At 59.5% G+C, this 55741-nt stretch carries 49 protein-coding genes and 13 tRNA genes; 25 read left to right on the top strand and 37 right to left on the bottom strand.

All coding sequences use genetic code 11. The features are described 5' to 3' along the window. Positions 1-253: 253 nt before the first annotated feature. Positions 254-493, top strand: a complete 240-nt coding sequence (gene rpsU, locus ACKVY0_RS14790) for a 30S ribosomal protein S21 (RefSeq protein ID WP_409215592.1) — start codon at positions 254-256, stop codon at positions 491-493. 57 nt (positions 494-550) lie between these two features. On the opposite strand, the gene ACKVY0_RS14785 is transcribed toward rpsU, so the two are convergent. Both ACKVY0_RS14785 and ACKVY0_RS14780 read right to left on the bottom strand, forming a co-directional pair. Next, on the bottom strand, positions 551-3364 hold the full coding sequence (locus ACKVY0_RS14785) for a PVC-type heme-binding CxxCH protein (protein WP_409215591.1): 2814 nt from the start codon (positions 3362-3364) through the stop codon (positions 551-553). Beyond that, a complete protein-coding gene (locus tag ACKVY0_RS14780) occupies positions 3361-4881 on the bottom strand; it encodes a hypothetical protein (RefSeq protein WP_409215590.1) in 1521 nt (506 codons plus the stop codon). Before ACKVY0_RS14780 ends, ACKVY0_RS14785 begins: the two co-directional genes overlap by 4 nt. Before the next feature lie 27 nt (positions 4882-4908). On the opposite strand from ACKVY0_RS14780, the gene ACKVY0_RS14775 reads away from it, so the two are divergent. The 3 genes from ACKVY0_RS14775 to ACKVY0_RS14765 all read left to right on the top strand — a co-directional run bounded on the left by ACKVY0_RS14775 (position 4909) and on the right by ACKVY0_RS14765 (position 8655). Then, entirely contained in the window at positions 4909-5796 is an 888-nt protein-coding gene (locus tag ACKVY0_RS14775; RefSeq protein ID WP_409215589.1) for a polyphosphate kinase 2 family protein, read from the top strand. A 366-nt stretch (positions 5797-6162) separates the two neighbouring features. Further along, entirely contained in the window at positions 6163-6945 is a 783-nt protein-coding gene (locus ACKVY0_RS14770; RefSeq protein WP_409215588.1) for an MBL fold metallo-hydrolase, read from the top strand. Between the two features lie 72 nt (positions 6946-7017). Further along, entirely contained in the window at positions 7018-8655 is a 1638-nt protein-coding gene (locus tag ACKVY0_RS14765) for a TIGR03790 family protein (protein WP_409215587.1), read from the top strand. A gap of 9 nt (positions 8656-8664) precedes the next feature. Here the strand turns inward: ACKVY0_RS14765 and ACKVY0_RS14760 are convergent, their stop codons facing one another. Together ACKVY0_RS14760 and ACKVY0_RS14755 are read right to left on the bottom strand one after the other, a co-directional pair. Further along, on the bottom strand, positions 8665-8979 hold the full coding sequence (locus ACKVY0_RS14760) for a DUF2442 domain-containing protein (protein ID WP_409215586.1): 315 nt from the start codon (positions 8977-8979) through the stop codon (positions 8665-8667). Between the two features lie 8 nt (positions 8980-8987). Then, on the bottom strand, positions 8988-9257 hold the full coding sequence (locus ACKVY0_RS14755) for a DUF4160 domain-containing protein (RefSeq protein ID WP_409215585.1): 270 nt from the start codon (positions 9255-9257) through the stop codon (positions 8988-8990). 115 nt (positions 9258-9372) lie between these two features. Here ACKVY0_RS14755 and ACKVY0_RS14750 point away from each other — a divergent pair, with 115 nt between their 5' ends. From ACKVY0_RS14750 to ACKVY0_RS14740, 3 genes are all read left to right on the top strand, one after another. Further along, positions 9373-10782, top strand: coding sequence for a PQQ-binding-like beta-propeller repeat protein (locus ACKVY0_RS14750; RefSeq protein ID WP_409215584.1), 1410 nt, complete (start codon positions 9373-9375; stop codon positions 10780-10782). A 107-nt stretch (positions 10783-10889) separates the two neighbouring features. Beyond that, entirely contained in the window at positions 10890-11552 is a 663-nt protein-coding gene (locus tag ACKVY0_RS14745; RefSeq protein ID WP_409215583.1) for a family 16 glycoside hydrolase, read from the top strand. 53 nt (positions 11553-11605) lie between these two features. Continuing rightward, the gene (locus tag ACKVY0_RS14740) at positions 11606-12385 is read left to right on the top strand and encodes a cyclic nucleotide-binding domain-containing protein (RefSeq protein WP_409215582.1); all 780 of its coding nucleotides are present in this window, start codon (positions 11606-11608) and stop codon (positions 12383-12385) included. Positions 12386-12397: 12 nt separating this feature from the next. On the opposite strand, the gene ACKVY0_RS14735 is transcribed toward ACKVY0_RS14740, so the two are convergent. Together ACKVY0_RS14735 and ACKVY0_RS14730 are read right to left on the bottom strand one after the other, a co-directional pair. Continuing rightward, complete coding sequence (locus tag ACKVY0_RS14735) at positions 12398-13018, bottom strand: Uma2 family endonuclease (protein WP_409215581.1); 621 nt, start codon at positions 13016-13018, stop codon at positions 12398-12400. A gap of 52 nt (positions 13019-13070) precedes the next feature. Then, on the bottom strand, positions 13071-14462 hold the full coding sequence (locus tag ACKVY0_RS14730; RefSeq protein WP_409215580.1) for an enolase C-terminal domain-like protein: 1392 nt from the start codon (positions 14460-14462) through the stop codon (positions 13071-13073). A 76-nt stretch (positions 14463-14538) separates the two neighbouring features. On the opposite strand from ACKVY0_RS14730, the gene ACKVY0_RS14725 reads away from it, so the two are divergent. Continuing rightward, the gene (locus ACKVY0_RS14725; RefSeq protein WP_409215579.1) at positions 14539-15324 is read left to right on the top strand and encodes an amidohydrolase family protein; all 786 of its coding nucleotides are present in this window, start codon (positions 14539-14541) and stop codon (positions 15322-15324) included. A gap of 123 nt (positions 15325-15447) precedes the next feature. Here ACKVY0_RS14725 and ACKVY0_RS14720 read toward each other — a convergent pair whose 3' ends face one another. Further along, positions 15448-15777 carry a DUF4339 domain-containing protein gene (locus ACKVY0_RS14720; RefSeq protein ID WP_409215578.1) on the bottom strand — a complete coding sequence of 110 codons (330 nt, stop codon included), beginning with the start codon at positions 15775-15777 and terminating at the stop codon, positions 15448-15450. 89 nt (positions 15778-15866) lie between these two features. Here ACKVY0_RS14720 and ACKVY0_RS14715 point away from each other — a divergent pair, with 89 nt between their 5' ends. Then, positions 15867-16676 (top strand): amidohydrolase family protein, encoded by an 810-nt coding sequence (locus ACKVY0_RS14715; protein WP_409215577.1) that lies wholly within the window; start codon positions 15867-15869, stop codon positions 16674-16676. Positions 16677-16678: 2 nt separating this feature from the next. Here the strand turns inward: ACKVY0_RS14715 and ACKVY0_RS14710 are convergent, their stop codons facing one another. The 4 genes from ACKVY0_RS14710 to wecB form a co-directional block, all read right to left on the bottom strand. Further along, positions 16679-18094, bottom strand: coding sequence for an FAD-dependent oxidoreductase (locus tag ACKVY0_RS14710; RefSeq protein ID WP_409215576.1), 1416 nt, complete (start codon positions 18092-18094; stop codon positions 16679-16681). A 127-nt stretch (positions 18095-18221) separates the two neighbouring features. Next, positions 18222-19037 (bottom strand): glycosyltransferase, encoded by an 816-nt coding sequence (locus tag ACKVY0_RS14705; protein WP_409215575.1) that lies wholly within the window; start codon positions 19035-19037, stop codon positions 18222-18224. A gap of 23 nt (positions 19038-19060) precedes the next feature. Then, complete coding sequence (locus ACKVY0_RS14700) at positions 19061-20017, bottom strand: polysaccharide deacetylase family protein (protein WP_409215574.1); 957 nt, start codon at positions 20015-20017, stop codon at positions 19061-19063. A 21-nt stretch (positions 20018-20038) separates the two neighbouring features. After that, positions 20039-21214 carry a non-hydrolyzing UDP-N-acetylglucosamine 2-epimerase gene (gene wecB, locus ACKVY0_RS14695; RefSeq protein ID WP_409215573.1) on the bottom strand — a complete coding sequence of 392 codons (1176 nt, stop codon included), beginning with the start codon at positions 21212-21214 and terminating at the stop codon, positions 20039-20041. A gap of 170 nt (positions 21215-21384) precedes the next feature. Here wecB and ACKVY0_RS14690 point away from each other — a divergent pair, with 170 nt between their 5' ends. Continuing rightward, positions 21385-22272, top strand: coding sequence for a class I SAM-dependent methyltransferase (locus ACKVY0_RS14690; RefSeq protein ID WP_409215572.1), 888 nt, complete (start codon positions 21385-21387; stop codon positions 22270-22272). Here ACKVY0_RS14690 and ACKVY0_RS14685 read toward each other — a convergent pair whose 3' ends face one another. Then, positions 22273-23520, bottom strand: a complete 1248-nt coding sequence (locus ACKVY0_RS14685; RefSeq protein WP_409215571.1) for an ArnT family glycosyltransferase — start codon at positions 23518-23520, stop codon at positions 22273-22275. Positions 23521-23625: 105 nt separating this feature from the next. Here ACKVY0_RS14685 and ACKVY0_RS14680 point away from each other — a divergent pair, with 105 nt between their 5' ends. Next, positions 23626-24540: a sugar phosphate isomerase/epimerase family protein gene (locus ACKVY0_RS14680; protein ID WP_409215570.1), complete on the top strand. Its 915-nt coding sequence runs from the start codon at positions 23626-23628 to the stop codon at positions 24538-24540. 147 nt (positions 24541-24687) lie between these two features. Here ACKVY0_RS14680 and ACKVY0_RS14675 read toward each other — a convergent pair whose 3' ends face one another. The 3 genes from ACKVY0_RS14675 to ACKVY0_RS14665 all read right to left on the bottom strand — a co-directional run bounded on the left by ACKVY0_RS14675 (position 24688) and on the right by ACKVY0_RS14665 (position 27734). Continuing rightward, on the bottom strand, positions 24688-25293 hold the full coding sequence (locus ACKVY0_RS14675; protein ID WP_409215569.1) for an HNH endonuclease: 606 nt from the start codon (positions 25291-25293) through the stop codon (positions 24688-24690). A 302-nt stretch (positions 25294-25595) separates the two neighbouring features. After that, a complete protein-coding gene (locus ACKVY0_RS14670; RefSeq protein ID WP_409215568.1) occupies positions 25596-26177 on the bottom strand; it encodes an HNH endonuclease in 582 nt (193 codons plus the stop codon). Positions 26178-26318: 141 nt separating this feature from the next. Next, positions 26319-27734 (bottom strand): RtcB family protein, encoded by a 1416-nt coding sequence (locus tag ACKVY0_RS14665; protein WP_409215567.1) that lies wholly within the window; start codon positions 27732-27734, stop codon positions 26319-26321. Positions 27735-27874: 140 nt separating this feature from the next. On the opposite strand from ACKVY0_RS14665, the gene ACKVY0_RS14660 reads away from it, so the two are divergent. Further along, positions 27875-28471, top strand: coding sequence for a hypothetical protein (locus tag ACKVY0_RS14660; RefSeq protein WP_409215566.1), 597 nt, complete (start codon positions 27875-27877; stop codon positions 28469-28471). 68 nt (positions 28472-28539) lie between these two features. On the opposite strand, the gene ACKVY0_RS14655 is transcribed toward ACKVY0_RS14660, so the two are convergent. The 17 genes from ACKVY0_RS14655 to ACKVY0_RS14575 all read right to left on the bottom strand — a co-directional run bounded on the left by ACKVY0_RS14655 (position 28540) and on the right by ACKVY0_RS14575 (position 36409). After that, positions 28540-29367, bottom strand: coding sequence for a hypothetical protein (locus ACKVY0_RS14655; RefSeq protein ID WP_409215565.1), 828 nt, complete (start codon positions 29365-29367; stop codon positions 28540-28542). Between the two features lie 656 nt (positions 29368-30023). Continuing rightward, positions 30024-30099, bottom strand: a tRNA-Leu gene (locus ACKVY0_RS14650). A gap of 8 nt (positions 30100-30107) precedes the next feature. Then, positions 30108-30184, bottom strand: a tRNA-Glu gene (locus ACKVY0_RS14645). A gap of 108 nt (positions 30185-30292) precedes the next feature. Beyond that, positions 30293-31318: an RNA ligase (ATP) gene (locus tag ACKVY0_RS14640; protein WP_409215564.1), complete on the bottom strand. Its 1026-nt coding sequence runs from the start codon at positions 31316-31318 to the stop codon at positions 30293-30295. Between the two features lie 138 nt (positions 31319-31456). Beyond that, positions 31457-31532 (bottom strand) — tRNA-Arg (locus tag ACKVY0_RS14635). A 7-nt stretch (positions 31533-31539) separates the two neighbouring features. Next, a tRNA-Leu gene (locus ACKVY0_RS14630) sits at positions 31540-31615 on the bottom strand. Between the two features lie 6 nt (positions 31616-31621). Then, positions 31622-31697: transfer RNA gene (locus ACKVY0_RS14625), tRNA-Gln, on the bottom strand. A gap of 8 nt (positions 31698-31705) precedes the next feature. Then, positions 31706-31781: transfer RNA gene (locus ACKVY0_RS14620), tRNA-Ile, on the bottom strand. 177 nt (positions 31782-31958) lie between these two features. Further along, positions 31959-32032, bottom strand: a tRNA-His gene (locus ACKVY0_RS14615). A 9-nt stretch (positions 32033-32041) separates the two neighbouring features. Continuing rightward, positions 32042-32117 (bottom strand) — tRNA-Thr (locus ACKVY0_RS14610). Positions 32118-32124: 7 nt separating this feature from the next. After that, positions 32125-32198: transfer RNA gene (locus ACKVY0_RS14605), tRNA-Gly, on the bottom strand. A 673-nt stretch (positions 32199-32871) separates the two neighbouring features. After that, a tRNA-Arg gene (locus tag ACKVY0_RS14600) sits at positions 32872-32949 on the bottom strand. 6 nt (positions 32950-32955) lie between these two features. Continuing rightward, positions 32956-33029: transfer RNA gene (locus tag ACKVY0_RS14595), tRNA-Asn, on the bottom strand. A gap of 92 nt (positions 33030-33121) precedes the next feature. Beyond that, positions 33122-33198: transfer RNA gene (locus ACKVY0_RS14590), tRNA-Gly, on the bottom strand. A gap of 190 nt (positions 33199-33388) precedes the next feature. Continuing rightward, a tRNA-Trp gene (locus tag ACKVY0_RS14585) sits at positions 33389-33463 on the bottom strand. 905 nt (positions 33464-34368) lie between these two features. Then, complete coding sequence (locus ACKVY0_RS14580; protein WP_409215563.1) at positions 34369-35310, bottom strand: metal ABC transporter substrate-binding protein; 942 nt, start codon at positions 35308-35310, stop codon at positions 34369-34371. A gap of 61 nt (positions 35311-35371) precedes the next feature. Beyond that, complete coding sequence (locus ACKVY0_RS14575) at positions 35372-36409, bottom strand: A/G-specific adenine glycosylase (RefSeq protein WP_409215562.1); 1038 nt, start codon at positions 36407-36409, stop codon at positions 35372-35374. A 73-nt stretch (positions 36410-36482) separates the two neighbouring features. Here ACKVY0_RS14575 and rnhC point away from each other — a divergent pair, with 73 nt between their 5' ends. From rnhC to ACKVY0_RS14555, 4 genes are all read left to right on the top strand, one after another. After that, on the top strand, positions 36483-37475 hold the full coding sequence (gene rnhC / locus ACKVY0_RS14570) for a ribonuclease HIII (RefSeq protein ID WP_409215561.1): 993 nt from the start codon (positions 36483-36485) through the stop codon (positions 37473-37475). A 22-nt stretch (positions 37476-37497) separates the two neighbouring features. Further along, positions 37498-37854: an HU family DNA-binding protein gene (locus ACKVY0_RS14565; RefSeq protein ID WP_409215560.1), complete on the top strand. Its 357-nt coding sequence runs from the start codon at positions 37498-37500 to the stop codon at positions 37852-37854. 45 nt (positions 37855-37899) lie between these two features. After that, positions 37900-40995, top strand: coding sequence for a c-type cytochrome (locus tag ACKVY0_RS14560; RefSeq protein ID WP_409215559.1), 3096 nt, complete (start codon positions 37900-37902; stop codon positions 40993-40995). Between the two features lie 116 nt (positions 40996-41111). Next, complete coding sequence (locus ACKVY0_RS14555) at positions 41112-41900, top strand: DUF1080 domain-containing protein (protein ID WP_409215558.1); 789 nt, start codon at positions 41112-41114, stop codon at positions 41898-41900. A 79-nt stretch (positions 41901-41979) separates the two neighbouring features. Here the strand turns inward: ACKVY0_RS14555 and ACKVY0_RS14550 are convergent, their stop codons facing one another. Then, positions 41980-42261 carry a putative quinol monooxygenase gene (locus tag ACKVY0_RS14550; protein ID WP_409215557.1) on the bottom strand — a complete coding sequence of 94 codons (282 nt, stop codon included), beginning with the start codon at positions 42259-42261 and terminating at the stop codon, positions 41980-41982. 75 nt (positions 42262-42336) lie between these two features. Between ACKVY0_RS14550 and ACKVY0_RS14545 the strand changes: the two genes are divergently transcribed. From ACKVY0_RS14545 to ACKVY0_RS14535, 3 genes are read left to right on the top strand one after another with little or no spacing between them, the layout of a single operon-like run. Then, on the top strand, positions 42337-43419 hold the full coding sequence (locus tag ACKVY0_RS14545) for a leucine-rich repeat domain-containing protein (RefSeq protein WP_409215556.1): 1083 nt from the start codon (positions 42337-42339) through the stop codon (positions 43417-43419). Positions 43420-43473: 54 nt separating this feature from the next. Beyond that, positions 43474-44424: a prolyl oligopeptidase family serine peptidase gene (locus ACKVY0_RS14540; protein ID WP_409215555.1), complete on the top strand. Its 951-nt coding sequence runs from the start codon at positions 43474-43476 to the stop codon at positions 44422-44424. Further along, on the top strand, positions 44424-44900 hold the full coding sequence (locus ACKVY0_RS14535) for a Fur family transcriptional regulator (protein ID WP_409215554.1): 477 nt from the start codon (positions 44424-44426) through the stop codon (positions 44898-44900). The genes ACKVY0_RS14540 and ACKVY0_RS14535 overlap by 1 nt, the downstream gene beginning before the upstream one ends. 105 nt (positions 44901-45005) lie before the next feature. On the opposite strand, the gene ACKVY0_RS14530 is transcribed toward ACKVY0_RS14535, so the two are convergent. Continuing rightward, positions 45006-46736 (bottom strand): hypothetical protein, encoded by a 1731-nt coding sequence (locus ACKVY0_RS14530; RefSeq protein ID WP_409215553.1) that lies wholly within the window; start codon positions 46734-46736, stop codon positions 45006-45008. Positions 46737-46998: 262 nt separating this feature from the next. On the opposite strand from ACKVY0_RS14530, the gene ACKVY0_RS14525 reads away from it, so the two are divergent. Together ACKVY0_RS14525 and ACKVY0_RS14520 are read left to right on the top strand one after the other, a co-directional pair. Continuing rightward, on the top strand, positions 46999-47565 hold the full coding sequence (locus tag ACKVY0_RS14525; RefSeq protein ID WP_409215552.1) for a TPM domain-containing protein: 567 nt from the start codon (positions 46999-47001) through the stop codon (positions 47563-47565). Next, positions 47562-48737 carry a hypothetical protein gene (locus tag ACKVY0_RS14520; RefSeq protein WP_409215551.1) on the top strand — a complete coding sequence of 392 codons (1176 nt, stop codon included), beginning with the start codon at positions 47562-47564 and terminating at the stop codon, positions 48735-48737. The genes ACKVY0_RS14525 and ACKVY0_RS14520 overlap by 4 nt, the downstream gene beginning before the upstream one ends. Before the next feature lie 216 nt (positions 48738-48953). Here ACKVY0_RS14520 and ACKVY0_RS14515 read toward each other — a convergent pair whose 3' ends face one another. After that, complete coding sequence (locus ACKVY0_RS14515; protein WP_409215550.1) at positions 48954-49100, bottom strand: hypothetical protein; 147 nt, start codon at positions 49098-49100, stop codon at positions 48954-48956. A gap of 356 nt (positions 49101-49456) precedes the next feature. After that, entirely contained in the window at positions 49457-49699 is a 243-nt protein-coding gene (locus ACKVY0_RS14510; protein WP_409215549.1) for a hypothetical protein, read from the bottom strand. A gap of 264 nt (positions 49700-49963) precedes the next feature. Here ACKVY0_RS14510 and ACKVY0_RS14505 point away from each other — a divergent pair, with 264 nt between their 5' ends. Further along, positions 49964-50926: a hypothetical protein gene (locus tag ACKVY0_RS14505; protein ID WP_409215548.1), complete on the top strand. Its 963-nt coding sequence runs from the start codon at positions 49964-49966 to the stop codon at positions 50924-50926. A 32-nt stretch (positions 50927-50958) separates the two neighbouring features. Here the strand turns inward: ACKVY0_RS14505 and ACKVY0_RS14500 are convergent, their stop codons facing one another. Beyond that, positions 50959-52317 carry a DUF1552 domain-containing protein gene (locus tag ACKVY0_RS14500; protein WP_409215547.1) on the bottom strand — a complete coding sequence of 453 codons (1359 nt, stop codon included), beginning with the start codon at positions 52315-52317 and terminating at the stop codon, positions 50959-50961. 141 nt (positions 52318-52458) lie between these two features. Here ACKVY0_RS14500 and ACKVY0_RS14495 point away from each other — a divergent pair, with 141 nt between their 5' ends. The 3 genes from ACKVY0_RS14495 to ACKVY0_RS14485 all read left to right on the top strand — a co-directional run bounded on the left by ACKVY0_RS14495 (position 52459) and on the right by ACKVY0_RS14485 (position 55277). Beyond that, entirely contained in the window at positions 52459-52932 is a 474-nt protein-coding gene (locus ACKVY0_RS14495; protein ID WP_409215546.1) for a plastocyanin/azurin family copper-binding protein, read from the top strand. A gap of 23 nt (positions 52933-52955) precedes the next feature. Further along, positions 52956-53480 (top strand): hypothetical protein, encoded by a 525-nt coding sequence (locus ACKVY0_RS14490; RefSeq protein WP_409215545.1) that lies wholly within the window; start codon positions 52956-52958, stop codon positions 53478-53480. 168 nt (positions 53481-53648) lie between these two features. Further along, on the top strand, positions 53649-55277 hold the full coding sequence (locus tag ACKVY0_RS14485; protein ID WP_409215544.1) for an ammonium transporter: 1629 nt from the start codon (positions 53649-53651) through the stop codon (positions 55275-55277). Positions 55278-55741: the final 464 nt, after the last annotated feature.

Genomic DNA, 55741 nt, shown 5'->3' with positions numbered 1-55741 from the left:
CGTCCTCGTCCTCGTCCTCGTCCTCGTCCTCGTCCTCGTTCTCCTACTCGTCCTCGATCCTTCCGCACCGCCAGCCAAATCGCCACCAAACCACCAGCACACTCCGCACATCAATCTCGACCCTTATACGCTTCGACCACCCGCTGAGATCGAGAACGAGAACGAGCCTTGAAACCACCCCTACATTCCATTTGACGCCCGCCCTCATTCCCCTACTCTTCCGGCCCTTTTCCCAAACCACCCAGACCCGTTTATGACCGAAATTCAGATCCGCAAAGGCGAGCCCGTTGACCGCGCTCTCAAACGTCTCAAGACCAAGCTCGAAATGGACGGCATCCTTGAAGAAGTCCGCCGCCTGCGCGCCCATGAGACCCCGATCCAGCGCACCCGCCGCAAGGCCCGCGCCGCCGCCAAGCGTGGCAAGATCCGCTATCGCTTCACCCTTCCAAAGGCCCCCGGCGCTCCTGGCGACGCTCCCACCTCTCCCGCTTAACCAGGCGAAGGGAAAAGACAGTTTCAAAAAGGGCGGCTTCGAGCCGCCCTTTTTATTTTAGCGGCCCAGCCCCGCGAGATACGCGATCAAATCCCGCAGTTCCTCCCGCGTCATGTTCATGATCAGCCCCTCCGGCATCAGCGAGCCCGCTTCCTGACGCTCGGCGATCTGCGCTGGCGTAAATCGGCTCGTCTGACCACTCGCCAGCTCGCGCAACTGCATCTCGCCGCCCGCTTCGCTCACCTTGTAGCCTTGCAGCTTGCGACCGTCCTTCAGCGTCAACGTCGTCGCCACATAGCCTTCTTTGATTTGCCGGTTCGGCCACACCACCGCCTCAATCAAAAGCTCAACGGGCACACCACGGCCCACCGCGTCTAGTTCCGGCCCCACGATGCCGCCCTGCCCACCGATCTTGTGACACGCGACGCAGCCCGACAGCGGTGCATTGAAAACCGCCTTCCCCTTCACCACATCGCCATGCGCCTTCACCTCGGTCGCCAAAGCAGCCACCCAGGCTGAATCGTAGGCTGGCACGGTGTTCTTCACGCCCAAAATCTTCCCGAACGCCGTCGTCAGCACCGCATCACCTCGCCCAGCCGCTGTGAGCGTCGTCATCGCCAGCTTCGCTGCTTCCGCAAAGCACGGCTTGGCATCCAAAGCCTTCGCCAAAGCGCCCAGCGCCGATTCACGCGACAACAACGGCACCAGCCACGCCCGCATCGTCTCCGCATCAGGGATGCTCGAAAGCGACACCGCCGCCAGTTGCCCTGCCAACACTGGTTTTTTCTCCGCCAGCACCGTCAAAGCCGCCGTGCGCACCGCCCACGACTGTTTGGCATCCTTCGCATGCTTCTCAAAAGTCTCCGCAGGCTCGCCCAATCGCGCGAGCGCCATCAAAGCCGGAGCACAAACACCGCCATCGGCCTCCAAAAGCCCGCGCATCACTGTTTCGGCACTTTTTAGCCGCCAGGCACCCACCAGCGCACACGCCGCCGCCTTTTGCGCTTCATTTCCCTCCTTCAAAACGCCCAGCAGCAGCGGCTCCGCGCCTTCCGGTGTCTTGAAGCCACGCTGAGCCGCTGCCGCGGCCAAATCCTCCAGCACCTCCTGATCCTGCACGCCCAGCTTCAGCGCCATCAGCATGTCACCCGGCTCGCCCTTGCGCACCAGCGCCACCAGCAAGCCACGCCGCGTCTCAGGCGGCATCGACTCACCCTTCTGCGCCAGCATCGTGCGCACCACACCCAGCAGCTCCGCACTGCCCTCCTTCTCTACCAAGAACGCCAAATGCTTCGGCGGTAACGAGTTCAAAATCTCAAACGGCGGCTTCTTCCACTGCGGAGCCGTCGCATGCACCGTCAGCCACAACGCCCGCTCAATGAAGCTGTCCATCGGCTTGTCGAGTACCTTCAAAGCTATTTTGATGGCTTCGGGTGATTTCAGCTTCGCTGCTGCCACCACAGCCTCCAGCCGCACCAGCGCTATGGAGGATTGCGTGGCCTTTTCGATTTCAGTCGGATTGGTCAGACTCGTCGGACCTGTCGGACCCGTCTGACGATGCTGCTGATAGGCCGCCCAGCGCCCGCCTTTCCTCTCCAACTCGCGTGATTTCGCCACCATCCGCCAAATCCGCCCATGCGTCGCATCGCGGTTCGGATGCCGGAAGCTCGCCTGGTAGTGGCCGATGATCGGATCATACCAGTCGGCGATGTAGAGCGCGCCTTCGGGTCCAAAACGAATATCGATCGGACGGAAGGCCACGTTGTCACTGGTGATGAGCGTGGGCTGCTCCACGGCCTCCATGCCGCTGGGGAACTCGCTGTGCGGGATGAGCTTGTGGCGATACACCGCGTTCTCAAAGAAGCCGCCGGTGATGACTTCCTCCTGCATCGACTCCGGCCAGTGCGTGTTTTCCACGATGTCCACGCCGCAGAACTTCCGCAGGCCGTCCGTTTTGATGATCTGGCCGCTGTAGGGCAGTTGAAAACGCTCCAGCAGGAAATGCGGAATGCCGTGGCGATTGGAAACGTGCGAGTCCTCTTCCAGCGACGTGCTCACCTCCATCGGCCGCGCCCAAAACATGCCTGCCGCGCCCGCCACCATGATCGGCTGGCCCCATTTCGTGAAGGCTGTGCCCCAGGCGTTCGCCGGCATGCCGGTCGGATACGGATTCAGCCGCCCGCTCTTCGCGTAGTAGTGCCAGAAGCCCGCGCCGTAGAGTGTCTTCGTGCCATGCACCGTCGTCACGCGTGAGTAGCAGTGCAGGCCCTGATGCATCACCAGCGCACCATCGGGCGCCCAGATGAAGCTGTTCAGGCACTGATGCGTGTCTCCCGTGCCGAAGCCGCTGAAGACCACCTCCCGCCGGTCCACGCGATCATCGCCATCGTCATCGTGCATCAGCCACAGCTTCTCGCCCTCGCCGACATACACGGAGTGCCCGTTGGGCGACTTCACACCCGCATCACGCGGGGCCAGCTCCATGCCCATCGGCTGGCTCAGCCCGCCGGTGAAGACCGTGCGCTTGTCCGCACGTCCATCGTGATTCGTGTCTTCCAGAATGATGATCTTGTCGTCCGACACCGTCCCGGGCTTCGCCTGCGGGTAATCGCTCGTCTGCAGCACCCACAAGCGCCCGCGCTCATCCCAGCGGATCGCGATGGGATTCGGAATCCCGTCCGCCTCGCTCGCAAACAAGTTCACCTCGAAGCCGTCGAGCACCTTGAACGACTTCAACTCCGCCTCCGGCGAATGATCCGGCGGCGGTTCGCCGACGGAGATACCTTTCTTCTTCGATTGCTGGGCGAGAATGCACGTCGTGCACAGCCATGCCAACCAGAACGAGCTGAAGCTCGGAAGTACTTTTCTCACGGCAGCTTCCCTCCCAGATCGTTCGCCAGTTTCCATAGCTCGTTCTCCTTCGCTTCGATCAGCGGTTTGAAATGCTCCAGCTCACTCGGGAACCAGCGCAGTGTCGGATCCACATGATCCCGGCTGCTCGGCTGCGCCGTGCGATCCCCATGCAGAAACGCCCAGTTCGCCGGACGCCAGTAGCGATGCCACAGCCTGTTCTTCTCGCCGATCAGCGTCTTCAATCGCCCATCCGGTGCCTTCACATCGCCTCCGCACAGCGCCGCCACACTCATCCCAAGCTGCGCCGCGCCCGTGGAAGTCAGATTCAGTCCATCACGAGTCGATCCCGGCTTCAAACCGCCATCCTGAGCCGCAAACAACGCCCCATGCGCCTTCGCGACCTCCGCCATCACCGCTGCATACTTCTTCAGCGTCGCGTTGTGCTTCGACAGCTCAGCTTCAAACGCTGGCGGTTCCACCAGCGCCAGTCGCGGTGTGACTTCCGCGCACAACGTCACCAGCTTCTCCAGCGCCGCACGAAACTCCGCCAGTCCGGCCTCTCCGCGCTCCAGACACTCCTGCCGTCCAAACATCAGCATCGCCGCCGTGGCACCAGAGCGCAGCAGTTGCTGCTTCAAGCCGCCAAAGTTCATCGGACGATCTTGGCGAAACACCGTGTCTGCTTCCCAAGCAAGACTGCGCATCTTCACGCGGCTGCCTGGAAACTGCGTCAGCATCAGCGCCTCCATCGTCCCATCCTCCATCACCACCACCGCCTCCGTGCCGCCGAGCACGGCGATGCCCTCCTCGGTCATCAGCTTCATGGAGCCTGGAAATGGTGACAGCTTCGGTTTCAAACTCGCCATCGTCGGCATCGCGGCAAGTTCGAAAATCTCCGGACGAGTCAAAGCGCGATTGTAGAGCCGCAGATTGGCAATCTGGCCACCAAGTCCTCGGCTACACGGATCAAACAACGCCTTGGTGAGGAAGATGGGACCAGGAGCCTCGCGCCAGGAGTTCATCTCGACGCCGTTCACCCAGATGCCCGAAAGCGCCTGTCGGGCGTCTCGCTTCACATTGAGCACCACCTGCCACCAGCGACCCTCCATGGGCTGCGAGACGGAAACTGGATGTCCGAAGCCACGGCCTTCGAGTTTGATGGAAAAACCAGTCGTGCCGAGATGCCAGTCCAGCAGCCCGCTCTCTGACTCATTGATCAGAGCCAGAATGTGGCTGCCATGCTCCATGTCAGGTGCCTTCTCGACTTGGAACGCGAATGCCACCGCGAAGTCCTCCAGCTTCATTCCCTCCGTATCAGCCGGCAGCCGCAATATCTTCTCGGTGTCGAGCGGCATCACCTCATCCCACTTCGCCACCAGGCCTGCCTGCAAATCCGACACATCACCACTCACCTGCGCCCATGCGCTGGCGCTGAGCAGGAGAGTGATGCCAAGGATGCGCGGGAGGTGCATGAGGCCGAAAAAACTCGCGGCGTCGCCGCCTTCTTGCAGTTCGTTCTGTTCATCGTGACGCATTGCTGGTAATCCTGCCGTTAATCACTCATGAAACTCAAGCTCGATCTCGACGACTTCCGCGTGCCCGATGGCAAACCGTTTCGCATCAAGAAGGCGAAGACCAAGGTGAAGGATTTGTACCAGGATGATGCGCATTTTGAATCGCTCATCGCCGAGTTCCGCACGGAGATCGACGACTTGCAGCAGAAAATGTATGCGCAGGACCGGCAGGGGCTGCTACTGGTGTTTCAGGCGATGGACGCCGCCGGGAAGGACAGCACCATCAAGCATGTGATGAGCGGCGTGAACACGCAGGGCGTGGAAGTGCAGGCCTTCAAACGGCCCACGGATGATGAACTCGATCACGACTTCCTTTGGCGCACCACGCGCGTGATGCCGCCGCGTGGCCGCATCGGCATCTTCAACCGCAGCTACTATGAGGAGGTGCTCGTGTGCCGGGTGCATCCTGAGATCGTCACCAAGATCCAGCGGCTGCCTGCGGAGACGACGAAGAATGTGGACAAACTCTTCGCCGACCGGCTCAAGGACATCCGCAACTTTGAAAGCTACAGCCACCGCAACGGCATCCGTATCGTGAAGTTTTTCCTGCATGTCTCCAAGGACGAGCAGAAGAAGCGGTTCCTGGCCCGCATCGACACCCCCAGCAAGAACTGGAAGTTCGAGGAGGGCGACGTGCGCGAACGCGGTCACTGGAAGGACTACATGGCCGCCTACGAAGACGCCATCGACGCCACCGCCACCGAGGAGTGTCCGTGGTATGTCGTTCCTGCTGACGACAAGAAAAACATGCGCCTCATCGTCAGCGCCGCGATCCTCAAGGAGATGCAGAGCATGAAACTGAAGTATCCCGAGCTGCCGCCGGAGCAGAAAAAGCATCTGCAAGCAGCGAAGCGTTTTCTGTTGGCGGAGCGCTGACGTTTCGCTGACGCGAATAGCCGATAGTGAACAGCCTGATGCATTGCGGTCAGGTCGTAGGTTGGGTGTCTGCTGCGCCGATGGTTTTCAGGAAGCATTTTCGCAGCAGCGCCCGACTGCTTGGGAGTGTGGTCGCGATTTCGCACGAAGTATCATGCATTCAATCTGCGGCTTTCCTGAATCTGCGGTAGATCCATCCGAAAATTGGTTGGCGTTTATGGAACAATCACCCGAGACAAACAGGGCGAGGCTTCAAACAAGGGCGGTGGCATGGATTGAAGGTGCCTTTTCAATAAAACCACGGTGAAAAATCCGCCAGCATGGCCGAAGTTCCCGCCTCATTCCAAACCCGCGAACCACCCACACATGCAACTGCAGCTCACCTTCCTCGGCACCGGCACCTCCGTCGGCATTCCGGTGATTGGCTGCGACTGCTCGGTGTGCCGCAGCACGGACGCGAAGGACAAGCGGCTGCGCTGCTCGGTTTACCTTCAGACGCCGGAGGCCGCATGGGTGGTCGATACGGGGCCGGATTTCCGCATGCAGTGCCTGCGCGAAAACATCCGCACGCTCGACGCCGCGCTATTCACGCATCCGCACATGGATCATCTCACCGGCTTCGACGATCTGCGGCGATTCACCGTCGAGGCGGATCATTTCATGCCGATCTACGGCACCCCGGAATGCCTCGCGGTGCTGGAGCGCATGTTTGCCTATGCCTTCGATGGCGAGAACCGTTACCGCGGCTACCTCAAGCCATTCCCGAAACCGATTCACGGCCCGTTTCATCTCGGCGAGACCACCATCACTCCCCTGCCCGTCCAGCACGGCAAGGTCGATACCATCGGCTTTCTCTTCTCACGCGGCGGCAAAAAACTCTGCGCCTACATCCCAGACTGCAAAACACTGCTGCCGCAGTCGCTCGAAGCATTGCGCGGTGTCGATACGCTCATCATCGACGCCCTGCGCCACACGCCGCACCCCACGCACATGAACTTTGAGGAAACGCTGGCGGTGCAGCGCGAACTTCAGCCACGCCAGACCTGGTTCACCCACATCCAATGCGAAATCATGCACGCGGTCGAAGATTCCAAACTGCCCCCAAGCGTGAACATCGCCTACGACGGCCTGAGGCTGGAGTGGACGTGATTGAGGCCAATGACGAAACCAGAATGACGAATGACGAAGGAAATCCGAATGCCAAATGACAAAACCCACGGCATGTCCGCGAACAACCCATGGCGGATGACGGCCTTTTTCGTCATTCAGGTATCGTCATTCGTTCGTCATTCGGGAATTCATCATTCGTCATTGCTGCTGATCGTTCTCGCCTGCTTCAGCGTGACCCCGATGCATGCCCAGCTCCTGGCCGACTGGGATGCGGCGGCTGAAACCGCCGTTGTTTTCAATCCCGACTTTCCCGGTTCACAAGAACTCGCGAACCACTACGCCGAGAAACGCCACATTCCAAAAGAGCGGGTCATCGGCCTGCGCTGTCCGCAGGAAGACTCCATGTCACGCGGCGAGTTCGACTCGCTGCTGCGCGAGCCGTTGCTCAAGCACTTCGAATCCAAGCACTGGTGGGTCGCCGCGCCGCCGCTGCCGGGCAAACCGCTCACCGGTGAAGGCATCCGCTCGCCCATGGCTCTGTCTTCGCAGGTGCGCGTGCTGGTGCTCATGCGCGGCGTGCCGTTTCAAATCCGCCGTGAAGCGCAGAACCCAAAACAGTCCGAAGAAGACGAAGCCTGTGTCGATTCGGAACTCACCGTGCTCGGCCTCAACAAGCCGCCGATCAAAGGCGGCCTGCGCAATCCGTACTTCGACCAGCAGGCACGCTTCCCGCATTCTCAGAGCTCCACCGGGCTGCTGATCGTCGGCAGACTCGATGGTCCCGATGACAAAACCGTGAAACGCATGATCGACGATGCGATTCACGCCGAGCAAACCGGACTGCTCGGCCGCGCCGTCATTGATCTCGCCCAAAAATCCGGCGCGTATCAGGAGGGTGAGGGGTGGCTCAAGAACAGCGCCGATTCCTACCGACGTGCCGGCATTCCTGTCTTCATCGACCGCTCCGAAGCCGTGCTGCGAGAGGCCTGGCCGCTGCCCGACACGATTCTGTATTTCGGCTGGTACACGGATCACATCACCGGCGCACTGGCTTCACCCGCGTTTCAATTCAAGCGCGGCGCCATCGCCTGCCACTTGCATTCGTTCAGCGCCAGCATCATCCGCGCTCACGACAAGGCCTGGGTCGGCCCCCTGCTCTCAAAAGGTGCCGCCGTCACCTTCGGCAACGTGTTTGAGCCTTATCTCTCGCTCACGCTGCACTTCGATGTCTTCAACAAGCGCCTGCTCGAAGGCTACACCGTCGGTGAGGCCGCCTGGAACGCCACGCCCGCGCTGTCGTGGATGAATGTCGTCCTCGGCGACCCGCTCTATCGCCCGTATGGCAAAGGCATCGGTGCGAAGCTCGGCGCAGGTGCCGACCGCGATTACGCGCTCTATCAGGGCATGGCCTTGCGCCTCGCAGGAGAAACCGACGCGCACATCAAGACTGCGCTCACTGAACTCGCCGAGAAACGCAAAAGCACGCCGCTTCTCGAACTCACCGCCCTGCTCTCCGCGCTGCAATCCAAACTGCCGCAGGCCATCGACCTCCTCGAACACGCCGGCTTCGCCACGCGGGAGGTCACGGATTTGATTCGCCTGCAATTGTACCGCGCCGAGATGCTGCGCCGCGCCGAAACAGCCGATGCCGCCCGCAGACTGCTGCGTGAAGTGCTCAAAGACGACGCCTACAAAAATCAACCGGCCCGTGCCGCGGTTGAAGCCATGCTCAAGGACATGGGAGGATGAGGCGGCACCTCAAACCAGTTCAAGCTGCTGCAACTCGGCCAGTTTCCACCGCTGCGCAGCGGCACGAAACGCTGCTTCATGCTGCGGCCAGTCATGGAGCGTCGCCGGATCAAAATCCGCGCCGTTCGGCCACACAATCGTGTGAACCTCGGGATCGATCATCACTCGTGAAAACACCAACGAATCGCGCAGCGGTCCGTATAGCTCGCCTTCCAGCAACGGCTCGAAATCAATGACGCGCGACAAACCGTCAGCGAACCTCAGCAGCAAGGAATAGCCGCCGGCACGCTCGAACGATGTGATGCGGTGAATGGGATGGTTCATGGCGCGAATTATTGCAGCGGCAGGATAGGCTGCGGTCTGCGACCATCGTGCAGAAGCCGCCAGTCCGCCAGCAACTCTTCCACATGCAGCTCCGCCCATGCCTCCACCAGCCGGCGTTGCCGCTGCGACAGCTCACCGGTGATGAGTTCCACTGGCGAGACGGAAAACACCGCCGTGCTGTTTTGATAGTAGGCGTGAAAATGAGGGACGTGATGGCGCTCATTCGGCTCCGAATACATCCGAATGATGATCCCATAAAATCGCGAAAGCTCCGGCATGACCGGGGAATAGCATGCTGATGTGGAGGAATCAATCCTCCAGAAAGCCGCGGTTCACGCTAAAAGCACCCCGCCATTGCTCGTTTGGAAGAAACAGCTACCATCTCGCACCACCATGAAGACCACCGCCACCATTCTGTTGTCACTGTGCCTCACGCTTGCCGTGCAGGCCGAAATCCGCATCTGGAAGGACGCTTCCGGCACGCATGAAATCAAAGCCGAACTCGTCGGCGTGCAGGGCGGCAAGGTCACGCTGAAACGCGAAAACGGCACGACCATCACCCTGCCCGTGACCAGCCTCAGCAAAGCGGACCAGGCGCTGCTCGGCGGCGGATCAGGCGGCAGCGGTGCTGCGGCAGGCGACTGGCCGCAATGGCGCGGCCCGAACCGTGATGATGTTTCCACGGAAACCGGTTTGCTCAAGAAATGGCCCGCCAGCGGTCCCAAGCGCGCCTGGGTGAGTCAAGAAGCCGGCCTCGGCTACTCCGGCTTCGCCGTCTCAGGCGGCAAGATTTACACCATGGGATTGTACGACGCCGAGGAGAAGGTCGTCTGCCTCGACGCCGCCACGGGCAAGAAGGTGTGGGACTCTTTTGTTGGAGCGATCTACAAAAACAAGTGGGGTGACGGCCCGCGCTGCACGCCCACCGTGGCCGGCGGCAAAGTCTATGCCATCGGCGGCAATGGCGATCTCGTCTGCCTCGACGCCGCCACCGGCAAGCAAGACTGGTCCAAGAGCCTGGTCAAAGATCTCGGTGGCAAGGTGCAGGGCTGGGGTTACACCGAATCTCCGCTGGTCGAAGGTGATCTCGTCATCGTCACCCCCGGTGGTGGCCAGGGTGCCATCGCCGCGCTGAGCACGAAGTCTGGCAAGGTCGAGTGGCAGACCAAGGACGTGACAGAAAACGCGCAGTATTCCTCCATCATCCCCATCGACCACGGTGGCCAGCGTCAGTATGTGCAGCTTTTGATGAAGACGATTCTCGGTGTCTCCAAAGAAGGCAAGGTGTTGTGGCAGACCGACTTCCCCGGCCAGACCGCCGTCATCCCCACACCGATCTACAGTGACGGCCAGGTCTATGTCACCGCCGGTTACGGCGTGGGCTGCAAGGCGGTGAAGCTCGGTGCAGGCAGCGCGGAGGAAGTCTATGCCAACAAGAACATGGAAAATCATCACGGTGGCGTGGTCCTCGTGAACGGCCTGCTCTACGGCCACTCGAACAACGGCGGCTGGACCTGCCAGGACTTCAAGACCGGCGAGGTGGTGTGGCAGGACAAAGGCGTCGGCAAAGGTGCCGTGGCCTATGCCGACGGCATGCTTTACTGCCAGTCCGAAAACGACGGCACCATCGCCCTCGTGGAGACCTCCAAGAAAGGCTGGAACATGGTCAGCAGCTTCAAGCTCGAAGCCCAGACCTCCCAGCGCGCCAAAGACGGCCGCATCTGGACCCACCCCGTCGTCGTCGGCGGCAAGCTCTACCTGCGTGATCAGGAGTTCATCTCCTGCTACGATGTGAAGGGCTGATGAAGCAGATCATCACATGCTTTGGAGGCAGGGCCGCACGGCTCTGCCTCTTTTTTGTGCATGCCGTGGCCACGTTCGCCAGTTCATCCATCGCAGTGCTACGGAGAATGGGAACGCGGAGAACGCATCCGCAAACACCCGCCCTCCACGCTCTGGCGAGCGTGGCTACGGTGCTGCTGATCCTCACGCAATGCAGTCCACCACGCGGCATCGAGCGGAAGCTGCTCACTGCCGAATTCGCATCATCATGGAAAACCGCTGGCATTGCCGAGGCAGGCAAGGTCACGATCAAAGACGGTGAAATCACCCTGCACCCAGGCCAGCCGATGACCGGCGTGAGGTTTGAGGCATGGCAGACCGCCGAACTGCCGCTCTCACGCTATTCCATCGAATACGAGGCCATGCGCGTCGAAGGGAATGACTTCTTCGGCACCGTGACGTTTCCGGTGAACGACGCGCTTGTCTCCCTCGTCATCGGCGGCTGGGGTGGCACGCTGGTGGGCATCTCCAGCATCGACGACCTGGACGCCAGCGAGAACACGACCACCGGCAACGCCTTCTTCAAAAACTACGAATGGCACAAGGTGCGCATCGAAGTGCGTGATGACGACTTGCGGGCGTGGATCAACGGCAAGCTCTTCGTCAATGTGAGCACCAAAGGCCACCAGCTCGGCCTGCGCGCCGGTGACATCGAAAAATGCGCCCCCTTCGGCTTTGCCAGCTATGCCACGCACGCACGCATCCGCGACGTGATCATCCGCAGACTGTAAACCGGCCAGATTGGACGCTTGACCTCTGAAGGCCACCCGGTACTCTCCGCCACATGGCAACCGAGCATTTCCAACGAGGTCAGATCATTTTCCGTGAAGGCGACAAATCCCAGGAGGCTTACTTCATTGTCTCCGGACTCATCGAAATCTCGATCAACACCTCCCATGGCGTCCAGTCCCTGGCCAAAATGGGACCAGGAGAAATCTTCGGCGAGATGGGCATGATCATGGATCGCCCGCGTTCCGCCACCGCCACCGCGCTGGAGAACACCGCAGTCGAGACCATCGCCGACGATGAGTTCGAGCAGCAGATCATCCAACGGCCCGACCGCCTGCACGTTTATCTCGCCACGCTGTTCGAGCGCATCCGCAAGACCGACCTGCTGCTCTCCTCGACCACCAACGCCACCGTGCCGCTCGTTGCCAAGACCAAACCGGCCAAGGAACCGGTCTATCGCGTCAAACTACGCTCGAACTATGACGCAGCGGGACTGGAGCATGCACCGGTGGAAAAAACGATCACCAAGCTGCCCTTCCGCATCGGCCGTTCCTACTTTGACACCGCCGTGTCATCGCTGGCGCGCAACGATCTTTCCATTGAGGAAGAACATCCCTATCAGCTCTCACGCAACCACTGCGAGATCGACTACGAGCACGGCCACTTCATCCTACGCGACCGCGGCAGCAAGCTCGGCACCTGGGTGGACGGCACGCACGTCTGCGTCGATGCCGGCTGCATCTCCACCCCGCTCAAAGTCGGTCAAAACAGGCTCACCTTCGGCCACCAGGACAGCCCGCACCACTTCACGATCACGATTGAGGAGCTGCAGTAAGTCAGGGCGGCCTCAGACCGCGAACACATCCGCCACTGGCACGCTGAAACCCGGCAGCACGTCACCACCGGTGAGGGCATCACCGCTGCTGGCACGCAGCAGGTCGTTGTCTTTGGCGGATTGGAACACGCGCACCTCCTGCATCGCCGGATCAACGATCCATACGAGTTTGGCCCCGCCTTCAAAGTACTCGTAGATTTTCTCGAAGGTGTCCGTCCAGGTGTTTGAGCCGGAGATGATCTCGACCAGCAGCTCCGGCATGACGCGCAGGAAGCCTGACTCCGGCAGCACCGGCAGGCGCTCTTTGGAAATCACCGCCAGATCAGCGGCCCGCGTGGTGGTTTCCGCTCCCTGCACTGTGTGAACACCCACCTCACCGCTAAGAATACGCATGGACAGTCGGTGCTTGATGACATGCTCACGCAGCAAATAGGCGACGGCCGCGCTGATCTCAGAGTGAATGACATTGTTGGGCATATGTGGTTGGATGACGCCTTTAACGAGTTCGCACGGATCGCCTGACTCCGGCATGGCCTCAAACTCCTCGGCGGAAAGCAGCTTGTTTCCAACCATCGGTGGGCTGGTGATCGCTTCGGCATGGCCGGGAAGGTTCTGGAGAACAACGGGAGGCATGTCAGTTTGAATGGGCGCGAGCTTAGCGTTTCAGCGCAGATGTTTCAAGCATTCATGTCGTTGGCAGCATCCGCGTCACTTCATCGGCACGATAGCCGAAGCCTGGGCCTTGGATCGTGCTCAAGTCCACAATGCCGCCGCGACGTTGGAACAAGCCGGGATGAATTTCCTGCTCCGGCAGTGACGCATCGGGATAGAACTGCATCGCGTTGCACTCCACGCCTTGGATCGTGCCAGCGTGCGCGGCGAGACGCACATGCGGGATCATCGCGAGCATGGGATTCGTCAAATCCTGCACCATGAGCGGCATGCCGTGCGCTTTGGCCCAGCAGAGACTGAGCAACGCGCCGGTTTGAGTTTTGCAGGTCTTCAAGGCCACGCCGGACCAGCCGAGACGACGGCCGAGGCGCACGAATTCCCAGTCGTGAGCGCTTTCATCGAGGAACAGCGGCTTGCGGGCAGAAACGCTGCGCACGTCGATCTGATGCGCTTCGAGATCATACGGGAAGGGCTGCTCCACATACAAGGTGCGGGCGAAAATCTCCGGCTCCTCGGCAAGCAGACGATCCAAGATGGCATTCACATAAGCTGGCTCCTTCACGGTGCAGTTGAAGTCGGCACTGAACCACGTCACACCACCGGCGAGGCCGATGCGGCCCACGCGTTGCATGCGTTCAAAGTCCCACGCCGCATCGGTGCCACGCAGCTTCACTTTGAGGCATTTCAGGCCGTCACGCTTGATCCAGTCGGCCAGCAGCAGCGGATGCGCATCGTTCGGCTCGGTACCGTTCAAGTCAGCAGCTTCGAGCGCATCCACACCGCCGACGAGATGCCAGACTGGCAACTGCTTCGGTGCGTTCATCACCAGGTAGTCCTGCGGGTAACGACCTGTGAAATCAATGCCGCTGCCCTCCTCCGGCGTGATGTAGGCGGCGAGATCGCGGTTCATGAAGTCCGCGTTGTACGTCGTATAGATGTCGCGATTGTGCAGCACGCCGTAGGCATCATGCACGGCGATGTCGAAGGCGCTGAAGGCCACCAGCGAGCCGAGGTAGGGCATGGCATCGCCACCGGCCTGCGCATTGGCCTCCTTCAAAGTTGCCGCCAGCGGGCCGTGCATGAAGTCCTGGCCGATTTCCATCGGATGGCCGCTGAACCCGCTCTCCACGAGGCGCTGTGCCAGCAACGTGGAAAACTCCTGCATGCGCTGCGCCCGCACCGCCACGCTCAAAGAACTAGGCCACACCCACGACACGCTGAGCGGCGTTTCGCCCCAGCCTTGCGCGGTTTTACCGTTCTTGTCAGCCACCGTCACACGCACCCGCAAGCAGACCACATTCGTGACGGTTTCTGGGCCAAATTTCAGCGGCACTCGCATCGTCACGGGAATAAAAAAGACTTCAGCGGCAGTGACACGGACATCGGTGGGCTTGGGGTGGGGCATGCGGCAAAATGAAGCGCCCCCATCTGCCCGCAAAGAAAACATTGCCGCGCAGAACGCCTTCCGCTTCAATCCACGCATGCGCATCTGGGATCTGCACTGCCACCTCTCCGGCGTCCCCGGCCTCACGCCGGAGGAACGCCTCAAAGCCCTGCTCGTCTATGCCGACCGCATGGGTATCGAGCGGCTGTGCGTGTACATGGGCATGAAATGGTCGCAAGACCCCTCTCCTGCCGACTTGGTGCAGCAAAACAACGAAGTGCTGCGTGCCATCGCGAAATACCCGGACCGCGCCTTCGGCTTTGTTTATTTGAGCGCCAAACACCCTCAAGAAAGCCTAGCCGAACTCGAACGCTGCATCGCCAACGGCCCAATGGTGGGTGTGAAGCTGTGGGTGGCGGAACACTGCACGGTTCCGGCGATTGACGCGATCGTTCGTCGTGCGGCAGAGCTGAAGGCGGTGATTTTTCAGCACACCTGGTTCAAAACGAATGGCAACTACCCCGGCGAATCAACGCCAGATGATCTCGTGACGCTGGCGCAGCGTTTTCCCGACGTGTCCATCATCTGCGGTCACACCGGCGGCAACTGGGAACTCGGCATCCGCGCCATTCGCGGACAAACCAATCTGTATGCCGATCTCGCGGGTTCCGATCCCACGGCAGGCATCACCGAAATGGCGGTGCGCGAACTCGGCGCCTCACGCGTCATTTACGGCAGCGACTGCGGCGGCCGCAGCTTTGCCAGCCAGCTTGCGAAGGTTCATGGCGCGCAGATCAGCGCTGCCGATAAGCAGAAGATCTTCTGCGACAACTTGCGTGGGCTCATGCTGCCGATCTTAAATGCCAAGGGCATCAAGGCGTGACCTCTCGATCACAATGACGAAACCAAAATGACGAATGCCGAAGCTCGGCCGACTCCGAGGACGTTTGCAAACACCAATGGCTGCGACCCGCTGGAAGTCGGGCGGGCTATCGCCACACCCGGCCTACTCCTTCTTTTTGCCGAAGCCGAACAGCCGCTTCAAGAAGCCGCCACCTTCCTTCGCTTCGGCAGCTTCGCTGGTCGGTGCCTTCGGGCCGGCCAAACGTCGTGCTGAGGCATCGTCCTTGGACTTCGCCGGTTTTTTTTCTGCGACCTGGGCAGGCTTCCCGGCCCACCATGCTGGCGAAAGCTGTGCCACGGTCTGCCACGCTTCGAGTCCGGCATGCCACACGAGAGAATCCAACGCCAGTTTCTTCGCACGGGCCAGTTCGGCCATGGCGCTTTCATCCATCGGCCCTTCAGCGGCTCCAGCGTTGTTGATGTACCAGTTCATCTGCGGGCGCAAGGCTATCACGCGTCAGCCATGACGCAAGGCGTGAGGAAATGCTTTCCAGTCGGCGGCAAATCGCACATGATGGCGGTATGAATCGCCGGAATTTCCTGGTTCGCTCCAGCGCCTTGCTGGCCGCCTCATCGTTGCAGGCAGCGGAAGCCGCACGACTGACGGACTGCCACGTCTATCTCGGCCAGCATCCCTTTCGGCAGCTTGAAGACGAGCAGGCATTTTTGCAGCAACCCGTCACCGAAGCCTGGGCTGGTGCTTTTGAAGGTTTGCTCCATCGCGATGTGGCCGAGGTGAACCGTCAGCTCGCGCAACGTTGCCAAGCCAGCGCGATTCTGCGTCCCTGCGGCACGATCAACCTCGCTTTACCGGATTGGCAGGACGATGTGAAACGCTGCGCTGAAGTTCACGGCATGCGCGTGCTGCGGCTGCACCCGAACTACCACGGCTATGAGCTCAAGTCGCCTGCGTTTCGCGATTTGCTCGCGCTGGCGGTGAAACATCGCCTGCTGGTGCAAATCGTGGCCCAGATGGAGGATGAGCGCACGCAGCACCCGCAAGTGCGTGTGGCACCCGTCGATCTCCAGCCGTTGCCTGCGATCATGAAAGAGATAAAAGAGGCCCGTGTGATGGTGCTCAACGCCAACGCCGCGATGGCGCTCAAACATTTGCAGGACTGCCCGAACACCTGGCTCGATTTTGCCATGATCGAGGGCGTGGGCGGTGTGGAGAATCTGCTGAAGACCTGGCCGCTGGAGCGGCTCGTGTTCGGCTCCTTCGCGCCGGTGTTTTACTGGGACTCCGCACGTTTGAAGATGCAGGAATCCGCTCTTAACGACGAACAGACGCGTGCCATTCAGTGGCGCAACGCCTCCGCGCTGCTCATCTGACGTCAAACTTTTGCCACAACAGGACGCAGCGGTGTGGCAGAAGCGCGGGGTCTGGCGAGCTTCAACGTGGCGGTGCGTGAGCTGATGGTGGTGGATTCTGCGGGAAGACGGGCGGAAGGCCCGATGCCCATGGTGGCAAGGGTGCATTCGGCCTGGATGACGCTGCCGTTCCACGAAGTAACGACGGGATAGACCTGCGCGGTGTTGGCGAGATAGACTTTGTTTTTGATCAACTCCTCCGGCGGACGGAGCTGCATCTGGCCGAGTTTGTAGATGGGCTCGACAAATGGAGCGCGGAAGATGTGGCTGGCCTCAATGTCGTCGTCCTGAAGCTGCGGGAAGAGTTGTTTCAGCGCGGGAATCCAGTAGGCACGGACGCAGTCATCGCTGGCGGCGAAGCGTTCATCACTGCGATGCAGGTACTTGGTGAGATAGACGACGTGGCGTCTGCCGCGGTCGGCGGTGTCGGTGAGCGTGGAGGTTTCGACGACGCCGTCGAAGGGATGTTCGCTGCCTGGGGTGGCGACCCAGTAGTGCGTGGTGAGCGGCTTTTTGAGAAAGAGGAGGCAGTTGATGACGCCCTGGTAATCAGTGCTGGTGTCGAGCGCGGGCATTTCGCGACGCAAGGCGGGACCAATGAGCTGCTGGACCTGCGGCGTGGGCAGGGTGATGACGATTTGGTCAAATGCATCCCTGCCAGCGGCGGTGGTGACGATGGTGCGGCCATCCGCATCGAGATCGATGCTCTGCACGGTGGTGTTGAGCCGGATTTCGGAGCCGAGCGCACGCAGCACGCGGGCAAAGGTGTCGGTGATGTGTTTGTAGCCCCCCTTGATGTAGCCTTTGCACTCACCGGATGATTCGCCCTTCTCGCGATTGAAGCGGGTCCAGAACCAGAGGGCGGGCACGTCGTGGTAGCGGTCGCCGAACTTGGCTTCGAGCATGGGTTGCCAGAATTTCGCGAAGGCACGTGCTCCGCTGAGCCGGGTGAGCCATTTGACGGTGGTGATGTTGTCGAGGCCCTTGGCGGAGACAAGACGGCCATACAAACCGGTGATGCCGACGCGGATGCGGTCGATGAAACGCAGCGGCGCGAACTTCAGCAGATCGAGCGCAGTGTTGAGCGGAAAGAACCGGCCCTGATGCGCATAGGCAAAGGTGGTGGGCTTCCAATAGACCTCGTTGCGAATGCCGAGCGTTTCCAGCACGCGCAGCAGCGGCCCGTCGCTGGGCAGCATGCAGTGGTAGAATTTTTCAAACGTGCGGCCGTCATGCTCGAAGAATGTGCCGAGCCCGCCAAGCTGCTCCGAGCCCTCAATCAAGGTGACGCGATGGCCCTCCTGCGCGATTCGCAGCGCACAGGTGAGGCCGGAGATGCCGCCGCCGAGGACGGCGACTGATTTGGGTGAGGCGGACATGGCGGGGGGGGGCTTTGAGAGGTTGGGGGTGGCGGGGGGGGATGAAGTGCTCAGTGCTCAGTGCTCAGTGCTCAGTCTCGATCCTCAGTTTTACTGAGCACTGAGAACTGAGCACTTCGGGGCGGCATCAGGCGCGGCTGCGGACCTGGGTGCGCAGTTCGTGCAAAGAGGGTTCTTCGGCGGCAGGCAGCACATCCTTGGCCCAGTATTTGCCGATGACATTGAAGTAGCGGCGGATGGTGCGCATGATGCGCATCTTGCTGACACCGACTTTGAGATCGTACCGCAGCGTGTAGGGAATCTCGACGGCGCGGGCACCGACCCAGCGCAGACTCAAGAGAAGTTCGAGCATGCAGGCGAAGCTAGACTCCTCGATGAATTTGGGGCCGGAGGTCTTGATGAGACGACCGAGCGTGAGGCTGCGATAGGCGCGGAAGCCGGTGGAGTAGTCGCGCACGTTGCGGTAGGGCAGCAGCGTCTTCATCATGGCGAAACAGCCCCAACTGAGCACCTGACGGAAGAACGGCACGCCCTGCACGACGCTGGTGGCCTGGAAGCGTGAGGCGATGACGACATCAGCATCACCGGCTTCGATGACTTTCACCATGTCGAGGATGTACTTGGGATTGTGCGTGTTGTCGGCATCCATGACGATCACGGCATCGCCAATGAGCCAGCCTTCGCGCAGGCCGGTCTGAATGCCTTCACCGAGACCTTTGTTCACCTCATGCTGCACCAGCTTGAGCGGCATTGTTTTGGCGTATTCACGGGCGATTTCTGCGGTGCGGTCTTTGGAACCATCATCGACGACGACGACGGTGTATTTGAACGGCATCGCACCCACGGTGGTGCGGATGTTTTCGAGCAGGGTGGGCAGATCCTTCTCCTCGTTGTAGGCGGGCAGGACGATGGCGATTTCGTTGACTTGGGTCGGTGTCTTCATGGCTATATGCGGGTGTGTATGAGTTAGGCGGTCTGGGTGGAAAGGCGTGCGGGCATGGTGCTCGCGGTGGCAAAAGTGGCGGCGTGTTCGCTCATCGTGCCGGCCTGCCAGTGCTGCTGCAGGCTGCGGATGGTGTGCCCGACGAGGGCGATTTTTTTCGCCGCAGACATCTTCATGCCGGGGAAGAAGCTCATTTCCGGCACGTCCTGCACATCGAGGAAATCGGTGGGATGCAGCAGCAGCGACGGAGCGACACCACGCACGCGGCAGAGGGTGATGGCGGTGTTCCAGTAGAGCTGCGCGAGGAGTTCCGACTTTTGCGCCAGGAACATCAGATAAGTCGTGTGAATGGGCAGACGCAGCAGCGGCATCGTCGTCACAGGCAGTTCCACCAGGCCGTTGGGCCACGCGAAGGGCTGCAAGGTGCCGAAGGCGTCGCTGAACTTGCCGTAGAGACCTTTGCGCATCGCTTTTTCCTCGGCGGAGAGCTTGGAATTCAGGAAAAAGAACAGCCGTGCCACCGGACCGAGAGCGCTCGGGAAAATGGAGGCATCGTAGGCATAGCCGCGCTCGGCGAGCACATCACGCACGAGCGACGAAGTGCTGAAACCGGGGCCACGGAAGCCGCGTGTCGTTTTGCCGGTGACGGCGGCGATGGCGTTCTCCGCATCGCCAATTTCCATGTGAAGCTGCTCGCGATTGTACAAATGCAGCCACGGCTCATGCATGAACGAATGATTCGCGATCTCGTGCCCGGCAGCGGCGATAGAGCGCAACACCGCGCGGTTGGATTCGATCGTCGCGTCTTTGCCGACGACGAAAAACGTGATGCGCTGGCCGCAGCGGTCGAGCGTGTCGAGGATGCGCGGCACGACTTGGTCCAGATAGCTCGGATAGCTCTCCCAACCTGGAGCGCCCTGCGTTTTCAGGTAGCTCCAGAGATTGTCGAGATCGAGCGAGATGCTGGCGGCAGGCTTCATGACGCGAAAATGAGTGAGTGCTTAGGCGGCGAGACGCATCGGCTCGATAGTAGCGTTGGCCGTTTTGGCTCCGAGCAGGAGGTCGCAGATGCGCTCAGCGGTTTGACCATCGCCAAACACGTCGCGGGAGCGGCTGGCGCTGGCGTGCCAGACTTCGTCAATCAAGGCAGTGCGCAGCATTTCACGCAGACGTTCGGGTGATTCACCCACGAGACGTGCGACACCGCATTCCACGGCTTCAGGACGCTCGGTGTTCTCGCGCAGCACGATCATCGGCTTGCCGAGCGCCGTGGCTTCTTCCTGAATGCCGCCGGAGTCAGACACGATGAGCCAGGCACCGGACAGCAAATGCACGAAGTCACGGTAGCCCATCGGATCGGTCAGACGGATGCGCGGATGATGCTCCAGTTCGGCAGCGACTGCGGCACGCACATTCGGATTCGGATGCACGGGGAAGATCATGCAGAGATCCGGCTGGCTCTCGATGAACTCACGCAGCGCCCGCAGATGCTGGCTCATCGTCTCACCGAAATTCTCGCGGCGATGCGTGGTGACGAGCACCAGGCGTTTCCCAGCCGCCCACTGCTGCATCAGCTCCACCGCTTTGCTCGGACGCGTGGTCGCCAACGTCTGCCGCAGGGCATCGACGACCGTATTGCCCACGAGATGGATGGAATCAGCCGCCACCCCTTCATCCAGCAACGTGCGGCGGTTGCGCTCCGTCGCGGCGAAGTGATACGCGGCAATCTGGCCCACCAAACGGCGGTTCATCTCCTCCGGGAACGGGCTGAGCGGATTTCCCGAGCGCAGACCGGCTTCGAGATGCCCCACGGGAATGCGGCGGTTGAAGGCGGCCATCGAACCCATGACGGCGGACGAGGTGTCGCCCTGCACGAGCACCAGATCGGGCTTTTCAGCCTCCATGACCGGGTCTAGGCGCTCCAGCAAGCGGCTGCCGAGAGCGTTCAGGCTCTGCCCCGCCTTCATGGCTTCCAGATTATGGTGTGGACGAATGCCAAAGAGATCAAACAGCGGCTCCAGCAGGTCCGTGTGCTGCCCCGTGTTCACCGTGACAAGACCGGCTCCGCGATTTTCGAGCGCCTTGATCATGGGAGCAAACTTGATCAGCTCCGGGCGGGTTCCGAGGCAGACGAGGACTTTGGAGGGCTTGAAACCGGAATTGGTGATCAATTTCATAATTACCATGATAAACCCCCATTTACGGCAGGCAAGTCAAAATTATGAAAATTATCTTTTATGCGATTTATTTCGTGATAATTCCTTAAATTTGAGACTTTCAGCTCAATTGCTTGATTTTGACGATTACATCGTAATTGCCATACATGAAACTTAGCGGAGCGTACCGCATGTCTGACCGCCGCTCCTCAGCTCAAACCGATGAAAAAGTCTCCTGCCCCGTCTGTGGGAAGGTTTCCCTGCGCTGGCTCTTTGAAAAGAAGGGCCGTCAGTTCTGGGCCTGCCAGAAGTGCGGCCTCGAAAAACAGGTGCCGCTCCCCACGTTGCAGGAACTACAGGCCTACTACGACTCGCAGTTCGACAGCGGCATGTACCAGACCTTCACCTCGGCGGAACAGATGAAGACGATGACCGCGAAGCAGCGGTTGAAGGAAATCACACCGGTGATCAAGCCGCAGGGACGCTGGCTCGACGTCGGCTGTGCCAATGGCGTTTTCGTGCGTGAAGCCGCTGCCAGCGGAGCCAAGGCGGAAGGCGTGGAGCTTTCCAGCGTAGCTGTGGCCCAAGCCGTCGAGGCCGGCCTGCCCGTGCGCTGCGGTGGCTTGGAGGATGTTGAAGACACAGCGAGCTTCGACTGCATCACCGCCTTTGACGTGCTGGAGCATGTGCTAGATCCGCTGACCTTCATGCAAGACATCGCCAAACGGCTGAAACCCGGCGGTTATGCGGCGCTGACGATGCCGGACAAATCGAGCATCTTTGCCAAGCTCATGGGCTCACGCTGGTGGTTTTACATTCCCGAGGAGCATCTGCATTACTTCGACCACGCGATCATCCGCCAGTTGATGATCAAAGTCGGCCTGGAGCCTGTCGTCGTGGCCCGCACCTTCAAACCCCTGACCTACGACTACGGCCTCACGCAGTTCATCGAGTTCAATCCGCTGATCTACCGCGTGATGAAACTCGCCTCCGCCATCATCCCGAAAAAGCTGCGTCAATGGATCGTGCCGCTCTTCATCGGCGAGATGAAAGTCATCGCCCGCAAGCCGCTGGCGTGATTATTCGAGGCGAACTTTGAGGTTCTTCGACAGCACGGCTGCTATCACCAGTCCCAGCCAGGGCCAGATCACAATCGTGTAACGCGGCAACCCTGGTGCAAGGCTGCTACCGCCGAGGTAGATGAAGATCATCGCTGCCAGCAACACGATCTCCAGCGGCACCGTGCGCCGTTGCTTCAAACCGACCAGCAGCGTGATCAAGGTCAGCAGCACGATGGGACCATTGATGGCGATCAAGATCACAGTGGTGAGTTCTTCGGGCTGATAGGAACGTGGAAAACCAAACAGCAGACGGCTCCAGTTGCACAGCCAGTTTTTGAAGACGCCTTGCGGATTCGCCCGCAATTGCTCCATCGCCCGTTGCTTGAACCGCGTCTCACGCTCCTTCACCGGCAGATCATAATAGGGCAGGTAAAAATCGCGATGTTTCGCCAGCAGTTCGGCTTTGTTCTGTGCATCCTCCACGGAAAACCAGTGACCGTTTTCGCCTTCGTTCGTGCTGGTGATCCAATAGAGCAACTCTCCACTCACGGTGGACCAGCAGAGGTTTTCACCCGTCTTGGCCTTTGTGTAAGCCAGCCACGGCACGCACATGGCAAAGGACAGCGCCATGACAGCCAGCACCCGAAGCAGCCTGCCTCGCTGGCTGTTCCAAACGAGCAGCAGCACGACCAGCAATGCCGTCGTTGCCATCAGCACATTGCCAAAAAACACGCGGGTGAGGATCAGCCACCCAAAAGCAAACCCTGCCGCCAACACCGTGCTCCAACGCCAGTTCGCCGAACGCAAAGCCGCACTCATCGCCCACGCAAATCCCGCGATGCAGCACACGGCCAAAGCCTCGGTCATCACATACGGTGCGGTGCGCACGAGGCTCGGATGCAGCGCCGTCACCAGCGCAATGCCAAGCGCCCAGCGTTTACCGGCATACGGCAGCACGCCACGAAAGCTGAACCATGCCGCCAGCGCCATGAACACGGCATTGAACATGCGCAGACCGATCAGCGGTGTCTTCACCATCAGCAAACCGGCCAAAACCAGAGGATAGCCCGGCCCGTTGATCAAATCCGGCTTCTCTGGCGTGACGTAACTGCCCTGCGTCAGACTTTTCGCGAACCAAAGGTAGCGGCCCTCATCCCAGATCAAATCTGGCCGATGCGCAAGCAACGTGACGACGACATAAAACAGCAGCGTTCCTCCCAGCAGCAGGAATTCGAGGCGTCGGGTGGATGATTTCGCGTCAGACATCCGGTACCGTCCGCCGGGGCGGTGTGTTTTGTCAAAGCCGAACCTTGCAACACTTCTCCAACCATCCACTAATCCATCACTCCACCCAAATCCCCTTCCCCGATCATGATCAAACTCACCGGCATCGCAGACGAAGCAGGCGCATCGCTTGATGTGCAAATCCAGGCACACCAGGAACTCGGCTGGGACAGCATCGAGTCCCGTGGCGTCGAAATCGACGGCGTGAAGGGCAACCTGCACGAAATCCCCGACGCCGTGTTCGAGAAGGTCGTGGCACGCCTGGCCGAGAAAAACATGAAGATCAGCGGCTTCGGCTCGCTCATCGGCAACTGGGCCAAAAAAATCACCGACGACTTCAGCATCACCGAGGCCGAGATCAGCCGCGCCATCCCGCGCATGCAGCGTCTCGGTGCCAAACTCATCCGCGTCATGAGCTACGCCGTGTGCAAAACCGATGGCAAGGACGACGCGGAGCAGTTCGCTCCCGAGCGCATCAAGCGCATGAATGAAGTGAACAAGCGCTTCGCCGACGCCGGCCTCACGGTCGTTCACGAAAACTGCATGAACTGGGGCGGCATGAGCCCCACCTATGTGAAGCGCATGGCCGAGGCCGTGCCCGGCATGAAGTGGGTCTTTGACACCGGCAATCCCGTCTTCATCGACGACCGCGACAAGCCCGGCCACAAGCAGGACTCGTGGGAGATGTATCAGGCCGTGAAGCCCTTCATGGCCCACGTCCACGTCAAAGACGGCATCTGGGACAAAGCCAAGAACGACGCCGTCTATACCTTCCCTGGTGAAGGCGAAGGCCAGACCGAGCGCATCATGCAGGATCTCGTCGAAACCGGCTACAGCGGCTACATCAGTATCGAGCCGCACGTTGCCGTCGTCTTCCACGGTGCCGGTGCCGCTGACGATCTCTCTCCCGAACAGAAAGCGAAGGAGCAATACGACAGCTACATCAAGTACGGTCGTATGCTCGAAGCGATGCTCAAGCGCCTCGGCGCGAAGTTGGGTTGAGGGAGCGCGAGTATTTTACTCGCCTGACTTTCCTGCCGCGCCCGAAGTCCAAGAAGCGAACGTCTATCACGATCAGCTTGGTTAATGGTGATTGTTCGCGCTGGGTCTGACAAGTGGCGAGTAGGCTCCGCCATACTCGCGCTCCGCCTACACCTCAAACACACCCGTCCCACCCGCCAAAAACATCTCCCAATCACGCACCTTGTGATGGTTCTTGATGAGATGCGTCACAGGAACCTCACGCGGCACCGCCGGACGACGCAGCAGCTTCAAACCGGCCTCCTCGGGCAGCTTGTTGCCCTTGCGGCTGTTGATCTTGCGATCCGCCAGCACGCAGTTTTCCCAGTTGCTCGCGCCACCGCGCGACACCGGCACGATGTGATCGATGTTGCCCTCGTTCGGCTTGAGCTTGCGGCCCGTGTACTGACACACGCCGCCATCACGCTCCCAAATCGCCTTTGCGCAGAATTTCGGGCGGCGTTTCGGCACCTTGTCAAAACGTGCCAGTACCAGCACCGACGGCACGCGCACCGGGCCATGAACGGTGCCGATGCGGTTGTCGCCCTCACGCACGTCGAGCGTCAGCCAGTCTTCCCAGGTTACAGGTCGCATGTCACCGGTGCCCAGAATGTCCAGCGCCGTGGCGTTGCCTGCCGCCATCATGCTAAAAGCCTCCATGGGCGTTTTCGAGTCGATGGCCTGCCAGTGCCGATTCAGCACGAGTACGGTCGTTTTCGTCAACAATTCATTCATGCACAGCTCCTACGGTTGGAATTTCGGCACGAAGGACTTCACACGCGTGGTGCTCGTTCCTTGATGTTGGACAACTATGCTGGCGAGTCCTGGCGCTTTGCCAAGTGGCAAGATTGTTTCGCCCGGCAGGCAAAATATACTGCGCGTCATCACATTTTGTGAAACGGAGGATTGGCCGCAGATTCAGGAAAACCGCAGATTACCAGACAAAAAACAATCTGTGGCTTCCCTGAATCTGCGGCAAAATCACCAATCTTGATCACTCCAAGTATAACGCCGCCGGGTTTCTCCGACGGCGTTCATCATCCCAGAAACATCTCCCAGTCCCGCACCTGATGCGTGTTGCGAATAAACTGCGACACAGGCAGCTCACGCGGCACCGCAGGACGGCGCAGCAGCTTCAAACCGGCCTCTTCGGGCAGTTTATTGCCCTTGCGGCTGTTGATGCGGCGGTCGGCGAGGACGCAGTTGGCCCACGACGTGGGGCCGCCACGCGAAAGCGGCACGACGTGGTCGATGTTGCCTTCGTGTGGGCGCAGCTTGCGGCCGGTGTACTGGCACACACCGCCATCGCGCTCCCAAATGCCACGAGCACCGAACTTGGGCCGCTTTTTCGGCACCTTGTCGAATCGCGCGAGCACGAGCACGGACGGCACGCGCACTGCGCCTTTCACGGTGCCGATCACGTTGTCGCCTTCACGCACGGGCAGCGTGAGCCATTCGTTCCATGTCACCGGACGAATGTGGCCGCCGGTTTCGATGTCGAGCGCTGTGGCCGCACCGGATGCGACCATGCTGAAGGCTTCCATGGGCGTTTTCACGTCAATGGCCTGCCAGTGCCGGTTCAGCACGAGAACGGTGCTTTTGGTGAGATGTGAGTTCATGGTCTGTTGGTGTTCGATTTGTCGGAGCGCGAGTATGGCGAAGCCTACTCGCCAGTTGAGGTGGTGATTCGTGAGCGCTGGCCGAAAAAAGAGGCGAGTGGTCTCCGACACACTCGCGCTCCATGTTGCGGTGTTCGTTCTTCAGTCCTCCGCCGGTCCCTCGGGACACATCTTCACGATGCGCGGCTGGAACTGGCCGAGGACTTCCACGAGGTCGGTCTGCGCGGCCATGACGCTGTGGATGTCTTTATAGACGCCGGGCACCTCGTCGATACCGGCGCTGAGGAGTTCGACTCCGGCGGCGGCGAGCTGCTTTTTCACGCCGCCCCAGGTGAAGCTTTGCTTGGCCACGGAGCGACTCATGACGCGACCGGCACCGTGGGAGGCGCTGGAAAGTGAGGACGCTTTGCCTTTGCCCCGCACGACGTAGCCGGGCGTGGCCATGGAGCCAGGGATGATGCCGAGCACGCCTTCACCAGCAGGCGTCGCGCCTTTGCGATGCACGATGACCTCGTGTTCGGTGCCTTCGATGAGATGCGTTTCCTTCCAGGCAAAATTGTGATGGTTCTCGATGTCGAGCATGACATGCGCGCCGACCTTCTTCGCGATGTGCTTGTGGATGAGCGCATGATTCGCAGCGGCGTAGCGGCCCATGAGGTTCATGGCGGCCCAGTATTCCTGGCCTGCCTCTTCCTCAAAGGTCAGCCACGCGAGGTGCTTCATCTCCTTCGGCAAATCGTAGCGACGATCCATGGCAATGCGGCTGTAGTGCTGACAAACCTGCGCTCCGGTGCTGCGAGAGCCGCTATGGCTCAGCAGCGCGAGGTACTCGCCCGGTGGCACGTCAAAGCCGGATTCCTTCAGCGCGGCGGACTGCTGCGCATTCACGTCCATGGCTCCGAACTCGACAAAGTGGTTCCCAGAGCCGCTGGTGCCGAGCTGCGCCCAGGCTTTGTCCTTGAAGCGTCGCGTGATCGGCGAAACGGCCCAGTCCTCGTCCATCACGTCATGATGACGCTTGTCCTTGAAGGCTCCCCCCATGCCGAAGTTCGTCTCGCTTTCCAGGATGTTCGCCAAACGGTCCTTCTGACCCGCGATGGTGCCCGCCTTGCGATCATACACGCTCAGTCGCATGCGACACGCGATGTCCACACCGACCGCATACGGGATCACGCAGCCTTCCGTGGCCAATACGCCACCAATCGGCAGCCCGTAGCCCACATGCGCATCCGGCATCAGCGCTCCCGCGACCGCCACCGGCAGCGCACAAGCGTTCGCCATCTGCTGCACCGCAGCCGCATCGAGGCCGGAGCCCCACTGCGCCCAAGGGGCCAGCGCATCGCGTTGTTTGTAAGCCGGAGCATAAAGATCCCGTGCAAACACCTCACGCAGCGGATCGCCGAGAAACGATTCCGGCTTTGCGATGACAGCGCCCAGCTCTTCTTCTAGCCGCGCCGATTCCCCACCCTGCGCCATGAACTTCGCGATGAAGTCCATGCCAGACTGGATCGCCGCGCCCTGCGGCACGCCGAGTTGGATGAGATCGTTGGGTTTCATGGAGGTGAGGATGGAGGGTTGGAGAGATGGGGAAAGGGAAGATGGGAAATGGGCACGAGGGTCCCGGTGGCGGTGTTCGTTCTTGGGAAAGCGTTGGGGGCAGCCGTTGATTTTCTGGTCTGTTGAGCTGAAATGCCACCATGAACATTTTCACCCTCGCTTTCGGCCTGCTCATGATTGGAGGAGGCATTTACTGTTTGGCGCGGCTACTGGTGTCCTTGGTGACTGGACAATGGAAGCGAACACTTAAAGTCTGGTTGATCTTCTTTGGTTCGCTCGGCCTCGTTTGTCTCATGCTGTGGCTTGGCGACCCGTATGAGCGAACGGAAGTTGCTCCACAAGAGTTGGTAGGCACTTATAAGATCTCAGAAGCGGCGAAGCGACGGCTGTCGAGCACGGGATATAGTGATTTCATGGGCACGCTCATTTTAAAGGCCAATGGAGTTTGTGGAGCCAGTCGATTGCCTGCCTGCTGTGTTCACGGAGATGACGAGAGCCAAGGTCGCTTCAGAGGAGGCTATGTTTCGTTCAATGGCACTTGGGAAGTCGAACACATCCCAGATGTGTTCAAGGTGCGTTTGGAGCTGAGAAACGTGACCGTAGATGGAGGATCACACGAAGGAATGACTGATTCAATCACACTCACGGTTTTGCGGGGGAAGCCAAGGTGTCTTGCGTTCAAGATCTTCAACGGTGATTTCGATGACCTCGTTTACGAGATACAGGGCAAGGATTAGCTCATAGACGCGCGCGACACACCTTTCAGCATGCCGCACGCGCGAGTAGGTGAACGCGTTGGTTTGAATCAATCGAGGAAGGCCAGGTTGCGTCGTGAGGGAGCGAGATGCTCCTCATTCATGAGCACACGGCACCAGTCGTGTAGCACGATGGTTTCGTGGTCAGGATGACGCACCGCGCCACGGGCATACACGCCGGGATTCCGGCGCATGGTCTGCCAGATCAGCTTCTTCGCGGCGGGATTGCGCTGGATCAGTTTGTTGTACTGAGCCTGCGTGATGCCGCGAGGATGCTGACGGTTGACGTACACGACCTCTCCGCCTGTGCGGTAGAGCTGCTCGACGAGGTGCGGCTTGCTGCCGCCTCCACGTGAGATGGGCTCGTGACGCAGAATGAGCTTCGGATCGACGGCCAATGGTTTGTCCATGGGCACGAAGAACCACTCACCCTGACGGCGGAAGGCCGTGTTGTGGCGGGTGTTGGCCTGGCGGGCATTCAGGCTCTTGCGAGCCTGCGCCTGACGCACGGGAGCGGGTTTGAGCGCCTCCTTGGCCTGCACCACGGTGGATGCGGGGCCAGGAATGGCTGCGACAAACCACTCACGCTCGTCATGACCGCACAGGAAGCGATCCTTGCGCTTGCCGTCCTCGTTTTTGACGAGGAGGAGCAGGTGGCGGTCGTCCTTCTGCTTGTTCAGCAGGGAGAACTCCGCCTCCGCGAGGCTCGTGTCATCGCCACGAAGGGCGAAGAACTGCCCATGACGATCATGGCCGATGTCGAGGGAATAACCGGTGCTCATGACAGCACCGTCCCAACGACGAGCGGGTGGCCGAACCTCCACGTGGAGGCGTGCTCCGATGGATGTGAACGCGCGTTCGAGATGTTCGAGTTTCATAGAAGAATGATCGAATCATCATCCGTGCTTTCTGCCCGCGAGCGGGCACGCTGGACGGATGTGACAGCGATCTTCCAAACATGGATGACGCCAGCGGGAAGATGCGCTGGCTAGGTGGGCTGGTATTTCATGGGTTGATGTGGGTTAGAGGTTGAAAAGGGTAACAGCGCCACGGCGATGACTGAATGTCACCGCGATGGCGCTGCCTCCAGCGGCGGAGAGTAAAGATGCAGTCCAGAGGACTGCACCACACTGCAACCGCCCGCGTCTGGTGCCTCAATGGACACGGTCAGGCGCGGGTGCTGCCGCTGGAATGAAAGATGGAAGGCGAAGGTGTTCCCTTGGCCGTTTGGTTTTGCCGCAGAGGGGCCAAGGGGCAGAGAAGCAGAGTTTGAACCTTTGCCTCTCTGCTCCTCCGCCCCTCTGCGGCGAATGTGAGGTCCGCTGCGATTGATCCGCGGTGAAAAGTCGCCCGTGAAGGATGTGCGCCTCCGATTTCTGGATGTAAGCCAGACGTGATGCTGTTTCACCAACAGGCGGGAAGTAGATTCGATTGGCAGTCGAAGCTGCGAGGAAAAGTGGGCCTGCAGGGACATGCACCCTGCTAAACCGGTTAAAAGCCGGTTACTTCGCTGTCTAAGTTTCAGGCCCGGAAATGGTGCTCATGGCAGGAGTCGCACCTGCACTTGCGACGCTCTCGACGTCGTGCCTCTGCTGTTGGGCTACATGAGCATTGATATTGGCAACCCTGGCGGGATTTGAACCCGCAATAACCCGATAGAAAGTCGGGTGCCTTGGCCAGTTAGACGACAGGGTCATTGAAATGGAGCGCGAGTATGGCGAAGCCTACTCGCCACTTGGATGTCCCACGGCTTCGCGAGCCTGGGAAAGTGGCGAGTGGTCTGAGGACACACTCGCGCTCCGCTTATTCGCCGCCTTTGAGCAGGAAGCGATTGCTGATGGCTTTGAACGAAAGCCGGCCGCCGAGCACCTGGCTGATGCGTTCCGCCTGCGGACGGATGACGATGCCTTCGCGCTCGTTTTGGGTGCCTCCGTAGAAGCCCTCAGCGAGAGCCAAAAGCAACGTTTGGTCGTGCTCAAAAGCTTCGCCGCACTCAAGCACCTCCACCATCGGAACACCGATGGATGCGAGGAAGGCGGCGGCTTCATCGTGCGAGAGGAAGCGGCATGCTTTCTGATCATAGACGTTAAAGGCAGCGAGCTGGATGTCTTTGAGACCAAGACGGTTCTTTTGGATGCTAGGGCCGATCAGTTCCGCCTGCACCACCATTTCAGGATGCTGTGTGAGAGCAGCTTCAAGCTGATATTTCTCCGCCGCATGCCAGTAAGCATTGGTTCCACGCTTGATGCTCCAGTTCCGGCCACAGACGGTGAATGCGCCGGTGTGGCGATGGATACCGTAGGTGACGGAGGTGCCATCACACTTCACGGTGATGACGTAGGGGCGACCCGCCAGCTCGGCAAGGACTTCAGGCACGCTTTGCACGCGCATCTCGTCCGTCTTTGGCACACCGGGGAGAAAGGGGCCGTCCACCTCGTCATTGAGCGGAATTTGTGGCTCCCATTTGGTTACGTGAAGTGTTTCGGTGACGTCGGTGCCAGTGGGCAACCTGGGAGGAAGTTCGGGGAAATGTGAGAGCGGTAACAGAAGGCCCTGCGAAAGCATTCCGCGCAGGCGGATGGTTCGCAGTCGGAAATTCGCGGGCTGCGCACGCACCGCGCCATCTTTGGGACGCCAAAGGAACTGGTAGCGGGATTCATCCGGAGGCACGGCATCAATCTCAAAGAACACACCGGCATCTCCGGCGACGAACTCGCCCTTTTTCACCACGCACTGCCAGCCCTGGATGCGCGCCAGTTCAATGGCATCGGCATTGGCAATGGGTTCGATGGCGAGAACCGTCTGGATGGAGGCGAGTTTGCGTTTCATGACTTGATGTTGGTTATGAGTATTGGCACAAAAATGGCGGAACGCCGAGGACATGCTCCTCATGCCGCACGATGGCGGCACGATCTCGTTAGCACCGAGTCCCGGCACGCTGGTCCGGTTGACGTTCCTTGTTTGGAATGGCACTCCCGGAAGGAATCTCACCCTCAACCTCCGCGTTCGAAGCGCGGTGCTCTAATGATTGAGCTACGGGAGCATTGAAGTGGTGCCCATGGCAGGATTCGCACCCGCACTCGACCGCATCTGAAACGGTTGTCTCTGCTGTTGGACTACATGGGCATGAACTGGCAGCCTCGGGTGGATTCGCACCACCAACCCTCCGCTTCAAAGGCGGATGCTCTGACTGTTGAGCTACAAGGCTGTTGTGATTGGTCGGTCCGGCTGGAGTTGCACCAGCATCTTCCGGGTTATGAGCCCGACGCTCTGACTGTTAAGCTACAGACCAATTTGAAAGTGGTCGGATACCCCGGTGCTGCCCCGGGCGCGTCTTGGTCCCAAACCAAGCGAGTTCTCTGGCTCTCTCGTATCCGATGAAAAGTGGACGTGCGCCACAGGCTCGCACTGGGTAACGCGGTTTTGCGGACCGCTGGCTCGGCTCTTTGCCTTGCGCACGATGAAAAAATGGTTCCCACAGCCGGATTCGCACCGGCACCGCCTCGTTCACAACGAGGAATGCTGCTGTTACAATATGCAGGGTGTTTGAAATGGAGCCTTCGGTGGGATTCGCGCCCACATGATCCGATTTACGAGATCGGTGCCTTTCTAAGTCGGCCACGAAGACATGGAAATGGTGCGGTCAGCCGGATTCGCACCGGCGTTTCAGCCTTGGCATAGCCGTGTCCTGCTGCTGGACGATGACCGCATGAAATGGTGCTCCCGCGAGGAGTTGCGGCTCCTGCCGCTGTGCCTCTACTGCTCCGCGCCTCGTGATCGTGCGCTATCGCGCAAAGCGCTGCACCTCGATCCTCCGCCTTCGCACGGCGGTATGCACGACTCTTACACTTCGGGAGCTTTGGAAATTGGTGCGCCATGTCGGAGCTGCCCCGACGTATCGAGTTTGGAAGACTCGCATGTTGCTGTTACATCAATGACGCATGGAAAAATGGTCGCTGGAGTTGGTAGCGCGCCAACCTCTGCGGATTTTCAACCCGCCGCTCATCTGTCTGAGCCATCCAGCGTGATCGGAGCGCGAGTATGGCGAAGCCTACTCGCCACTTCTTGGGCGATTCGTTACCGCAGTAGCCAAAGTGGCGAGAGGTCTGCCGACACACTCGCGCTCCTTTAAATAAGTGGTCCCTCCGCGTGGTGACGCTCCACGGTCTGCCGGTTATCGACCGGCTGCTCTGCTGTTGAGCTACGGAGGGATGAAAGTGTGGTTCAGCCGTCTTGGCTGAGTCTAAAGAGGCAGTCCAGAGGACTGTACCACGCTCTAAAAAATTGGCGGAGCACCAGAGAATCGCACTCTGGACGCCTTGGCGGGGCGCAGCGGTTTTCAGGACCGTTTCCTCGTCTATGCCGGACGTGCTCCGTTGAATTGGTGCCCGCACCAGGATTTGCACCTGGAACCACGGCCGTTAGAAGCGGCGTATGCAATGCTGTTACACCTTGCGGGCTGAAACTGGCTCCTCGGGATGGATTCGCACCATCGCGTCCGCTTTAACAGAGCGGCATCCTACTGTTAGATCACCGAGGATTTTGAAAGGGGGTGGACTCGGACGGTAACGCTCCGTCTCTCGCTGGGTGCAAACCAACTGTGCGCCTTGTACACTACGAGCCCGTTGAAATTGGCGGTCCGTGCGGGCTATGCTCCCGCAACCTTCCGCTCGGCAGGCGAGTGCTCTTGCTGGCTGAGCTAACGGACCATGAAATGGACGCAGGGGCCGGAGTTGCACCGGCAAAGCATGCTTATGAGACGTGCTGGAGCGCTGGCTCTCCCTGCATTTGAAAAATGGTGCGGCGTCACGGTAATGCTCCGTGCGGGGCCTAGGACCTTTGGGGTTACAGTCCAAACCGCCTCTTTAGCGGGCTACCGCCGCGTTCTTGATTGGAAACTGGCACGGCGGGTGGGTATCGCGCCCACATCTTCAGGGTCTGGAATCCTGCGCATTGCTTGTCTGCCACCGCCGCATTGAAAAACGTTCTACCATCCAAGGACACAGAGGCGGCGCGCATCACCACTCTCTCCCACAGAGTCAAACCAGGGTCGCGCCACGCTCTGTGCCCTTGGATGGCAGATCGATTTGGATCGATCTGCCATCGTTTATAAAGAACGAACACCGCTACCACGCACGGGATGGAGTGAAGGTCACTCGATCGCTGGCGTCGTACCCGCAGGTTTTTCACGGCGGATGTTTCGGTGTTTATGGCACACCTCCCAGGGAAGCCGTTTCGTGATGTAAAAATGTGGGCGCAATTCGCCCAACTCCTCGCCTTGGCATAGGAGTATTCTGTATTCATGGGCTGCCATTCTTGACATCTGGGTGGAGGGGTGCAAACCTGTGTTCAGGTTCTGCCGCGGTCATTCAATCGACTCCACCAGGAGTCAGCCAGGCCGGCCTTGCCCCGGTGTCCGTTAGCGCGGATGCCGGGGTTTTTATGTGATGTGAGGATCAACCGGGACGGTTGAGCATGGATATATCTGGTTCGTGGATACGAGGGTTGAGTTTGAAATGCTGGAAAACGAAAAGCCCTGCTGCCTTGGAGTCGGCGAGCAGGGCTTTCCTTGGAAAACTGGCCTTTCAGGGCCTATGTGGACGTGGGACCGTCCTGCTCGCTGTATCGGGTAATGGGGAGACTCCAATCCTTTCTTGGATGTGCCGGGACCATACGATAGCCAAAACCGCCACACAGAATCTCCCCCTGACGCTCCAAGAGCGCTTTGGATGAGTTAGCTTGTGTCCGGTTGGTTTTCATGACGAGTTGTGAAGGTGACAGATAGTGGTCGATGATCCCTAGATCGTCAACAGCAAGTTTAAACTTTTTCTTAGCCAACCTGTTTTTAGCGGCTCATTTTCTCCTATAACCATTCATGGCTACGGAAACGCCTGCTCCAGCGCTGCTAGATTGGCCTTCATAACGGTCATGAAGTCGCCGCTGTCCGGCACGTTGCCGCAGGGTTCGAAGACCACACTTTGGAGGCCGAGGGCGGCGAGTTTTTCGACGTTGTCCTTGGTAGGCTCGCCCTCCCAGATCATCCAACGGGCACGATGAGTGGCGAGGATCGAGTTGAGATCGCTCATGTACTTGTCGTCGAGCACGGTGTCGGGCTCCCAGAGCACGGATTTCAAATTCATGCCGTAACGACGGGCGAGGTAGTGATAGACCGGATGCGAGGCGACGAGCGGTTGGTTCACCAGACGGCGGCTGAGTGCGCTCATGCGATCGTCGAGGGCATCGAGTTCGTCTTTGAGCGCGTCCGCGTTTTTCTCCATCGTTTCTTTGGCGGCGGGCACAAGGTTGATCAATGCCTCACTCACCGCCCGCGCCTGGAGTGATGCCTGTTTGAAGTCAATCCAGGTGGTGAAGGCGGTGCCGTTGTGGCTGTGCTCGCCGCCCGGGCCGTGGCTGTGAGTGGTGGCATCGGTGATCTGGATGAAGTTATTGGCAAAAGCGCTGGAGGTATCGACCACTTTCGATTCGGGCAACGTGACCTTGTCCGCCCACTTCGAGTAGGTGGCTCCGTTCATGAGGATGAGGTCGGCGCCTTGAAGCGCGGTGACGGCGGCCTCGACTGGCTGCCAGAACGCGGGATCTTCATTCTTCGGCGCCAGGAAGCGCACCTCGACAGCATCACCGGCAATGCGTTGTGCGAAGTATTGCAGCGGGTAATTGGCGACGAGCACCTGCGGTTTGCCAGACTTGGCAGGAGCAGCCGCAACTTTTTCAGCAGGAGCATCAGCAGCCGGTTCAGTCGAACTGGGTTTACAGGCGCTGAGCAAAAGCGTGAGGCAGGAGAAGAAGATACGGAGTTTCATGAGGATGGAGGATAGCAGCCTGAAAAGCGGGTGATGTAAATGGCAAAAATGCGGTGAATGCTCAGGCATGGAGCCTGAACTCGCCACGTTCAAGCAATTCACGCAGCACCCGACGATACGGCGCTGGCATGGGCGTGGACTCAAGTTCGCCAAAGGGGATGATGCGATGGGTGTCCGGCCACACGCTTTCCTCTGCCTGCGGTTCATGCACCCACAGCGTGACCTTGTAGCGTGTGATGCCATAATGTGAGCGCAGCAGGACAGGCGGCGGTTCATCCACCTGCATGGGATGCAATGCGGGCAGTTTCCAGAGGCCGGTGCGGCGCTTGCCCGTTTCGAGTTCCAGTAGAACGCCCTCACTGGTGCGCAGAAAGACGACATGCTCGGTGACGGCGGTGATTGCGGGCCGCGCATGCTTCACCGGCAGTGCTTCCGGCTCAGTAGCGCGACAGTGGGCGCGCACCGGACACAGATCACACGTCGGCTTCGTCGGGGTGCAGCGCGTCTGCCCGAGCTCCATAAGGGCCGCGTTCAGCGATCGTGGATCTTCGGTAGTCTGCACGAGCGCCTTCGCACGCGCCCACAACAACTTCGTTCCTGCGGTGGAATCGACTGGCGTGGCATCATTGTAAATGCGCGCGAGCACACGTGTGATGTTGCCATCGACGATTGGCTCAGCGAGACCGAAGGCAAAACTGGCCACCGCACCCGCCGTGTAAGGTCCGATGCCGGGCAGGGCGAGAATCGCAACGGGGTCTTGAGGAAACACACCGCCATGTTTGGCGATCACTTCGCGGGCGAGTCGCTGGAGATTCCGCGCTCGTCGGTAGTAGCCCAAGCCCTCCCAGACTTTGAGCACATCATCTTCACGCGCAGCAGCAAGCGTCGGAAAATCTGGGAACCGCTCCAGCCAGCGCGTATAATAACCACGATCCAGCACGGTCGCGATCTGCGTCTGCTGCAGCATGACCTCGGCAATAAGAATCGCATACGGATCACGCGTGCGCCGCCAAGGATAATCACGCGCATGCTGCCCAAACCAGTTCACCAGCTCGGCGGCTATCGCTTGGGGATCAGGTTGGGCGGCTTTGGAAGGCATCGTTCACCAACTTTGAACAGGTGCCCGCATTTTTCATGAGCCTTTCGACAACTTTATCGTTTATGTCATTCTGATGCCCACCCTGACCAGCTACACGCACGCGCTTACCGCCCCGCAGGCGGAGAAGCTGCAAACATTGCTGGAGGAGCGTGGATTTGAGTTCATGACGAAGCCGTACTGCCTCTACGCCGCAGCCAAGGCAAAGGTGAACGTGCTTGTCTATGAAAAGGGGCCAAAGGTGCTCGTGCAGGGCAAGGAGACCGAGGATTTCGTCACCAACCTCCTCGAACCTGAGGTGCTGGGCGAAGCCAAACTCGGCTACGAGGAGGTGCATCACCCGGAAATGTTCCAGCCACACATCGGCGTCGATGAGAGCGGCAAAGGCGACTTCTTCGGACCGCTGGTGATTGCCGGTGTGTATGTCGATCCTGTTGTGGCGCGACGCTTGCGCGACATCGGTGCCGTGGACAGCAAACGCATCGGCAGCGACGAGCGCATCGCCAAGATCGCCTTCGACATTCGCAACGTTCGCGGCCTCGTGTGGGAGGTGATTTCCATTCAACCCGAGCGCTACAACGAGCTGTATGAGAAATTCGGCAACCTGAACCGCCTGCTGGCCTGGGGACATGCGAAGGTCATCGAAAACCTGCTGGAGCGTGTGCCGGACTGCCCTCGCGCCATTTCCGACCAGTTCGCCAATCCCGCCGTGCTCCAGCGTGCGATGCAGCGGCGCGGGCAAAACATCGAACTCGTGCAGCGCACCAAGGCGGAAAGCGATCCCGCAGTAGCGGCGGCGTCCATCCTTGCAAGAGAGACCTTTGTCGGCTGGCTGAAGTCGCAAAGCCAACGTTTAGGCATCGAACTCCCCAAAGGAGTTTCGCCAATCGTGAAACAAAACGCGGCGGCATTGGTAGGTAAGCACGGCGGGGAGATTCTACAGCTTCTGAGCAAGCTGCACTTCCGAACTGCTGGCGAGGTTTTGGGCAGAATAGCATTATTAGCAATAATCTTATACATCATAGGAACCGAAAAAAATTTGATGTGGAATTTAGTTGCACCCATGTAATCGTTTTGATACTCAAGGAGTCATGGCCACTATCACGAAAAAGGAGTTGGTAAGTGAACTCAGCGACGCGATCGGTGTGAAACACGCCGACACGTTGGTGTTTGTGGAGTCGTTTATGGCGTTGGTTTCAAAGCATTTAGCAGAGGGTGACGAAGTCACTCTGCGCACTTTCGGCACCTTTGACCTGCGGGTGGCCCGTGGCAAAATTGGCCGTAATCCCAAGCAGCCAAATTCTGAGTTCATGATTCCTGACCGCTGCGTGGTCCGGTTCAAGCCTAGCAAGGAATTAAAATCTCAGGTGGCGGCGCTAGCACTGGATAAGCCCAATGGCAACCATGTGCTCAATGGCAGTCAAACGGTGAACGGCAAACACGATTAGTTTGGCTGCTAAGAATGCGCAGGCACGGCGTATTAGCTGCCCTCCATGCGCTATTTTTATATCTTCTCCCTGCTCCTAGCCACCAGTCTCCAGGCCGCTCCCCAGTGGATCTGGTTGTCCAAAGACGGCAATAAAGACAGCAAAGTCACCTTTCGTTACCGCTTTGACGTTCCGCAGAATGCGCAACTCGCCACTCTTGAGCTGACGTGCGACAATGGCGCAACAGCCAGCCTCAACGGCAAAAAAGTCCTCACCAACCCCGATTGGCAGGAAGCCAGCAAGGTAGATGTCAGCAAGGACATCAAGCGCGGCGAGAGCAACGAGATCATCGTCAACGCCACGAACAAAGGCGGCACCGCTGCGCTTATCGCGCGTCTTACGCTCAAACTGCCAGAGGGCAGGCCGAACATCGTCATCGAAACCAGCGGCAAATGGGAAGCCACCACCACCGGCACCGAAGCCTGGCAACCCGCTCTCGTCATCGAAAACTACGGCAAAGGCCCGTGGGGTCTCGCGCTCGATGGCAAAGCCGGTGGTGGCAAAAACAATGCTCCTGGCGAAACCGTCGCTGCCAGCGAAGTCACGGTGCCGAAAGGCTTCAAAGTGGAAAAGCTCTACAATGTGCCTAAAGACCAAGAAGGCTCCTGGGTCGCCCTCACCGTCGATCCCAAAGGCCGCCTCATCGCCTGCGACCAGTACGGCAGCATCTACCGCATGAGCGTTCCCGCCATCGGCAAGACCGAGAACCTCAAGCCCGAAAAACTCACCATCGAAATGGGCAAGGCGCACGGCCTGCTCGCCGCCTTCGACAGCCTCTACGTCATGGTCAATGAAGACGGCGGTAAAAACGGCCTCTACCGCCTCCAGGACACCAATGGCGACGATCAATACGACAAGATCACCAAGCTCCACACCATGGCAGGTGGTGGCGAGCACGGCCTTCACAGCATGGTCGTCAGCCCCGATGGCAAACGCATCTACTTCAACTGCGGCAATCACACCAAGCTGCCCGAAGGCCTCGAAGACAGCCGCCCGGCAAAAATTTGGGGCGAAGACCACGTCCTCCCGCGCCTGTGGGACGCGAATGGCCACGCGCGCGGCATCCTCGCCCCCGGCGGCTACGTTTGCAGCATGAATCCCGATGGCAGCGGCCTTGAACTCTTCTGCTACGGCTTCCGCAATGAATTCGACATCTGCTTCAACGACCAGGGCGAACTCTTCACCTACGACGCCGACATGGAGTGGGACATCGGCAGCCCGTGGTACCGCCCCACACGCGTGAATCACTGCGTCAGCGGTGCCGACTACGGCTGGCGCAGCGGCAGCGGCAAATGGCCGCAGTATTACGCCGACTCACTGCCCACCACGCTCGACATCGGCCCTGGCAGCCCCACCGGCACCGTCGCCGGCACTGGAGCCAAATTCCCCGCAAAATACCAGCACGCCATCTACATCAACGACTGGACCTACGGCACCATGTGGGCCATCCACCTCGAATCGAAAGGCGCAAGCTACACCGCCACGAAGGAAGAATTCGTCTTCGGCAAACCGCTGCCGCTCACCGATCTCGTCATCCACCCGCAGGACGGTGCCATGTACTTCGCCGTCGGCGGTCGCAAAACACAGTCCGGCGTCTATCGCGTCACCTATGTCGGCGATGAATCCACCGCGCCCGCCAAAGCGCTGCCGCTTGATGAGGAATTCAAGATGCGCGCCGCGCTCGAAAGCTACCATACTGGCAAGATCGAAGCTGAAAAAGCTCTCAACACCGCCTGGGGCTACCTCAGCCACAGCGACCGCCATGTGCGCTACGCCGCCCGCGTCGCCATCGAAAAGCTCCCCGTATCGCTTTGGCAAGAGAAAGCGCTGAATGAAAAACATCCTGTCGCACTCATCGAAGGCATCATCGCCCTCGCCCGCGTCACCGGAGCCAAATCCAACCATGAGGGCGGCAAACCCGCCGCCAAGCCCACCGGCACCTCGTCCGAGCCGATAGGCAGCATTGCGCCTGAAAATGCCGCGTTGCAGCAGCAGATGCTGCTTGCCCTCGACGCCGCCAAAGTGCCACCGCATCATCAACTCGCCGCCCTGCGTGCCATGCAGCTCATTTTGATCCGTCTCGGCAAGCCCGATGCCGCCACCTGCGCGGAACTCGCCAAAAAACTCGACGCGCAATATCCCGCCGCTGATGCCGCAACCAATCGCGAGCTCTGCCAGATCCTCGTCGCCATCGATTCACCCAAAGTCGTCTCCAAAACGCTCGCGTTGATGGCCACCGCCAAAGACGATTTCCAGGAAGTCGCCACCGATGCCGTCCTCAGCCGCAACGATGGCTATGCCAGCGCCGCCCGCGCCGCCGCCGGCAGCCGCCCGAATGCGCAGCAGATCGACTACATGTTCGCCCTGCGCAACGCCACCGCCGGCTGGACCTCCGAGCATCGCCAAACCTTTTTCTCCTGGTTCCCCCGCGCCCGCACCTGGAAAGGCGGCAATAGCTTCAAAGGCTTCATCGAAAACATCCGCAAAGACGCCCTCGCCACGTTCGTGCCGCAGCCCGAACTCGCCACCCTTGATGCGCTCAGCAACAAAGTCGAAGCCATGACCGCCATGCCCAACTACGTCGCCCCCAAAGGCCCCGGCAAAGCGTGGACCATCGACGAAGTGCTCGCCCTCGCCGCCGGTGGCCTCAAAGGCCGCGACTTCGCCAACGGTGAGGCCATGAATCGCAGCATCATGTGCGCCACCTGCCACCGCTTCAACGGCGACGGCGGCAGCATCGGCCCCGACCTCACCGGCGTCGGCAACCGCTACACCCTGCGCGACCTGTTGGAGAACATCATCGACCCCAGCAAGGTCATCTCCGACCAATACGACAGCCACGAGATCACCAAGAAAGACGGCAGCATCCTCATCGGCCGCATCGTCGTCGAGGAGAACGAAAAAGTCTTCCTCATGACCAACCCCTTCGCCCCCAACGACCACATGGCCATCAACGAGTCCGACATCGCCAAAAAAGGCACCCGCAAAGTCAGCATGATGCCCCCCGGCCTCATCAACTCCCTCAACCAAGACGAACTCCTCGATTTGATCGCCTACCTCGTCAGCGGCGGCAACGCGAAGGACAAGGCATTTCAAAAGTAGCCCAGTTGCTGTGCAACTGGTTCATGGAGGGCCGACGATCCGTCGGCCTTCTTTGCATTTAGAACAAGCTGTCGAAACACCCAGCTCAGACTATTCGTTGCCTCATCATCAATCCCATGCCTCGCATTCATCCCCTCCTTCTCTTTCTTCCTATCTCCACGGTTCTCACCGCTGCGGAACCCGCAAAGAACACTGAACCCAAAAAAGAAAAGCCCTTCACGCCCGGCGGCATCTACCGGCAGGGCGACATGCAGCGGCCGCGGCCCACGGTCATCACGCCGCCCTCTGAAAACACACCGCCCAGCGATGCCATCGTGCTGTTCGATGGCAAAGACCTGTCCAAGTTCAGCCGCAAGCCGCGCAGGGACGACAAGGATCAGAGCGACGTGCCGAATTGGAAGATTGAGAGCGGTTACGCCGAAATCACGCCCAAAGGCGGCGACATCGACACGCGGGACAAGTTTGGTTCCTGCCAGATTCACCTCGAATGGGCCACGCCATCTGAGGTGAAGGGCAGCAGCCAGGGCCGTGGCAACAGCGGCGTGCTCATTCACGGCTGGGGCGAGGTGCAGGTGCTCGATTCCTTCGAGAACGACACCTATCCCGATGGTCAGGCCGGGGCGATCTACAGCAAGTATCCGCCACTGGTGAATGCCAGTCGCAAACCGGGCGAGTGGCAGAGCTATGACATCATCTGCGAGTGCGCGAAGCTCGATGATAAAGGCACCGTGCTACAACCAGCCCGCATGACCGTGATTCACAACGGCGTCATCGTGCAGCATGCTGCTGAGCTTGAGGCGAAGGTGCAGGAGTTCGGCTTTGCGCTCCAAGATCATCACAACCCGACCCGCTACCGCAACATCTGGGTGCGACCGCTGCACCGCTACGATGAGAATGCCAAGTGAACACTTCAACGGCGGCCCCACGGGATTCATCATGGACCACTAAGGCGCAGCACGCATTGATGCGTGTGGTGGGAAGTGATCAATATACCGGGCCTTTGACCGCCCAGCGCTTGAGGACGAAGCCGGGGCCTTGTTCGCGCCATTTGGCGACGTGAGGAGTCGTGTAGTGCAGATCAAAGGCGGCTTGATCGACGTAGCTTTCACTGAGGGCGAAGAGATTCGACTGGGTGTTGTCGCGGCTCACTTCGAAGCGCAGGCAGCCGGGTTCAAGACGCGAGGCGGCGGCGTTGGCGAGGATGACGGCGAGGAATTCGTCGATCTTGAGCGGATCGATTTCGAGGATGACGATGACGTTGACCATGGCGCTAGAGGGAGGCGAATTTTGCTGAACATGCAACCTGCGTTCTGCGTATGATGACGTTAACATCTACCAGCCATGAAACTCCGTCTCGTCCTTCCCGCGCTGTTTGCCCTCAGCCTCCACGCCCAGGATGCCAAGCCTGCGGCGACATCCAAAGTGGAAGCCAAGCCCGCTCCAGCAGCCCCGGCTAAGGTGGAAGTGAAACCGGCTGCTGCACCTGCCACTCCTCCGGCAAAACCGGAAACGAAGCCTGCCACAGCGCCCGCCAAACCTGCCACAGCAACGCCAGCACCCGCCGTTGCAAAACCGGCCACACCTCCAGCCAAGCCTGCGACTCCAGCCCCAAAGCCTGCCCCCCCCGCTCCCGCAGTTGCCGCCAAGCCACCGCCGCCGAAGCCGGTCGCGGTTTTTCCTGACAAAGCGCTCGAAGCGGCGGTGCGGAAGCATGTGTTCGCGAAGCGTGACAACCAGGAGGTGCTGACGGCAGAGGACGTGGCGACGGTTTCGATCATCGAGGGCAAGAAGGCGGGCATCAAGGACCTCGCCGGTCTCGAAAAATGCACCGTGCTGGCGTCGCTGACGCTGCCGGAAAACCAGATCACGAACCTGGCACCGATCAAAGGGCTGGAGCGTTTGCAGTTCCTCGATGTGTCGAACAATCAGATCAGCGACATCGCGCCACTGGCGGCGTGCAAGGCGCTGCAATACATCGAACTCACCGGGAACAAAGTGACGGATGTCTCCGCGCTCGGCGGCATCCCTGCGCTCACGTCGCTCTATCTGGCGGGCAACCAGATCAAGGACGCGACGCCGCTGTTCAAGCTGCCGAAGGTGTGGACGCTGTATCTCGAAGGCAACCAGGTCACGAACCTCGCGGGCATCGGCGGCATGAAGTGGCTTTCCATGCTGTCGCTCAAAGGTAACGGTGTGACGGACATCGCGCCGCTGGAGCCGCTGACGGAACTGCAGTTTTTGTTTTTGGAGAACAACAAGATCACCGATCTCACGCCGCTGCACCGCATGTGGAAGAAGGACAACGATAGTGCGCGTGAATGGGCGCCGTACTGCCAGATCTTCATCGACGGCAATGCCATCGATGATGCCTCGAAGAAGCTCGTGGACGAGATGAAGAAGGCCGGGGCACGCATCACGCCCTAAAAGTGGGCCAGCAAAATTCTTGCCGCTGAGGCCAGGCACGGCTTAGCATGGGGTATGAATTCTTTTCTCCGCCTCCTTGCCCTCGGTTTGCTGTTCTCCAGCGCACAAGCCGCCAATCCACCACGTGAATGGACCTCCAGCGATGGGAAATCGAAATTTCTAGGCGATCTCATCGAATTTTCCGACAAGGAGGTCAAAATTCGCCGCAGGAGTGACTTCAATCAGTACCGTCTGCCACTGGACCGACTCTCGAAGGAGGATCGAGACTACATTCGCGGCCTGCTGCGTGAGAAACGCCGTGATACAGGGCTGAAGGAGGGTGTTTATGCGGAGAAGGTGACAGGGCAGTTTGTGAAAGGCGTTTCGAAGCAGGGGCTGAACTACCAGCTTTGGGGCAATCCCAAGCTGGATGGCACGAAGCGTTATCCCATTGTGATCTGGCTGCATGGCTCAGGGCAGAGCGGCACCGACAATGAATCGCAGATTGGTGGGGCACCCAAAGTTTGGACGAGCGAGGACAATCAGGCTGAGAGGCCGTGTTTTTTGCTCGCACCGCAGTGTCCGTCCGCTGACATCGGCTGGAAGAACCAGGTGGCGGACAACCTGCTCGCGCACATCGCCGATCTCACGGAGCATCTGCCGATTGATGAGAGCCGCCTTTACCTCACCGGCTCGTCGATGGGCGGCTTTGGCACCTTCAGCATTGCCGCGAAGTATCCGCAGGTGTTTGCGGCCTGCGTGCCGCTGTGTGGTGGTGGTGATGTTAAAAGCGCGGAGATTTTGAAGCAGACGCCGTTCTGGGTCTTCCACGGCGACAAAGATGACATGGTGCCGGTCGAGCGTTCGCGGGCGATTGTGGCAGCGGTGAAGCAGGCGGGGGGCGAACTCATGAAGTACACGGAACTTGAAGGGGCCGGTCATGGCATCACGGGGCTGGTTTATCCACGAACGGATCTGCATGAGTGGCTGTTTCAGCAGAAGAAACCCAACCCGGCCGCCAAGTAATGCTGCACCATCATCATTCCGCCACCTGCCAGCATCATGATGCGGATGCGGCGCGTGAGCTTGCGGCCACAATGCTGGTGCGCGCGCGTGAGGCCGGTCTGCGACGCACCAAGGCGCTGGAGAACATCCTTTCGATTCTCGTACATTCCCATCAACCGCTATCGCTGGCGGACATTGCCGAATCGCCCGATCTTACAAGCGGAGCCGACAAAGCCACGGTTTATCGTGTGCTGGTGAAGCTGGAGGAATTGGGGTTCATCCGTCGCCTGGGCCTGCATGATCGCAGCGCGTATTACACCATTCTCCAAGCCGGGCATCATGACGATTACCTTATCTGCACGCAATGCGGCCGCATTCAGCGACTGGACATCGCGTGCCCGGTCGAGGCCTTGGAGAAGCAGATTGAGAAGCAGTCCGGCTTCCGCAAGCTCTACCATGAGCTGGAATTTTACGGGCTGTGTCCAGCCTGTGCGTAACCAGCGAACTTTCTCAGAAATACATGGGGTGGCAGGCCACGCGGACAAAAAAAATCCCCGCTCTGTCTTCAGAACGGGGATTTGGTTAAAGGATTTCGAGGCAAATTACGGCGATCTCACCGCAGGCGGTGTAGTGCCGCCGCCACCGCCGCCACTACCGCTCAAGGCACCGCCATCGCCTGCGGCACCTGATGAAGAACCACCACCAAGATTGCCGCCGCTAGTGCCACCGTCACCACCCGCAGGGGCACCACCGCCCGCAGGGGCGCCACCGCCCGCAGGGGCGCCACCGCCCGCAGGGGTATTTGCAACTGTGGTCTGGACGGCTGCGGTAATTGTTCCGGCATCTGAACCACTGTTAGTGGCCACTGTGTTGATTGCGGCAGTCGCTTGATCCGTGGAAACTCCCATCACAGCGGCAACAACGGCAGCGGCCGTGCCCGAGGTATCAGCGGACGCGCCTGCTGGAGGAGTCGGGTTGTTAACCACTGCTCCAGATGACCCAGTTGGCGCTACATTCAGAAGAAACCCGACCGGACTCGGGGCAGTCGAAATGGCACCAGTACCTGCTGCGATGTTGACCGTTGCCACCGTAGGCTGAGTATCTCCTGCGGGTGCCGTGTTCGGGTTATTACCCGTCACAATTTGGATGCTGTTTCCTGTGATATTTACGCCTGTAACCCCGGCACCGCTGTAAGTGACCGAATTTGTAGCACCATCCGGTCCGGTGGTGGAGATCGTCACGACTGCCTGAGCCTCGCTCGTTCCCGCTCCTACCGCAGGACCCGGGTCAACCGTCACGGTTACCGTCTGCCCATTAACTGTGGTCGTGGTTGTCGTAGGCCCTGTAACCGAACTGACATTTCCCGTCACGGTGGTGCCAGAAATAATGAAAGCCGGAGGGTTAAAATCTGGCTCCCAGCGCAGGGCCAAATACCTTGTCTTCACTGGGCTGGCAGGCTTGCCTTTGATATGTCCCGTACCGACATTGTCTTCCACGGCGACGACGGGTTGCTTGAGATTAAAATCCGAAGGATCGAAAGCTAGGCGTCCTCTCCAGTCTTCTTTTTCAGGCAATTTTTCAAAGGAGAACACCTCAAACCGCACCGGAGACGGTGAATGCACCGAGGAAAACTCGTTCAAGATACGGACTTGGCCAAAGTCATAAATGAGGGTGCGGTACTTCTCGTCTGACTCGGGGAACTCAAACTTGTTAAAGTTGGCGGCCGTATCAAGGCCATTGGTGGGTTTGGGCGCGGCATAAATCAAGCGAGCACCTCCAAGCCCGCCAACAAAGTTCATAGGCTTGCCCTTTTCACCTTTCGGATCTTGTTTAAGGGCATAGCCACGATCCGTCACGCCACCCATCACCTGCAAGGCACGAACAGAACCGCCTTTGGAGAGGAGAAACTCGAACTTCAAGAACTTGGCCTGAATGCCCGCAAACTTGAACTGAATGTCACGATCCGCCGCTGAAACCACTTTTTCCTGCAGCACCGCCCAGCCTTGTTTGTCAGCGCTGGCAGAAAGCGTTATTTTTCCTTCGATACCATCATTGGCCAAGGAAGAGGTGTTAATCATGACCGGTTTGGCAAAGCTGATGACGAAAAAGCTTTTCCCCGCAGCCAAGGCCGCGGTGGCGGCGACATCCGCACCGATAAGGTTGTCCACCTGGCCGACACCCGAGGAACTGTCAATGCTGGTCCCGGTGTTCGCGCCTTTCACGGCCATGTTGACCGGTTTTTCCTGCATCACAGGAATACGCCCCCACTTCGCGTGAAGGGAATCTGCTGTCAGCAGACTGACGAGGATGGCAATAGTGGAGGTGAGCTTCATAATCGTTGGAGGGAAATTGGGGGGCCTTGAATCCGGTGTTGGAAAGCCAGGAAAAATTGGCGTTCGTTTTTATTTGTTAAATCGGTAACATTTACACCACAAAGGCCCTGTGATGTAAACATATTTTCTGTGCCAAATACAATGAAATACAGTTTGATTTGTTATAATTACCATATAATTTAAATCAATGAAGTGTCCACGCTGCAACACCAGTGTTTCCCCACTACAGAACACCTGTCATGCGTGTGGGTTTTCTGCCGCGTTGCTGCATAACTACCTTGGAAATCAATGGGTTAGGCTAGAACGCATCACGGATGCTGCCCACTGCCTGCGGTTGGAAGACATGCGAAACGCCGAAGTCATTTTGGACGATTTTGAACGAATCTTTCCACAAGCGTTTTTTGCCGCCTACCTAGGTGTATTGCCCAATGGTCTGACGGTCGCGGAGCTGGGTTTCTGGCTGCTGAACCAAGGAGCGTTTAACACCCACTCTGTCAGTCGGCGCAATGACTATGGGATTGTGCTCGTCGCAGATCCTGCCGCCCAGACGGTCAGCATCACCTTGGGGTATGCCATTGAAAAATGGTTCAGCGACGGTGTTATCAGCCGCATCTTGCAAACTACCGGAAGTCATCTCAATAGGGGTGCCTTCGGTATGGCGATCGAAAATGCCTGCTCCCGCAGTGCCGAACAATTGCGCAAACATGCACACAGCATGGAATGGCAGCCAGATGCCACCACGCCCCCCGACATGGCTTTACAGCCACTGCGCGGGGGCCATAAATCGACATCACGGCCCCTTGCGGGATACTCCCATACGAGGCCATGACCACCGCAGCCTCCAGCCAAACAGCGGGTGCAAAACAGCACTGTAGCGCCTTCGGGTTCGTGCTCTTGACACTGCTCTGCGCAGGCGCATCCGCCGAGGTGTCTCAGCAGGCAGCAGAGAAAATTGATGAACGGGGATTACCGCTGCCGCGCTGGAGCGAGCAAGAACTCAGGGCGTTCCGCGAAAGCCGCCCTGCACCGAGCGGCCCTGGCGTGTTGCTTCCTGAAAATGGCGAACCGATCACCGACATCAACGAGCTGCTCCGCACGCCGGTTTCTAGCGGCCCGCGGCTGGATCATCTTTTCAACGAGCCGGGCGGAGAAATCTCCCCCCGCCTGCGACCCGAGGACATGCGGCTGTTTCTACCCGAATCTATTCTCGGTCTGCCAACGCAAAACGAGACAAACAGCGCACGCCTGCCCACCCCGCTTTCGGCGCTGCAGGATGTGACCGCTGAATTCCTAGCCGCAAGCACACAAACTCTGCCGAAGGAATACCTCATCGACCCTGATCTGCTCGTGCCGGAAATGCAGAATCATGACATGATGCGCTTTCTTGAGTTCCACGCCCGCGATGCACGCATCAAACTGCACGTTTTGATCATCGCTCATGACCGCAAGCTCCCAGAGCGGGCCGAACTGGAAAAAATCGCTGGGGGAAGTCTGCAACAAACAGATGCCTGCCTGCTGGTTTACCCACTGGGTGAACCTTGGCGGGCACGTTTGTTTGTCAGCAAGTCCGTGCATGACCAGACCTCCGCCGCATTTCTCGCTGAAACGATCCAAGCATGCCTGCGCGAAGCCCTGCAGGCCAGCGATGTCCACGATCAACTGCATCGCTACGCCGTGCAGCTTTCGACACGCCTGTTCTGGCTGCAACGCGCACTTAGCTCAAACCCCGCGACTGAGACGGACAAAGATCAACTTCTCGCCGAAGTCACACCTGCTGTGACAGCAGACACTCAAAGTACCGCCAGCGTCGTTACCATCATGATTTGGAGTTCTGCGGGCCTGCTGATGCTCGGGGTCACTGGAATCACAGGCCGCCAAATCTCCCGGTATCGTCGGCTCAGGCGGCAAAATCGTGTCTGGATCCTCCCAGAACCTGAAACCGTTCCGCGGTTGGGAGGTGCTTTTACCGGCGGAGGAGGGGGCATGACCCGTTATGCATGAAATTAAGCGGCGCATTGCCCTATTGAGCCTAGACTTTTAGAACTTCGATTTGTCAAAACCAATCCTTGAATGATAATTGCTTTGATTGACCATAATAATTTGATGGGATGAACCCAGATATGCTCCAGTTCCAATGCGGTTTCTGCCGCACCGTCCTGACAGTGCCTGCGCAAATGGCCGGTGTCTCAGGTCCATGTCCCCATTGTGGACAAGTGGTCACCTCACCCATGCCTGCATCTGCTGTGCCACCGGCTCCCCAGTGGCCTCAAGCGCCTGCGGCAGCTCCAGCCCCCGCCCCATCTGCCCCGGCTTGGTCACCGCCGCCGTCATCATCTCCACCCATGGGGGGAATGGCAGGTGCAAGCCTGTCAGCTCCAACGCCGAGCGCTGGATTACCGCCGAAGCGTGCTCCGGGACAGCCCCCTCTCACCGCTCCACTTGGCAGCGCCGCAGGCCAGATGCCTTGGTCCTCTACCCCGGCGGCACCCGCAGGAATGCCAGCATCAGGTTTTCTTCAGGCGCAGGCAGGCGGCGCAGGTGGCGGTCTGCCCAATCATTCGCGTCTTATTCCCGGCGCGCCCGCCTTACCGAACATGCTGCCCGCAGGCGGCTCCGCAGGTATGACCAGCATGCAGCTAGGAGCATCACTCCTCGGCAGAGAGGTGCCTCCTGCACCCGTTTCTCCAATGACCATGCCACTTCATTCAGGAGAAGTTCCCTCACTCAGCCTGGGTGGTGCGCTCGGACATGAAGTGCCCGCCGCGCCTGTTCCTACCGGCCGCAACATCGCCAGCCTGCGTGCGCCGCGCGGAACGAATTTCATCCGCCTTGCCTTCGCTGCCATATTCCTGCTGGGATTCCTCGGCCTCGTTGGTTTTCTGCTGAAAGATTATCTCCCGGGCATCTTCCCCACCCTTGCTCATCATGATGAAACGACGGAGCTCACCAAGGAAGATGCTCAAATTCCAACAACGACACCTGCTCCGCTCCTCTCACACCCGGCACCAGACGCATCCCCTCATTTATCCGACCGTGCCGGCACCAAAGGCATCCCTCTCGAACTTTCTCCACCATCGGTTGCAGAAACCAAAACCATGCCGGCGCCGGTGACTGTCGGGTTTGATCCCACCGAGGCGATTCCACCCAAGGTACAACCTGCCACGCCCGGGGAAACCGCCGCAACACCTACCATCACAAGCGCAGTGCCGGAGGATTCCAGCCCCAAGATGCCCCCTGCATCTGGCACAACACTTCTCGAAGTGCCCTCCACGCCTGCAATGAATGCGGCCTCCCCCGTTCCCACGGTTGCCACGCCCACCGGCCTGACGCAGATGCAGACCCTCGAAGAAGACGACGCTCCGCCCGAGGCCAAACCCGCTGTGACAGCGCTCAAAAAATTCCTCACCGCAGGCTCTCTCGCCGAACGCCTCCAGCACACCCTCGGTGCTGACCTCATGAAGCCGCTGATGGAACGCTACTACACGCGTTCGTCCGACGGCCCCGTCATCGTGGATCGCATTCAGTTCGTCCGCATGGATCCCAATCCCGAACTCGGTTCCGGCAAGCATTGCATCTTCAATCTTGAAAACAAAACCTGGGAGTTCCCGGTTCCAGTGATGCTGGAGGAGCAGCCTGACGGCTTTAAGGTGGACTGGCTCGCCTTTGTCGAATTCAAAGACCGCCTGCTGGAGAAGTTTTTCCAGACCTATCAGGAAGGGCCGGCACGCTTCCATGTCGGCATCATCCGCCATCACTATTTTGAGGATGGCGTGCCGAACTTGGATCGCAAAGACGCCTTCCGAGTCAGCCCGGCACCGCCTAACCCCTTCCAGGCGTCGGTCTTCCTCGAAAAAGAGACTGCGCTCGCCCAGGAACTGCGTGCCCGCCTGCCTTGGGAGACCCACGTCTGGGCCGTGGTCGAACTCGAATGGAAAAAACTCGGCTCTCAGCAATGGGTCGAACTCAGCGCGGTGCCGCAGATGCACTGGTATTCGCTGCCGATGGCACCCAGACCCATCTCCACACCGCAGAAAGCCCTCGAACGAGAAGAATTGCCTCCAGGAATCTCAAAAAACGGCGTCAGTGGCAAGTCCAGCAGCCAGTCTGTCAACACCCCTCCTCCAGGCATCAAAAAATCCAATCCCAACCTGCCTTCCACCATCAAGCGCCCGCTTCCAGCCGGGCGTTGATGCAAAAAACCGCAACGTGCAACACGTGAGCCTCAGCTCACCTCCAGCTTGCCCGTGCTGTCGCCCACTTTCTCAGCAGGCACGCCCAGACGGTCCAGCATCGAGAGATACAGGTTTGTCATCGGCGTTTCGCCCGGCAAAACCACACGTTTGCCCGGTGTGAGCGTGCCGCCGGCACGTCCGGCCAGCAGGATCGGCAAATTGTCGTGATTGTGCTGGTTGCCATCGCCGATGCCGCCGCCGAACACGATCATCGAGCTGTCCAGCAGCGTCGTGTCGCCTTCTTTGACTGCTTTCATCTTGTCGAGGAAGTAACCGAACTGGCGAAGGTAGAACTGGTCGATCTTCGCGATCTTTTCCAGCTTCTGCGGATCGCTTTGGTGATGGGAAAGATAGTGATGCGCGTCCGGCACTCCTAGTTCGGGGAAGCTGCGGTTGCTGCCATCATGCGCGAGCATGAAGGTCGCAAGACGCGTCGTGTCTGTCTGAAACGCCAGCACCATCAGGTCAAACATCGTGCGGATGTGCTCCTCATACGAATCGGGAATGCCTTCCGGGATTTTCACCTCCGGCATCTGCGCCGTGAACTTTTCCGCACGTTCGATGCGCTGCTCGATGTCGCGCACGGACGAAAAATACTCGTCCAACTTGCGGCGGTCGCTCGGGTTCACCTTGCCTTGCAGGCTTTTCGCCTCCTCCAGCACGGTGTCCAAAAGGCTCTTCTGCATGCGCTTCGCACGCGCAGCCTCCGCACCTTTGCCCGCAGTCGCCCCGAGGCCGAACATGCGCTCAAACACCAGCCGTGGATCCATCTCAGGAGCCATCGGCATCGTTTCGTTCTTCCAGGCCAGATTGAACTGATAAGCACAGGAGTAACCCGAATCGCACTTGCCCGAGCTGCGCTGACCGTCCGTGCTCAGCTCCAACGATGGCAGCCGTGTCAGATGACCAATCTTCTGCGCCGCAATCTGATCCACCGAGATGCCGAGGTGAATGTCCGCACCCGCCGTTTTCTTCGGCATGCAACCGGTGAGAAACGTCGCCGTCGCACGCGCATGATCGCCGCCGCCATTGCCATGACTGCGCGCGAAATCCTGCATCAGCCCCGAGACCACCATGAAATCATCGCGATGCTTCTCGATCTGCTTCAGCGACACCGACAACTCATAGCCGCCCCCCTCCCCTTTCGGCATCCATTGTTCGACGTTCACTCCGTTCGGAATGTACAACCACGCGGCGCGCATCGGTTTCGCGGCAGGTTTGGCCGCAGCAAAGGCACGCGTGCCGAAAGACTCCAGAAACGGCAGTGAAATCAACGAACCCAGCCCCCGCAAAACATGACGGCGGCTGAGGGAATGGGCGGCGAGGGCGGTTTCGCGAAATTCGTTCATACAAAGGGACTACGATGAGGCTGGAAAGAAACTATCGTGCCAGCCGACGGCAGCCATCACCTCGCAACGGCGAAAGTAGTTGAAATTCAGGGACGACAAGGCCCGATTAGAGTCTCCCCCGCAAAACCCATCCACAAAAACATGAAGCACACCCGCCGCCTCCTCGCCGCCCTCGCAACACTGACCCTTCCCGCCCTCGCACAGGATGCGACCGTCGCCACCATCGAACTCAAGCCCAGCGCGAATCCTTCGAGCCCGCTGGCCTATGAAAAGACCGAACTCTCCGTCAAAGCCGGCCAGAAGGTGAAGCTCACGCTCAACAACACCGGCGGCATCCTTCCACAGCCGCATAATTTCCTCCTGCTCAAGCCCGGCAAAATGGACGCCGTCGGCGCACTCGCCAACGCCATGCTCGCCGATCCCCAGGGCATGGCCAAGAGCTACATCCCCGAGGCCGCCAAGCCCGACATCCTCGCCAACACCAAACTCGTGCAGCCCAACGCCAGCGAAACCATCGAATTCACCGCCCCTGCCGAAGCCGGCGATTATCCCTACATCTGCACCTTCCCCGGCCACTGGATGCTGATGCGCGGTGTCATGCACATCACCAAATAATCCCCCTCACTCAACCCGCACCGATGAAACATCTCCTCACCACCACCCTCCTCGCACTCGGCCTTGCCGCCGCATTGCATGCTGCCGACACCACCCCGCTGGAAGTCGCCGGCCTGACCTTCAAATATCCCGCCACCTGGACCAAGGCCGCCACCGCCAGCATGATGCGCGTCGCGACCTTGGAGGCCAAGGTCGAAGGGGTAGAGAAACCCCTCGAAGTCGCCTTCTTCAGCTTCGGTGCTGCGGGTGGTGTGAAGGCCAACGTGGATCGCTGGCTCGGCCAGTTCGCCCCCGAGCCGAAGGCCGAGTCCAAGATCGAGGAAATCGACGCTGGTGGCACCAAGGTCACCCTTGTCACCGCCACCGGCACCTACAACGACGGCCCGCCCATGGGAGCCAAAACTCCCAAGGCAGACCACACCCTCCTCGGTGCCATCATCCCTGCCGGTGACAACAACGTCTTCATCAAGCTCACCGGCCCGAAAGACGCCGTCGCCAAGCTCGCGGCCGTGGTCAGGCAGCTCGCCACCAGCCCGTTCACGAAATAACTCACGTCGCGCCCTCCCGGCGCTTCACCAGAGGCAGGTGGACATCCACCTGCCTCTTTTTTTTGCCCACGGAATGCCGCACACGCCTCCTCACCAAAAAATCATCCCCAAACTTGGCACGCGCCATGCTTGGTTCTGCGTCGGAGTTAAAATCCACACACCTGACTTATGCTGAAACTCAACCACACTCGAACCTGGCACAGCATGGCAATTGCTGCGGCTGTCGCCCTCACCTCACTCGCATTCAACCCCGGCGACGCCCGAGGTCAGACTGCGGCTCCGGCACCCGCTGCCGCCCCTGCTCCGGCTGCCCCTGCGGCAGCTCCCGCCCCCGCCCCAGCCCCTGTTGCGGAGCCTGCTCCAGCACCCGCTGCTGCCGCACCCACTCTTGAGGATGTCACGAAGGATGTGGCTGACATCAAACAGTACTTCAACAACATGGCTCCTGCGGGATCGTTGACCGGTATCGCTGGTCCCGGTCACAACGCCTTCATGATGATCTGCGCTGCGCTGGTGCTCTTCATGACGCTCCCCGGCCTCGCCCTGTTCTACGGTGGCCTCGTTCGCTCCAAGAACGTCCTCTCCGTGCTCGCCCAATGCCTCGGCTGCGCAGGCCTGGTCACCATCCTGTGGTACTTCGTCGGTTACTCGCTCGTCTTTGGCGAACATCTCGCCCCTGAAGGTGCGCCGAAAGACTGGGCCGCTCCCTCCTGGGCTCCCTACCTCGGCAGCTTCAAGTACTTCTTCCTTGAAGGCGTCGGCGCTGCTCCGAACACCAACTACGCCGGCTGGCCGAGCCAGTCCGTCTTCGCCATGTATCAGCTCATGTTCGCCATCATCACCCCCGGCCTCATCGTGGGTGCCATCGCCGAGCGCATGAAGTTCTCCGCCATCATGCTCTTCATCACCCTCTGGATGTTCGTGGTTTACTTCCCTCTCGCCCACATGGTCTGGGGCTTCGACGGCCTCATGAACGGCGTCTGGAACACCGGTTCCACCGTTCCTGCCATCGACTTCGCTGGTGGCACCGTGGTTCACATGTCCTCCGGCTGGTCCGCCCTCGTCCTCTGCCTCCTGCTCGGCAAACGTGCCGGCTACGGCAAGGAAAAGATGGCCCCGCACAGCATGGTCCTCGTCATGATCGGCACCGGCATGCTCTGGGTCGGCTGGTACGGCTTCAACGCCGGTTCCGCCCTCGCCGCTGACGGCATCGCCGCCAACGCCTTCATGACCACCACGCTCGCCGCCGCCACCGCCAGCTTCGTCTGGGCCGTCGTTGAGAAGATTCACAAAGGCAAGCCCTCCGTCCTCGGCTTCTGCTCCGGCGCTGTCGCTGGTCTCGTCGTCATCACCCCCGCTGCCGGCTTCGTGAATGCCAAGGCGGCCATGATCATCGGCGTCCTCGCTGGTGTCATCCCCTACATCGGCGTCATGATCCTCAAGCCCATCTTCAAATATGACGACGCCCTCGACACCTTCGGCGTCCACGGCATCGGCGGCACCCTCGGAGCCATCGTCACCGGCATCTTCGCCAACAGCAGCATCAACGGCAACCTCACCACCGCGAACGTCTATGTGAACAAGGATCTCGCCAAGCTCATCGCCGACGCCGGCGGTCAGGGTGGCATTTTGATGAACCAGCTCAAAGCCTGCGGCATCACCATCGTCCTCTCGGTGGTCGCCACCGTCGTCATCACCCTCATCGTCAAGGTTCTCGTCGGCCTGCGCCCTTCACCGGAAGATGAAGCCACCGGCCTCGACCTCACCGATCACGGTGAAGCGGGTTACGAACATTAATCCACGCAGGGCACGTCCCTGCTAAACTCCAAAGCCGGGCTGGTTCACTCCAGCCCGGCTTTTTTGTGTCTTCTCAAAGGACCGGGGACATCCTCAGACATCTTTACCCCAGAGGAAACTCAGTGAGCCGGCTCTCCTCTGCGACCGTCCATCCTCTGCGGTTCAATACCAATATACCGCAGAGCACCTGAACTCAAGGCGGCTTGATTTTGGGACGGAGAGTAACTTCCAGCAGATTCAGGGAGGCCAGCAGATTGGCTTCTGAAAAATCTGCTGGCCTCCCTGAATCTGCTGGAGCTTTTCTGAGTTTCTGGTCGTCCGCAGAAGTTATTCGGGAGTAACCGAACTCCGCTGCGCTAAAGTGTGGAGGCGGGAGTAACTTTCCGTTGGTAAAAGATGGTGGGTAAAAGATCAGAAAACAATGGTTCCCCATCTTTTACCCCCAATCTTTTACCACCAAGTTA

The sequence above is a fragment of the Prosthecobacter sp. genome (genome assembly GCF_046154365.1).
Lineage (GTDB): Bacteria > Verrucomicrobiota > Verrucomicrobiia > Verrucomicrobiales > Verrucomicrobiaceae > Prosthecobacter.
Note: the sequence above shows the minus strand (reverse complement) of the source record. Positions and strands in the feature narration are given on the sequence as shown.

Bases quoted from the DNA above. Each gene is read 5' to 3' on its own strand.
- ACKVY0_RS14685 (WP_409215571.1), bottom strand. From the start codon at position 23,520: ATGTCTGACGCGAAATCATCCACCCGACGCCTCGAATTCCTGCTGCTG.
- ACKVY0_RS14655 (WP_409215565.1), bottom strand. From the start codon at position 29,367: ATGAAACTCGAACATCTCGAACGCGCGTTCACATCCATCGGAGCACGC.
- wecB (WP_409215573.1), bottom strand. From the start codon at position 21,214: ATGAAATTGATCACCAATTCCGGTTTCAAGCCCTCCAAAGTCCTCGTC.
- ACKVY0_RS14520 (WP_409215551.1), top strand. From the start codon at position 47,562: ATGACCACCGCAGCCTCCAGCCAAACAGCGGGTGCAAAACAGCACTGT.
- ACKVY0_RS14765 (WP_409215587.1), top strand. From the start codon at position 7,018: ATGTCCGCGAACAACCCATGGCGGATGACGGCCTTTTTCGTCATTCAG.
- ACKVY0_RS14745 (WP_409215583.1), top strand. From the start codon at position 10,890: ATGGGAACGCGGAGAACGCATCCGCAAACACCCGCCCTCCACGCTCTG.
- ACKVY0_RS14545 (WP_409215556.1), top strand. From the start codon at position 42,337: ATGAAACTCCGTCTCGTCCTTCCCGCGCTGTTTGCCCTCAGCCTCCAC.
- ACKVY0_RS14755 (WP_409215585.1), bottom strand. From the start codon at position 9,257: ATGCCGGAGCTTTCGCGATTTTATGGGATCATCATTCGGATGTATTCG.
- ACKVY0_RS14730 (WP_409215580.1), bottom strand. From the start codon at position 14,462: ATGCCCCACCCCAAGCCCACCGATGTCCGTGTCACTGCCGCTGAAGTC.
- ACKVY0_RS14640 (WP_409215564.1), bottom strand. From the start codon at position 31,318: ATGAAACGCAAACTCGCCTCCATCCAGACGGTTCTCGCCATCGAACCC.
- ACKVY0_RS14555 (WP_409215558.1), top strand. From the start codon at position 41,112: ATGCCTCGCATTCATCCCCTCCTTCTCTTTCTTCCTATCTCCACGGTT.
- ACKVY0_RS14710 (WP_409215576.1), bottom strand. From the start codon at position 18,094: ATGTCCGCCTCACCCAAATCAGTCGCCGTCCTCGGCGGCGGCATCTCC.
- ACKVY0_RS14490 (WP_409215545.1), top strand. From the start codon at position 52,956: ATGAAACATCTCCTCACCACCACCCTCCTCGCACTCGGCCTTGCCGCC.
- ACKVY0_RS14675 (WP_409215569.1), bottom strand. From the start codon at position 25,293: ATGAATGAATTGTTGACGAAAACGACCGTACTCGTGCTGAATCGGCAC.
- ACKVY0_RS14690 (WP_409215572.1), top strand. From the start codon at position 21,385: ATGTCTGACCGCCGCTCCTCAGCTCAAACCGATGAAAAAGTCTCCTGC.
- ACKVY0_RS14725 (WP_409215579.1), top strand. From the start codon at position 14,539: ATGCGCATCTGGGATCTGCACTGCCACCTCTCCGGCGTCCCCGGCCTC.
- ACKVY0_RS14540 (WP_409215555.1), top strand. From the start codon at position 43,474: ATGAATTCTTTTCTCCGCCTCCTTGCCCTCGGTTTGCTGTTCTCCAGC.
- ACKVY0_RS14485 (WP_409215544.1), top strand. From the start codon at position 53,649: ATGCTGAAACTCAACCACACTCGAACCTGGCACAGCATGGCAATTGCT.
- ACKVY0_RS14705 (WP_409215575.1), bottom strand. From the start codon at position 19,037: ATGAAGACACCGACCCAAGTCAACGAAATCGCCATCGTCCTGCCCGCC.
- ACKVY0_RS14665 (WP_409215567.1), bottom strand. From the start codon at position 27,734: ATGAAACCCAACGATCTCATCCAACTCGGCGTGCCGCAGGGCGCGGCG.
- ACKVY0_RS14580 (WP_409215563.1), bottom strand. From the start codon at position 35,310: ATGAAACTCCGTATCTTCTTCTCCTGCCTCACGCTTTTGCTCAGCGCC.
- ACKVY0_RS14700 (WP_409215574.1), bottom strand. From the start codon at position 20,017: ATGAAGCCTGCCGCCAGCATCTCGCTCGATCTCGACAATCTCTGGAGC.
- ACKVY0_RS14660 (WP_409215566.1), top strand. From the start codon at position 27,875: ATGAACATTTTCACCCTCGCTTTCGGCCTGCTCATGATTGGAGGAGGC.
- ACKVY0_RS14735 (WP_409215581.1), bottom strand. From the start codon at position 13,018: ATGCCTCCCGTTGTTCTCCAGAACCTTCCCGGCCATGCCGAAGCGATC.
- ACKVY0_RS14505 (WP_409215548.1), top strand. From the start codon at position 49,964: ATGCCCCCTGCATCTGGCACAACACTTCTCGAAGTGCCCTCCACGCCT.
- ACKVY0_RS14670 (WP_409215568.1), bottom strand. From the start codon at position 26,177: ATGAACTCACATCTCACCAAAAGCACCGTTCTCGTGCTGAACCGGCAC.
- ACKVY0_RS14565 (WP_409215560.1), top strand. From the start codon at position 37,498: ATGGCCACTATCACGAAAAAGGAGTTGGTAAGTGAACTCAGCGACGCG.
- ACKVY0_RS14550 (WP_409215557.1), bottom strand. From the start codon at position 42,261: ATGGTCAACGTCATCGTCATCCTCGAAATCGATCCGCTCAAGATCGAC.
- ACKVY0_RS14775 (WP_409215589.1), top strand. From the start codon at position 4,909: ATGAAACTCAAGCTCGATCTCGACGACTTCCGCGTGCCCGATGGCAAA.
- ACKVY0_RS14750 (WP_409215584.1), top strand. From the start codon at position 9,373: ATGAAGACCACCGCCACCATTCTGTTGTCACTGTGCCTCACGCTTGCC.
- rpsU (WP_409215592.1), top strand. From the start codon at position 254: ATGACCGAAATTCAGATCCGCAAAGGCGAGCCCGTTGACCGCGCTCTC.
- ACKVY0_RS14720 (WP_409215578.1), bottom strand. From the start codon at position 15,777: ATGAACTGGTACATCAACAACGCTGGAGCCGCTGAAGGGCCGATGGAT.
- ACKVY0_RS14560 (WP_409215559.1), top strand. From the start codon at position 37,900: ATGCGCTATTTTTATATCTTCTCCCTGCTCCTAGCCACCAGTCTCCAG.
- ACKVY0_RS14500 (WP_409215547.1), bottom strand. From the start codon at position 52,317: ATGAACGAATTTCGCGAAACCGCCCTCGCCGCCCATTCCCTCAGCCGC.
- ACKVY0_RS14740 (WP_409215582.1), top strand. From the start codon at position 11,606: ATGGCAACCGAGCATTTCCAACGAGGTCAGATCATTTTCCGTGAAGGC.
- ACKVY0_RS14780 (WP_409215590.1), bottom strand. From the start codon at position 4,881: ATGCGTCACGATGAACAGAACGAACTGCAAGAAGGCGGCGACGCCGCG.
- ACKVY0_RS14760 (WP_409215586.1), bottom strand. From the start codon at position 8,979: ATGAACCATCCCATTCACCGCATCACATCGTTCGAGCGTGCCGGCGGC.
- ACKVY0_RS14680 (WP_409215570.1), top strand. From the start codon at position 23,626: ATGATCAAACTCACCGGCATCGCAGACGAAGCAGGCGCATCGCTTGAT.
- ACKVY0_RS14535 (WP_409215554.1), top strand. From the start codon at position 44,424: ATGCTGCACCATCATCATTCCGCCACCTGCCAGCATCATGATGCGGAT.
- ACKVY0_RS14495 (WP_409215546.1), top strand. From the start codon at position 52,459: ATGAAGCACACCCGCCGCCTCCTCGCCGCCCTCGCAACACTGACCCTT.
- ACKVY0_RS14575 (WP_409215562.1), bottom strand. From the start codon at position 36,409: ATGCCTTCCAAAGCCGCCCAACCTGATCCCCAAGCGATAGCCGCCGAG.
- rnhC (WP_409215561.1), top strand. From the start codon at position 36,483: ATGCCCACCCTGACCAGCTACACGCACGCGCTTACCGCCCCGCAGGCG.
- ACKVY0_RS14530 (WP_409215553.1), bottom strand. From the start codon at position 46,736: ATGAAGCTCACCTCCACTATTGCCATCCTCGTCAGTCTGCTGACAGCA.
- ACKVY0_RS14770 (WP_409215588.1), top strand. From the start codon at position 6,163: ATGCAACTGCAGCTCACCTTCCTCGGCACCGGCACCTCCGTCGGCATT.
- ACKVY0_RS14715 (WP_409215577.1), top strand. From the start codon at position 15,867: ATGAATCGCCGGAATTTCCTGGTTCGCTCCAGCGCCTTGCTGGCCGCC.